We start from the raw sequence: 56,200 nt of genomic DNA on the forward strand, positions 1-56,200 counted from the left end.
GCGGGGTCGTTGATGTAGATGCCCCGGCGGCCGAGGCGGCGGCCCATGCCGTCGTAGACGACGTAGTGGTTGAACTCCCAGAACAGGATCGCCGGCCCCTGCACGTCGGCGAGGGCGGCCAGGTCCATCTGCATGCCCTTGGCCGTGAGGCCGTAACTGCGGGCCGCCTTCAGCAGGTTGCTGGCGCGCGAGCCGTCGCGGGAGACGCCGCAGGCGATGCGCAGCTCCTCCAGCGGCACATGGCGGCCGTAGTGGCCGAGGACCATGGAGAGGGAGGCGGCGCCGCACTCGACGGCCTCCATCTGGAGCACGGTGGGGGTGCGGACCGTCCGGCCGCGGCCCTTGGGGACCGGACGTCCGGGCGGCGCGGCGCGGCGGCGGCCGCGGGTCTCCTGGGCGGTGGTCACGGCAGCAGCCAATCGACGGGACGCTGGTCGGCCAGCCGGATCGAACCCGAGGCCAGGGTCATGGAGTCGAGCCTGAACGGCGGCCCGTCGGCCGAGGACCACCGGTAGCCGCTCTTCGTCCTCGCCGACCGGTCCAGCCGGACCAGGACGGCCACCGGGCGGCCGCTCTTCGTGAACTGCTCGCCGAGCTGGCTGTCGCCGAGGAACGCCGAGATCGACTGGGCCGACTGGGCGCTGCGGTCCACCGACTTCACATGGCCGCGCAGCACGCCGTACTCCTGCGTCGACACCGATGACACGGTCAGGTCGACCGGGGCGTTCGCCGGGATGGCGGAGGCGTTCTCGGCGGGGACGTAGACCGTCGCGTACAGCGGGTCCGAGGCGTGGGCGACCTTCTCCACGGCGGCGACGTTCGTGCCGGTCTGGATGATCTGCCCGATGGTCGCGGCGAGCGCGCTGATCCGGCCCGCGGCGACCGTGCGCACGACGGAGTCGCCCTGGCCGGTGTGCACCTTCAGTACAGGGGAGCCGGCCGGCAACCGCTCGCCCTGCTCGGCGAGGACCGCCGTGACCTGCCCGGCGACCGGACTCTGCAGGATGTAACTGCCCTGCCCGTGGGTGAGGATCGCCTGCGCGCTCACCGTGGAGGCGACCGAACCGGTCACCGCCCACACCGAGGCGGCCGCCATCACGACGACCGAGACGGACAGCGCGAGCCAGCCCTGCGGGCGGGCGAAGCGCACGGGGAGATCGAGTTCCTCGGGCGACTGGAGCTTGGCGAGGGCCTGTTGGCGGAACTGCACGGAACTTCCCTCACCTAGGGGAGAGGCACTGGTGAAGAGGGTGTTTCAGAGCGAGGGGCGTTTCGGCACACCCGAGAGCCCCGGAGCCGGGATCCGGCTCCGGGACTCAGCGGCAACGAGGTGCGATCAGAGACCGGCGACCAGGTTGGTGACCGGCTGGGTGTTCAGGCCGGTGACACCCTCGACGGTGCCGACAACGGTGTTGACCAGGCCGGAAACCGGGGCGATGCCGTCCACCAGGCCGGTGACGGTACCGAGGGCGTTCACGGAGAGGCCGCCGGAGACGTTGTCGAGCTCGGCGTCGGAGATCTCGACGGTCTCGACCTGGGGGGTGGAGTTCATGATGGAACTTCCCTTCATATGGATATTCACAAGGGGGGGAGCGGCCCCCCGACGCCCTTCAGGACAGAACAACGGCCCAGGGGGGACGAGCGGATGGCCGCGACCGCGGGCGCCGGGCGCCCGTTTCCGAGAGCCCTTCGCGGCTCCCGCGGTGCGATGGATCAAAGCACGCCCACGGTCCACGCTTCCAATCAACCAACCGCCTCACCTGGGAAGTTGAGGGCGGGATGGGTGCAACCGTGCAGGCGTGCGCACCGCTTGTCGGTCACTCCTTCACAAGCCGCACGACATCGCCCCGGCCGCACGGCTTGCCTGCCCGGCGGCGAATCCGGCACTCCGGGCCAAGGGCACGGCAGGGGGCGCGCGGTTGTGCAGATACACCCTTCTCCGTGACCCGCTTGGGCATGGGGTGTGCAGATTCCCTGAAGCAAGGATTCCGGTCCGTGATCGCGACGGACCGTGGTTGACCGGTTGCCGACCGTGTCGGACCGGTCAGCTCAGGAGCGCGTACACCGTGCTCGCCCGGGCCGCGAGCGCGCCCGACCTCTGATCGCGCATCGTGACGTCGGCGAACGCCGTCCGGCGGCCCAGCTTGGTCAGCACCGCTTCGATCAGGACATCCGAACCGGTCACCGCGCGCTGGAACGAGGTCGACTGCTGCACCGTCGTCATCGGCACGAAGCCGCCCCGGGCCGCCGACACCGCGATCACCGTCGCCGTGTCGGCCGCCGCCATCAACGCCTGCCCCGACAGTCCGCCGCCCTCCCGGGACAGCCGCTCCGACCAGGGCAGGCGCAGCGTCGCCCGGTCCTCGCCCACCGACTCGACGGCCAGCCCGAGATCGAGCACCCAGGGGGCGAAGGCGGTGGAGAGGATCTTGTCGGCTTCGGCGGCGGTCATCGTCATATGGGGGATTGTTCCCGGACCGGCGGCCCGGCAAGCGGACCTGGTTCACCACGGGCGCGCCATGGCCGATTCAGCACCGGGTCAAGGAAGTTGGGAAACGGAATTGAACGCACCGCGTGACCCGCCCGTACCTATGGCCATCCAGGCGCCGCTCACGAACGACTGCCCCGCAACGGCAGACACTCCGTCCCTTGGAGGTCGAGAAGTTTGAGTCACAAGCGAATTCCGAAGCGCAAGGCCGCTGTCGCGGTGGGCGGTGTCGCGGCGCTCGGCGCCGCGGCGTTTCTGCTGCCGATGGCCAACGCGTCCCAGGACAACGCCTCCGGCGCCACCGCCTCCGCTCCCAAGACCCTGAAGGCGACGGGCGCCTCGGATCTCGCCGCGCAGCTGCAGCAGTCGCTCGGCCAGGCCTTCGCCGGGTCCTATTACGACAGCGCCAAGCAGCAGCTCGTCGTCAACGTCGTCAACGGCGACAGCAACGTGATCGTCCAGGCGCAGAAGGCCGGTGCGGTCGTCCGGCAGGTGCAGAACAGCACCAAGGACCTCCAGGCCGTCGCCCAGACCCTCAAGACCAAGGCGACCATCCCCGGCACCGCCTGGGCCGTCGACCCGAAGACCAACAAGGTCGTGGTCAGCGCCGACAGCACGGTCACCGGCACCAAGTGGGACACGCTGCAGTCGACCGTGCGGAGCCTCGGCTCGAACATGGCGAGCCTCAAGAAGTCCTCCGGCGCCTTCAAGACCCTTGTCTCCGGCGGCGACGCGATCTTCTCCCAGGTGCAGAACGGCACCGTCCGCTGCTCCCTCGGCTTCAACGTCACCGCCTCGGACGGCAGTCCCGCCTTCCTGACGGCCGGTCACTGCGGGGTGGCGGCCAAGGACTGGTCCGACTCCGAGACCGGCCAGCCCATCGCCACCGTTGACCAGGCGCAGTTCCCCGGCAACGGTGACTTCTCGCTCGTCAAGTACAACGACGCCACCACCCAGGCGCCGAGCGAGGTCAACACGGGCAACGGCCAGACCGTCGCCATCAACCAGGCGGTGGACGCCACCGTCGGCGAGACCGTGTTCCGGATGGGCTCCACCACCGGGCTGCACGACGGCCAGGTCACCGGCCTCGACGCGACCGTCAACTTCCAGAGCGAGACCGACCCCAACGGCGTCGACACCGTCACCGGCCTCATCCAGACAAACGTCTGCGCCGAGGCCGGCGACAGCGGCGGCTCGCTGTTCACCCAGGACGGCGGCGCGGTCGGCATGACCTCCGGCGGCAGCGGCGACTGCACCGCCGGCGGCGAGACCTTCTTCCAGCCGGTGACCGCCGCCCTGCAGGCGACCGGCGCGACCCTCGGCGGTGGCGCGGGCGCCGCCGGTGCCGGTGCCGGTGCCAGCGCCGACCCGTCCGCCACCGCCGGTGACCAGGCCGGCGGCAACCAGATCGGCGGCACCGCGGACCCGTCCGCGACGGCCGGCGACCAGAGCGGCACCGGCACCGGCACGGGCGACCAGTCCGGCGCGGGAACCGGCACCGGCACCGAGAACAGCTCGTCGTCCAACTGACCCATCGCGCGGCCTGCCGGCGGTTCCCGGCCGGCGGTGGACGGTCCGGCCCTCCGGCGGGAAGGCCGGACCGGATCGCTTCCGGCGCGGATCAGCCGTCGTCCCCGGCCCGCAGCAACAGCACCGCGACATCGTCGACCCGCTCCTGCGCCGCCGCACTGTGCCGCACGAGCGTGTCGGCGAGCTTGTCCAGGGGCTGGTCGCCGTTCTCCGAGAGCAGTTCCCCCAGACCGACCAGGGCGTCCTCGATGTCCACACCGGGGGACTCGACCAGCCCGTCGGTGTAGAGAACGAGCACCGACCCCGGCGCCAGCGCCACCTCGGTCGTCGGGTACGTCGCCTCCGAGTCGATGCCCAGCAGCGGGCCCCCGGCCAGGTCGAGCACCCGTACCCGCCCGTCGGGACGTCTCAGCAGGGGCGGCGGATGCCCCGCCCGGGACATCACCGCGCGCCCGTGCTCCGGATCCAGCCGCAGGTACAGGCAGCTCGCGAACAGCTCGGCGCCCAGGTCGACGAGCAGCCGGTTGGTGCTGCGCATCACCTCCTCCGGCGCCTGCCCGACGGTCGTGAAGGCCCGTACGCCGGTACGGATCTGGCCCATCAGCCCGGCCGCCGTCACGTTGTGCCCCTGAACGTCCCCGATCACCGCCGCCGCCAGCGGCCGGGTGGGCACCAGGTCGTAGAAGTCGCCGCCGATGTCCATGCCGTGCATGGCCGGCAGATAGCGGGCGGCCGCCTCGATGCCGGACGGCGGGGCCAGCGAGTGCGGCAGCAGGGCCGCCTGCAGACCGTGCGCCAGCTGGTTCTTCGCGTCGTAGAGCATGGCCCGCTCCAGCGCCTGCGCGATCAGCCCGCCGAGGCTGGTCAGCACGGCACGCTCGTCGGTGGGGAAGACGTGCGGCTCGGCGTAGGCGAGGACGCAGGTGCCCACCGGCCGGCCCGACGCGATCAGCGGCAGATACGCCCAGGCGGCGAACCCGTCCATGGCCTCGTCCCGGTGCGGATACAGCCGTTTCAGTTGCTCCTCCGACTCGAAGAACGACGGTACGCCGGTGTTCAGGACATGGGTGCCGGGCGTCCGCTCGGCCAGCGGAAGGCCGTCGAAGCGCTCCACGGTCCGCGGATCCTCGTACCCGTGCTGCCCCAGCACGTGCAGCCGCCCGCCGCAGGAGCCGAGGATCACCAGGGCCTGGCTGCCGACGGACGGGGCGACCTCGTCCGCCACCAGCTGCACCACGTCCTGCACCCCCACGGCCTCCGTCAGCGCCCCGGTCAGGCTCAGCACCTGCGAGATGGTGACCAGCCGGTGCGGGGGCGCCGCGTCCGCGCGGGGTGCGGCACCCACCATCTCGGCGACCGCCCGCGCCCGGCTGATCCGGATGGTCAGCCCGGTCGTGCTCGGATACATCCGGAACGACAGCCAGTCGCCCGGCGGCCGCAGCGCCACGAACGACGTCACGTGCTGGCTGATCAGCGCCGCCCGGTAACGGTCCTCGTACATCGGGTCGTGCAGCCACGGCACCGAGACCCACGGCTGGGTGCCCAGCAGATCGCCGACGTGCACACCGAGCAGCTCGGCCGCCGCCGCGTTGGCGAAGGCGACCCGCCCGTGCAGATCGAGCGAGGCCAGTCCGTACGGCAGCCGCCCCACCATCCGCGCCGCCTCCACCGTGCCCAGCGAGCCCGCCGTCCCCGCGGGCGCCGCCAGCAGGTCCGGCTCGGCGCGCGGCGCGCGGTGGTGGCGGGCGGCCCGCTCCAGCCGCACCGCCAGCCGGTCGCACGCCGCCGTCAGCGACGCCCGCTCCCGGTCGGACAGCACCGATGGATGGGCCCCGGGCCAGGTCACGTACACCGCCCCGTACACGGTGTCCGCCGTGGCCACGGGCAGCGCGGCCAGTGCGAACGGGTACGGCAGCACCACCGCGATGCGCGGATACCGGCGCGCCATGTCCTCCTCGCCGCCCACCCACACCAGCCGCCGGTCGCGCGCCGCCTCCGCGACCGGGACCGGCGCGCTCAGCCCGACCCGTTCCCAGGGCGCCGCGAAGGCCCGGGGCAGGCCCGCCGTCACCGCCATCTCCAGGACCGGCTCGTCGGCCGCCAGCAGGTAGACCGCGCCGGAGTGGGCGTGGACCTCCTCCATCATCGAGGCCAGCGCCAGCGCCAGCAGGGGCCGGCCGGACCGGGTGTCGTCGGCCGCCGGCACCCCGATGCCCGGCTCGGGTCCCGCCGAAGGCGCCCCCATCCCGTCGGACACGCCCGACCACCTCCTCGTCCGGCCGCAGGTCGCGTCCTTGGGACCAAGGCTCCCTCGCGGCGGCGGCCCGCGCACGGCGAAAGCGGCGCGGGCCCCGCACCGGGCGGCCGCGGTGTACCCCGCTCGCCGCGGCGCATTCCCCCGCAACGGATGCGCGCCGCGGTGTACGGGCGCCGGTTGCGCGCCCCCGCACACCCCGTTGGCCGGATCTTCGCGCCCATGACAGGTGGCGGACGCCAACAATGGGGCACGCGTTCCACACCTTGAACCGAAGAGCCGACGGACGGCTGAGGGGGCGGCGGTGATCCGGGTACTTCTGGTGCACGACGCGTGTCTGGTCAGATCGGTGCTGGCGGAGTGGTTACGCCGGGAACCCGGCCTGCGCGTGGACGACACGCCGTGGCACGGCGCGCGCGCACGGGTCCGGGCCGTACGGCCGGACGTATGTGCGGCGGACCTCGAAAGCTCCGGTACCAAGGGCGTGCCGCCGCTCGCCGACCTGCGTCCGCCGGAGACCGGCGGCCTCGTGCCGGGACTGGTCGTGCTCGCCGGTGCGAACAGGCCCGGACTGCTGAAGCGGGCGGCCGAGGCGGGGGCGCTCGGCTATGTCGACAAGGCGGGGGCGCCGGAGCGGCTGGTGCGCGCGATCCGGCGCGCCGCCGAGGGGGAACGTTTCGTCGACGACTCGCTGGGCTTCGGTTTCCTGAGGGCCGCCGAGATCCCTCTCACCAGACGCGAGCTGAGCGTGCTGGAGCTGGCGGCCGGCGGGGCGTCCATCGCGGAGATCGCCGGCAGCCTCCACCTGTCCCGCGGGACCGTGCGCAACTACATGGCGGCGATCACCCGCAAGACCGGGGCCCGCAACCGCGTCGACGCGATCCGCATCTCACAGGGCGAGGGGTGGCTGTGACGCGGCGGCGCTCCCGGGTGCCGCCAGGTCCCGGTAGAGGGCGCAGGCGCGCAGCAGGTCCTCGTGGGTGCCGTAGGCCGTGCGGGAGCCGTCCAGCACCAGGATCCGCCGGGCGCGGCGGGCCGAGTCGATCCGGTGTGCGACGACCACCAGGGTGCCGCCGGGCCGCCTGGTGAACGCCTGTTCGGCACGGGCCTCGGCCTCGGCGTCGAGATGGCAGGTGGCCTCGTCGAGGAGGGCGAGCGGCGCGGGGGAGAGATAGGCGCGGGTGAGCGCGATCAGCTGCCGCTCACCCGCCGACAGCGCCGCCGGACGCACCGGGGCCTCCGGCCCGCCCAGCCGCTCCAGCAGCGGCGTCAGTCCGACGGCTTCGGCGGCCGCCAGCAGCTCCGGGAGCGGGACGGGACCCGGGCGCAGCAGGCCGAGGTTCTCCGCGAGGGTGCCCGTGTGGACGTAGGCCTCCTGCGGGATCAGGACCCGCTCCGCCGCCGCCCGCGCCCCCGGCACGGGGTGGCCGCACACCCGGACCGCGCCGTGCGCCGGGTGCAGCAGCCCGGCGGCCACCGCGGTCAGCGTCGACTTGCCGATCCCGCTCGGGCCCACGACGGCGAGGTGACCGCCGTGCGGGACCACGAGGTCGAGTGCGTCGAGGACCGCGGTGCTCGCCGGGCCGTAGGCGAAGGTGACGGCGGCGAGGGAGAGGGCCGGGGCGCCGGCGGCCGCCTCCGCCGCGGGCTCCGGGGGCGGACCGGGGACCGGGGGCGGCCGCAGTCTGCGCAGGACGACGGTGAGGCGCGCTCCACCGGTGCCCAGACCGTGCACCAGGTTCTGGAGGGCGGGCAGCAGGGACTGGGTGACGTAGGCGAGCGCCCCGACCAGGGCACCGGCGGTCACGCCGTGGGCGAGCAGCCAGGGCGCGGCCGCCAGCAGCAGCACCAGGGGCAGCCGGCCGCCGACCGCCAGCGCCGCCACCCGTACGACGCTCCAGCGGGCCAGGGCCCGGGCCGCCCGGAACTCGGCGTCCACGCCCTCCCCGACCCGCGCGGCGACCTGCGCCTCGGCCCCCGCCGCGGTGATGTCCCGCAACCCCGGGCACACCTCGCCCAGTTCCGCCGCGAGTGCCTCGTCGGCGACCAGGAAGGCCTCCTGACGGCGGGCCAGCGGCCGCAAGGTCGCGGCGAACAGGCCCAGACCCGCCAGCAGCGGGGGCAGCACGACCAGCAGCAGCGGTGGCGCGAGGGCGCACAGCCCGGTGAGCGCGCCGACGACCGTGAACACGAACGACCGGGACACCAGCACCAGTCCGGCGAGGGTGTCCCGGGCGATCTCCACCTGCTGGGTCAGCCCGGACAGCGCCCCCCGGTCCGCCTCCCGCACCCCGCGCGCGACCACCCCCGCCACCAGGCTGTCGCGTACCGGTTCGACGAGGTCGGCGACCACCCCGTACACCCGCCGGGTCCCGTACGCCCCGGCCCCCACCCCGCCCGCCGCCACGGCGAGCCACCACAGCCCGGTCCGCGCGTCGCCGGCCAGGAACCCGGCGTCGAGCGCGCGGGCCAGGGCGTATCCGAGGAGAAAGGTCTGCCCGGCCTCCAGCGCCGACCAGCCCGCCAGGCGCACCACCACGGCCCGGCGCACCCGCGGCGGCCGGGCGATCACCGTGCCGTCCGCTCGGCCGCGCGCGCCGCGAACACCGCCCGGTACTCGGGATCCCGCCACAGCTCCGCATGGGTCCCCACGGCCCGCACCCGTCCTCCGTCCAGCCAGGCCACCGCGTCCGCCCGGGCCGCGGTCGACGCGCGGTGCGCGACGATGAACCGGGTGGGGCCAGGTGCCAGCAGGGCTTCGGCGACGCGGTGCTCGGTGACGGTGTCCAGGCTGGAGAGGGCGTCGTCCAGGATCAGCAGCCGTCCGGGGTGCGCGAACGCGCGGGCGAGGCCGAGACGCTGGGACTCGCCGCCCGAGCACGGGGCGTCGGAGAGCCGGGTGGTGTAACCGCCGGGCAGGCGCCGGATGTAGGCGTCCGCCTGGGCTTTGCCGGCGGCGGCCCGGACCTCGGCGTAGGACGGGGTGGCCAGGCCCAGGGCGATGGTGTCCTCCACAGTCGTACCGAGCAGGGCCGGGCGGGCGAAGGCGCAGGTGACGGACCGGCGCAGCACGTCGTGGGGGAGGTCGGGCAGCGGGACGCCGTCCAGCAGGACCTCCCCGGCGTCGGGATCGGCCAGCCGGCCCGCGAGCCCGGCCAGCAGGGACTTGCCGGTGCCCGAACGGCCCACGACGGCCAGTGCGGTGCCACCGGGGACGGTCAGGTCGACACGGTCAAGGACCGTGCGCTCACCCCGGCGGGCGGTCACCCCGCGCAGTTCCAGGCGGCCGGGGCCGGGCGGGAGCGGCCGGTCGCCGTGGGCCGGTGCGGGAAGCGCCAGCACCTCGCCGAGGCGCCTCGCGGACGCGCGCGCCCGGGTGGCGGCGGCGAGCTGCCCGACCAGCACGCCGACACCGGTGGCCAGGACGGCGTAGCGGGAGGCGGCGAGCACCTCGCCGACCGATATCCGGTGCCGGGAGAGCAGAAGGCCCGCCACCGCCACGACGGCGAGCTGCAGCAGGGGGCCCACGGTCACCGCCTGGGCGGCGGCCCGGCCCTGCACCCGCCACATGCGGTGCCCGGCGCGGGCGAGGTCCGGCAGCGGGCGCAGTACGCGCTTCGTCTCCCGGTCCTGGAGGCCGGCCGCCGCGATCGTCCGGTGACCCTCGGCCGCCTCCGCCAGCGCGGCCGCGATCCGGGCCTGCTCGCGCTGGTACGCGGCCACGCACTCCGCGGTGTCCCGGGTGAACGCCCGCAGCAGCAGGGCGAGTACGGGTGCCCCGGCCAGGAACACGGCCGCCAGCCAGGGGTCCAGAAGAGCGAGCGCGACCACCCCGCCGACCGGCCCCGCCAGTGCGGCGAGGAGCGCGGCGAGGGCCGCGGGCCCGGTCCCGGCCTGCGCGGCGTTCCCGACCAGCCGGGCGACCAGGTCGCCGGCGCCGAACCGGTTCCCCGCGCGCGGGCCCAGCGCCAGCACCTGCCCGGTGAGCAGCTTGCGCAGCCCCGCGGTGGCCCGCGCGTCGGCGGTACCGGCGAGCACGCCCGCGCAGCCGTCCAGCAGGGCCGACAGCAGCACCAGGGCGGCGGCCCGGACCACCCACGCGGTCGCCGGGGCGCCCGCCAGCAGCAGGTCCAGGGCGCGGCCCAGCACGGCGGGCAGCAGCAGCCCCGCCGCCGTGGCCGCCGTGCTCACCAGACACAGGGCGGCGCACCGCGCCCCGGCATGGCGCAGGGCGGTACGCATCGGATCACGGTGGGGCGGTCGGGCCATCGCGGCAGTCCTCGTATCGGCGAAGGCCCCGGACGGCCCCTCCCGAAGGAGGGGGCCGCCCGGAGCCGGTTTCGCGGTGCCGGTCAGCGACAGAGCGCTCAGAGACAGAGCAGAACGCTCGCCGCCGATACGCACGACAGCAGGCTCACCGTGCTGTCGCCGCCGCCGTCGTGACGCTCCTCGGACTCCATCGTCTGCAGGTCGAGCAGTGCCATAGCGTGTCCTTTCCGGGGACCGAGCGGCCCCCCGGTGTAGTCGGGGACGGGGTGGTGTCACGACTGCGTCATACGCGCGGCCGTGTTCTGGGGGCCGCCGGTGGCGGCGGGAGGAACGGCAGGTGGGCGGCGCGGTCGCCGTCGAGGGCGGCCGTGAGCGCCAGCAGGCACCCGGCGGTTCCGGTGGCGAGGTCCATGGACAGCCGCATCATCTGGTGCCCGGGGAAGGCGAGCTGGCCCTGATAGGCCATGGCGAGCCAGCCGAGCCCGTCGATCTGGGCGGCGAGCCGGTCCGGTGCGGCGCCGGTGCGGGCGAGGTGCAGGATCATCCCCGCGCGGCCCTGGAAGAGACCCGGCTGCGCGTAGAAGCGCGAGGTCGCGGCGGTGCGCACGGCGGCCCGGGCGCGCTCGAACGCGCCGGTCCCGTCGATCCCGTGGGCGAGCCAGTCGTCGAGCACCATGCCGATCCCCACGCTGCCGTCGCCGAGGTAGGGCAGGGTCCGCCACCCCTCGTCCACCTCGAGAGCCCCGCCCTTCTGCACCACACAGCGGTCCAGGTCCCGGCACAGTGCCCGGCCGGCCGCGGCCAGCAGGGCGGCGTCGCCGGTCCGTTCGTAACGCCGGAGCAGGAACAGCGCGGGCCCGGTCGCACCGCGCAGCAGTCCCGCGCGCTGCCGGGGCGTGTCCGGAAGCGGTTCGGCGAGCCGTCGTACGAGGATCCGCGCGGCCTCGGCGGCCCGCTCGCGCAGCTCCGGCTCGCCGGTCGTGTCGGCCAGGGAGTCCAGGACCAGGCCCAGACCGGCCAGTCCGCCGTACAGGTCGGAGGAGAGGTTGCGCCAGTTCTCCCGGAGGATGCCGTCGACGAGGTCCAGGGCGCGCCCGCGGTGGCCGAGCAGGTCCAGGACGTGTGCGACGCCCGCGAGACCGTCGTACAGGCCGAGCGGGGTGCCGGGCGGTGGCGGCGCGGTGTGGTCGAGCAGCCAGCGCTCGCCCTCCTCGTACCGTCCGGCGCCCGCCTGGTCCAGGGCGAGCAGCACCCCGGCCGCGCCGTGCGCGAGGCCGAGGCCGCCGCCGTCCCCGAACTGCGCGATGTCACCGGGGAAGAGCCGGTCGTCGCGCTCGGGGGTCGCGGCGGCGAGGATCGCCTTGACCATCGAGTCCCGGCTGTGCGGCCAGTCCGCCGGTACGACCGGACGCGCTGCCGGGACGCCCCGGGTGATCTCCGCGACCGCCTCCTCGAGGAAGGCGCCCGGCACGTCCGGGAACTGACCGGCGATCACGTCCGCGAGATGGGCCGCCTTGCCCCGGTCCACGACGAACAGCGTGGTCACCGGCAGGAACAGGGCGAGACGCAGACAGGCCAGCGCGTAGCGGTCCACGTCGGTTCCGCGGCGGTCCGGCGGGGCGAAGAAGCCGGGGTGCGCGACGACCTGACGGCCGTTCTCCTCGACGGGGGCGGCCGCCTCGAAGTCGACGAGGAACACCGACTCCTCGTCGGGCCCGACCATGATGTTGAAGACGTGCAGGTCGTTGAAGACGATCCCGCGCGCGTGCACCTTGGCCACCGCCTCCTCCACCCTCCGGTGGATCCGCAACGCCCAGGCCGTGTAGTCCCGTACCGCCTCGGGATCCGGGTCCGTGGTGAGCAGCGGATGCCGTTCGGCGAAGAAGGCGTTGAGCGGACGGCCCTCCAGGAAGTCCATCACCAGGAACCGGTGCCCGCCCAGCGTGAACCAGTCCCGGACCTCGGGCACCACCCCGGTGCCGGCCACCGCCTCAAGGGCGTCTCTCTCCCTGCCCAGCCGGGCGACGGCGTCGGCGCCGTCCGCCGCGAGCCCCGCGTGCGGCCGGCCCTCCTTGAGCACCACCCGCCGCCCGCTCCGGGTGTCGGTGCCCGCGTACACCCCGCCGCCGTTGGAGAAGTGCAGCGCCTTCTCGATCCGGTACGGCAGCTCGCCCACCGTCGTCGCCTCCCGGGCCGCCAGCTGCGGCCGCAGGAACTCCGGCAGGCTCACCCACTCCGGGACCTGGAAGGCGGGCACCCGCCGGTCCGGGACCAGCTTCCCCGTGCCGTCCGTCACCGCCGTCACCAGCGCACCGCGCTCGTCGACGACATACCTGCGCGCGAAGGCGCCGTAGCGGACGTACAGCGGTCCGTCGTCCCACCGCAGGTCGGTCAGGATGTACGGCCCCTCGAAGCCCTCCAGGAGCGCGCCCAGGTCGCGCAGCACCTCCTGCAGCCGGTCCTCGTCGGACGGGTAGACCGTGACGAACTTGCCGCTGGTGTCGCGCCCCGCGTACTTGGCGTTGCGCAGGTGCAGCAGCCGCGGTCCCGGGACGAACTTGAACGGGATGCGGCGCGGCACGCAGTAGTCCCACACGACGGCCGCGATGCGCTCCGCGTTCTCCCGGGTGGCCGAGGAGTGGATCTTCCAGCCCTGGGCCGGCGACGGCAGCGGCGCGCCGTCCGCGTCCAGCGGGGTCATGGTCAGCCAGTCCCCGGAGCGGGCCGCGTGCCAGCCCTCGGGCACCGCGCGACGCGCCGTCGGGAACAGCGGCTCCGCCTCCGGGCCCGCCGTTCCGAGCCGGTCGGGCGCGTCATAGAAGTGCCCGTCCGCCAGCGCGTACACCTCGTACCGTCCGTCCATTGCCGCCCCCTCCGTGGCCGGGACCGACACTTCCAGGCGCCGCGCGGTCGCGGACAGTCATGTCTGTCACGAGACCGCCGTGCACTACGCATGGGTCACGTCATGTTCGGCGCGTTTCGAGCGCGCCGGCCCCCGCCCTCCCCGGAACGGTCACAGGGGCTGCGCAGACGCCGCATAAGCGCTGTAATGGCGGCGTGGTCAGTGAGGGCGCTGCGGTACGCGGAACGAGGACGGATCGCGCCGAGATCGCCCTCGAAGCACTCACCGACGATCCCGGCGCACCCGATCGGCTCCGTCGCGTGCTCGAACAGGCGCTGGTCTTCGCCGGCGCCTCCTTCGCCGGGGTGTACACGCCCGGTGACGACGGCGCCGTGCTGCGCCTCGCCGACTCGGCGGGCGTGCCCCGCACCCTGTACGGGCTGCGTGACGCCTACCCGGCCGTGGGGCGGTCCCCGGTGGCCGAGGCGTACGGCACCGGGCGGCCCGTCCGGCTCGGCCCCGACGAACTGGCCGGCTGCCCGCAGGCCCGCCGGACCCGGTCCCAGGAGTTCTGGCTGGCCGTCCTGCCGGTGCCCGGCGGCGCCGGACTCCTCGTCGCCGTCAGCGAGCGGGGCGACGGATTCGGCCCCGAGGACGGCGCCTGCCTGGACCTGGTCGCCGAGGCGATCAACCTGCCCGGCCGGCGCCCCGCGCCCGCGGCCACCGGCGAACTGCCCCCCGACGCCTTCACCCTCGCCATGGACACCGGCCGGATCAGCGTCGGCGACGGCATCCTCGGCCTCTTCCGGATGGGCCGGGACGAGTTCGACGGCAAGGTCGAGACACTGCTGAGCCGTACCGTGCCCGAGGACCTGCCCGCCCTGATGTCCGTCGTCGAGGCCGACCACATGTCCGTCGGCGACCGGGAGCTGGAGTTCCGGATCCTGCAGCCCTCCGGACCGCCCAGGTGGCTGCGGCTCCGCGGCCGCATGGTGCCCGGCGGCGACGGAGGCCCGGCCCGGCTGGCGGGTACCGTCGCCGACGCCTCCACGTTCCGCTCGGACGTCACCGACGTGGCCCGCGTGCAGCGGCTCGCCGCCGCCCTCGCCATCGCCGGCACGGTCAAGGACGTCAGCCTGGCCGTCGTCACCGCCCTGCGCGGGCCGCTCAAGGCCGACCGGATCGCGCTGGCCGCACTGGAGAACGACCGCCTGGTCGTCACCGTCCTCGACCCGCCCGAGGCCGAGTCCTGGCCCGACCTGTGGCGCAGCGAATGGCGCACCGAATGGCCCGACGCGCCCGTGCGCGCCATGCCCACCCTCGCCGCCGCCCTGCGCGAGGGCCGGACGCAGATCTGGCCTGCCCGGGCCGCCCTGGAACCCGCGCTCGCCGAGGTCGGTCCCGGCGGCCTCGCCGTCCTTCCGCTGCCCGCCGGCGGCCGGACGGCCGGTGCCTGCCTGATCGGCTGGGACACCCCGCACGACTTCGGCCCCGACGAACGCGCCCTGCTCACCGCCTCCGCCGGCCTCGCCGGCGAGGCCCTGATGCGCGCCCACGCCTTCGACGCCGAGCACGAACTCGTCGCCATGCTCCAGCGCTCTCTGCTGCCGCCCCGGATGCCCCGGCTGCCCGGTGCCGAGGCGGTCGCCCGCTACCTGCCCACCACCGAGGGCCTGGAGGTCGGCGGCGACTGGTACGACGTGATCCCGCTGGCCGACAACCACGTTGCCCTCGTCATCGGCGACGTCCAGGGCCACAACGCGAGCGCCGCCGCCCTCATGGGCCAGATGCGCACCGCCCTGCGCGCCTACGCCGCCGAGGGCCACACCCCCGACGTGGTCGTCTCGCACGCCAACCGGCTCCTCCTGGACATGGAGAGCGACCTCTTCGCCACCTGCTGCTACGTGGACGTCGACATGGAGTCCGGCACCGCCTGGTGCGTGCGCGCCGGACACCTGCCGCCGGTCCTGCGTCACCCCGACGGCACCACGCGCATCACCGACGCCGAGGGCGGGCCCCCGCTCGGCGTGCTCGGCCAGACCGAGTTCCCCATGACCCAGCTCAGCCTGCGCCCCGGCACCCTGCTCGCGCTCACCACCGACGGCCTGGTCGAGTCCCCCGACGCGGACATCGACGACGGCATGGAACGCTTCGCCCGTGACCTGGCCGGCTCCGACCCCGCCGACCTCGGCACGGCCGCCGACGTCCTGCTCGGCGGTGCCCACCGCGACGACGACGTGGCCCTGCTGCTGATGCGCTACGACGGCATGGCTGTCCGGCCGCTGCGCGAGAGCTGGACGGTGTGGCGGGTCCCGGAGGCCGCCCGGCACGCCCGCCGCTTCAGCCGCCGCGTGCTGCGCTCCTGGGGCGTGATCGACGACGCGATGGACGCCGCCCTGCTGGTGATCTCCGAACTCGTCACCAACGCGCTCATCCACACCGACGGACCCGTCCGGCTCGACCTGACCCTGGTCGACCACCGGCTGCGGATCGCCGTCGCCGACGCCTCGCCGCGCAGCCCGGTCAAACCCACCAGCATCGGCTGGGAGGCCACCGGCGGGCGCGGCATCATCCTGGTGGAGGCCGTGTCGGCCGCCTGGGGGACGGTCCCGGCCAGCGGCGGCAAGCAGGTGTGGGCGGATCTTGCGCTGGAGGGCTGATCACCCCCGCTCTCGACAGGCGGCGCGCGCCGACCCTCCTTAATGTCCTTCACGTGGCACACACCTTCGAAGAACTCGTGGCGAAGCACCGCGCGGCCGGCGCGGCCCACGAAAAGGTCCTGGAGCTGCGGGACGCCTACGGGCCACCGGCCGGGCAGCAGCCGGGCGGCGCCCAGTCACAGACCTACGAGACCGCCCTGCGCGCCTGGCGCGACCTGGCCCGCGACGAACTGACCGCGGTGAACGAGTACGCCCGCGACCAGGGCCGGTCCAGGGCCGAGGTCGAGGCGGAGGTGGAACGCGCGGCGGCCTGGCCGGAGGACACCTGACCGGGTAAGAAATCGGGCCGGATGCCGCTGCAGGGCACCTCGTGGTCACATGGCGCCCGCACCAAAGTCATACTGTCGTAACCAGTCAGGAAAACAGAAGAACATCTCAATCAGATGTTCACCTATAAGGTGTAGCGAATGAAGGCTTTGGTGCTCTCCGGCGGTGCCGGAACACGGCTGCGGCCGATCACCCACACATCGGCGAAACAGCTCGTTCCGGTGGCGAACAAACCCGTGCTCTTCTACGGGCTCGAATCCCTTGCCGCCGCGGGCGTCACCGAGGTCGGGATGATCGTCGGCGACACCGCCGCGGAGATCGAGGAGGCGGTCGGCGACGGGTCGAAGTTCGGCCTGAGCGTCACCTACATCCCCCAGGACCAGCCGCTGGGCCTCGCGCACGCGGTGCTGATCGCCCGCGAGTTCCTCGGTGACGACGACTTCGTCATGTACCTCGGCGACAACTTCATCGTCGGCGGCATCAGCGGACTCGTCGAGGAGTTCCGCGGGACTCGTCCCGACGCCCAGATCCTCCTCACCCACGTGCCCAACCCGCGGGCCTTCGGTGTCGCGGAGCTCGACGCCGACGGCCAGGTGATCGGCCTGGAGGAGAAGCCGCAGGAGCCCAAGAGCGACCTCGCCCTGGTCGGCGTCTACCTCTTCACGCCGGCCATCCACGACGCCGTACGCGCCATCAAGCCGTCCTGGCGCGGCGAGCTGGAGATCACCCACGCGATCCAGCACCTCATCGACCAGCGTGCCGACGTGCGCTCCACGGTGATCAAGGGCTACTGGAAGGACACCGGCAACGTCGTCGACATGCTGGAGGTCAACCGGACCGTCCTGGAGAGCCAGGAGCCGCGCATCGACGGCGACGTCGACGAGGCCAGCCAGATCGTCGGCCGCGTGGTCGTCGAGGCGGGCGCGCGCGTCACCGGCTCCCGGATCGTCGGCCCGGTCGTGATCGGCGCCGGGACCGTCGTCAGCGACTCGTACGTGGGCCCCTTCACGTCGGTCGCCGAGAACTGCCGGATCACCCAGAGTGAGCTGGAGTTCTCCATCGTGCTGCGGGACTCGTCCATCGACGGGGTGGGCAGGATCGAGTCCTCGCTGATCGGCCGGCATGTCGAGGTGACCCCGGCACCCGGCACCCCCAGCGCCCACCGCCTCGTTCTCGGAGACCACAGCAAGGTGCAGATCCGTTCATGAATCTCCTCGTCACCGGCGCCGCCGGTTTCATCGGCTCCACGTACGTCCGCGGCCTGCTCGCCGCCGACGGCCCCGACGCGCCGCACATCACCGTGCTGGACAAGCTCACCTACGCGGGCACGCTGACGAACCTGCCCGAGTCGCACCCCCGGATGACCTTCGTCCAGGGCGACATCTGCGACGCCGAGCTCGTCGACAAGCTCATGGCAGAGGCCGACCAGGTCGTGCACTTCGCCGCCGAGTCGCACGTCGACCGCTCCATCGACGGGGCCGGCGCGTTCGTCCGCACCAACGTGGTCGGCACCCAGACCCTGCTCGACGCGGCCCTGCGCCACGGCGTCGGCCCGTTCGTGCACGTCTCCACCGACGAGGTCTACGGCTCCATCGAGACCGGTTCCTGGCCCGAGAGCCACCCGCTCCAGCCGAACTCGCCGTACTCCGCCTCCAAGGCCTCCTCGGACCTGCTGGCGCTGGCCTTCCACCGCACCCACGGCATGGACGTCCGCGTCACCCGCTGCTCCAACAACTACGGGCCGCACCAGTTCCCCGAGAAGGTCATCCCGCTCTTCGTGAGCAACCTCCTCGACGGCAAGAACGTGCCCCTGTACGGCGACGGCAGCAACGTCCGCGACTGGCTGCACGTCGAGGACCACTGCCAGGGCATCGACCTGGTCCGCACCGGCGGCCGGGCCGGCGAGGTCTACAACATCGGCGGCGGCACCGAGCTCAGCAACAAGGAGCTCACCGGGCTGCTCCTCGAGGCCTGCGGCGCCGGCTGGGACCGGGTGGACCGCGTCGCCGACCGCAAGGGCCACGACCAGCGCTACTCGGTCGACTGGAGCAAGATCCACGACGAGCTCGGGTACACCCCCAAGCACGACTTCACCTCCGGTCTCGCCGACACCGTCGCCTGGTACCGCGACAACCGCGACTGGTGGGAGCCGCTCAAGGAGCGCGCGGCCCTGGAGTCCCGCAAGGAGCAGGGGAAGCACTGATGAAGTGGCTCGTCGCCGGAGCGGGCGGGATGCTCGGCCAGGACGTGACCGAGGAACTCGCCCGCCGGGGTGCGGAGGTGGTGGCCCTCGGCCGCGCCGACCTCGACATCACCAGCGCCCACTCGGTCGCGGCGGTACTCGCCGCGCACCAGCCCGACCTGGTGGTGAACTGCGCCGCGTACACGGCCGTCGACGACGCCGAGACCGACGAGGCGCGGGCGCTGCTGATCAACGGCGAAGGCCCGCGCCTGCTGGCCCGCGCCGCCGCTCGGCACGGCGCCCGCCTCGTCCACGTCTCGACGGACTACGTCTTCGACGGCGAGGCCCGCGCCGTCCCGTACCCGGAGGACCACCCGGCGGCCCCGCGCACCGCCTACGGGCGCACCAAGCTCGCCGGCGAGCGGGCCGTCCTGGAGGAACTCCCGGGCGCGAGCGCGGTGGTCCGCACGGCCTGGCTGTACGGCACGCACGGGAAGAATTTCGTGCGCACGATGATCGAGCTGGAGTCCCGCCGGGACACCCTCGACGTCGTCGACGACCAGCACGGCCAGCCCACCTGGAGCGCCGACCTGGCCGCCCGCATCGCCGACCTCGGCCCCCGCCTCGGCCGGGACGAGCGCGCGCACGGTGTCTTCCACGGCACCAACTCCGGCACCGCCACCTGGTGCGAGCTGGCCCGGGAGGTGTTCCGCCTGCTGGGCGCCGACCCCGCGCGGGTGCGCCCCACCACCAGCGAGGCGTTCGTCCGCCCGGCCCCCCGCCCCGCCTACAGCGCCCTCGGTCACGACCGGTGGGCCGAGGTCGGTCTGGAGCCGCTGCGGGACTGGCGGCAGGCCCTCGCGGAGGGACTGCCGCTGCTCCGCAAGGAGATGTCCGGGTAAGGGTGCGAGGCGCTTCGCACCCACGCGCCGCAGGGCGGCCGACGGCTCACCGGGCCTGTCGGCCGCCCTGCGGCGTTCACGCGTCGAAGGACCAGCTCAGCGGGGGTTTCCGGGCGCGGTACCGCGCGCAGCCCCGGTCGTGGTCTCAGCCGTGGGTTTTGGCGAGCAGCTCCAGGACCTCCGCCGTGCTGCCCGACTCGCCGAGCCGCGGGAAGATCCGCTCGACGCTGCCGCGGTGCGCCTCGCCGTCGCCGTCGGCCATGGCGTCCGTGGCGAGCGTCACATGGTAGCCGTGCGCGTAGGCGTCACGGGCGGTGGACTCCACACCGATGCTGGTGGCGATACCGGTCAGCACGATCTGGGTGACGCCCCGGCGGCGCAGCTGCACGTCCAGGTCGGTGCCGTGGAAGGCGCTCCAGTTGTGCTTGGTGACGCGGATGTCGCCGTCGTGCCCGGACAGCTCGTCGACGACGGCGTCCCAGCCCTCCGGGAAGGCCAGGCCGCGCGCCTGGCGCTCGGTGCGGCCGGGGACGGCGTCGGCGAAGTCGGCCGCGAAGGAGACCCGGACCAGGACGACGGGCAGGCCCTGGGCGCGGAAGGCGTCGGCGAGCTCCACCGTGCGGGCCACCACCTCGGCGCCGGTGCGCGGCTGGGTGGGCATGCCCACGATGCCCTGCTGGAGATCGACGACGACAAGGGCGGTGCGCGGGTCGAGCGTGCTCAGAGACATGGAATGGATCAGGCCTTTCGAAGGGCTTGACGGGAGAAGGGCTTGACGGGACGGGGGGGGTGGGCCGGGCCGGGGAGCGGTCCGGCAGGGGTGCTCGGCAGAGCCGGCACGGCCGGTACACGTCCACGAGCCGTCCGGTCACCGGCCGTGGGGGCCTGCGGTGAACCTCGGTATCACGGTTGGGACAGCCGTTCGAGCAGCTCGATCGCGGTGCGGAGGGTCCGGCGCTCGTCCTCCGTGTACCGCTCCTGAAAGGCGCGGGCCAGCCACTCGTCGCGCGCCTGCCGGTTGCCCGCCACGCGGGCCTGGCCGGCCTCGGTGAGGGTGACCAGCTGGCGGCGGCCGTCGGTCGGGTCGGGACTGCGGCGGATCAGCCCCTGCTGGTCGAGCGCGGCCAGGGTGGCCGCCATCGACTGCGGCCGGACCCCTTCGGCGGCGGCCAGCGCGCTGGCCGTGGCCGCGCCGTGCTTCGACACCAGGGTGAGGGCCGACTCCTGCGACGGGGTGAGGTCCGCGTCCTGGGCGACCTCGCGGATACGGCGGCGCATCCGGCTGAACATCACCCGCAGGTCGCGCGCCGTGCGGATCGCGGAATCGGAGACCTCTGCCATGGGGCCACCGTAGAACCGTCAGCTGAAACTGTCCAGTCCGAACTGAACAGCCATGCCTGCTCAGTTGCGTCTGTTCAGTTATGGCTGTTGAGCGTGGCCTGAAGGCAACGGCGCGGTCCCCTGGCCTACGCTGGCCGGGTGCGCCTGCTATTGACCTCCGACACGCACCTCCCGCTGCGCGCCAAGCGGCTCCCGGACCAGCTCCTCGCCGAACTCCCGCGCGCGGACGCCGTCCTGCACGCCGGCGACTGGGTCGACGAGGCCACCCTCGACCTGCTGGAGAGCCGCAGCCGCCGCCTCATCGGGGTGTACGGCAACAACGACGGCCCCGGCCTGCGCGCCCGGCTCCCCGAGGTGGCCTACGCCGAGCTGGGCGGCCTGCGCTTCGGGGTGATCCACGAGACCGGCGCGGCCCAGGGCCGCGAGGCCCGCTGCGCCGCCCGCTTCCCGGACCTGGACGTCCTGGTCTTCGGGCACAGCCACATCCCCTGGGACACCACGGCCCCGGGCGGCCTGCGCCTGCTCAACCCCGGCTCCCCGACCGACCGCCGCCGCCAGCCCCACTGCACCTACCTGACGGCGACCGCCGCCGACGGCGCCCTCACCGAGGTGACCCTCCACCGGTTGCCGCCCCGCTGACGACGGCCGCGGCAGGAGCGCCTGTCACCGGCGCCGGGAGGTCCCCCTTCTCCGGCACCTCGTCACCGCCCACGCCAGTACCGCGATCACCGCCGCGACCGCCACCACCCGCTTGGCCACCGGCAGGCCCGCCGTGCGCAGCAGGTCCAGCGGCTCCGGCTCCTCCTCGGCGACCGGCGCCACATTCTCCGCGTTCTCCTCGGTCCCCTCATTCCCCTCGTTCCCCTCCCTCCGCTCGCCCAGCCGTTGGGCCAGGCAGGCCGCGAACTGGCCCACCAGCCGGTCGCCCACCTCGGACAGCACCCCGCGCCCGAACTGGGCGGGGCGTCCGGTGACCGTGAGATCGGTGTGCACCGCGACCGCCGTGCCGTCGTCGTGCGCGGTGAGGGTGCCGGTGACCGTGGCCCGGGCCGTGCCCTGCCCGCGGGTCTCCCGGCCGCTCGCCGCCAGGACGATCCGGTGGGCCTCCTCGTCCTGTTCCTCGAACACCGCCGTGCCCCGGTAGGTCACGGTGACCGGGCCGACCTTGACCTTCACCGAGCCGGTCACGGTCCTGCCGTCGTAGTCCTCGACGACCGTGCCCGGCAGACACGGCGCGACCCGCTCGATGTCGAGGAGCGCCGGCCAGGCCTCGTCGACCGGGACGGGAACGGTGAACTCGTGGTGCAGTTCCATGACTCACTCCTCCTGGCAGTCAGCGGACGGCCGGTGCGTGGATGGCGCCGGTGGTGGTGACCAGGGGCGCCCCGCTGCCGCCCCAGCGCAGGGCGACGATCTCGGCGGCGACGGACACGGCGACCTCCTCGGGGGTACGGGCGCCGAGGTCGAGGCCGAGCGGTGAGCGCAGCCGGGACAGCTCGGCCTCGGTGAGACCGGCCTCGGCCAGCCGGTCGCGCCGCTCGTCGTGGGTCCTGCGGCTGCCCATCGCCCCGATGTAGGCGGCCGGCCGGCGCAGCGCCTCCTCCAGCAGCGGCACGTCGAACTTCGGGTCGTGGGTGAGGACGCAGATCACCGTGCGGTCGTCGGTGACCGTCCCGCTGAGATAGCGGTGCGGCCAGTCGACGACGACCTCGACGGCGGCCGGGAAGCGCTTGGGGGTGGCGAAGACGGGGCGGGCGTCGCAGACGGTGACCCGGTAGCCGAGGAAGTCGCCGATGCGGGCCACCGCCGCCGCGTAGTCGATCGCGCCGAAGACCAGCATCCGGGGCGGCGGCGCGAACGACTCCAGGAACACGGTGACCGCGTCCTCGCGGCGTTCGCCGTGCGGCCCGTAGTGCCGCAGGACGGAGGCGCCCAGGGCGAGTTCGCCGCGCGCGTCGGCGGTGACGGCGACGTCGAGGCCGGCCGTGCCGAGGGTACCGGCCGTCCGCTCCGGCCAGACCGCGAGCGTGGCGCCCCGCGGCGCGGGTCCGTCCACCACCGTGGCCACGGTCACCGGCTCGCCCGCCTCGACCGACCCGGCGACCGCGCCGAACGCCGGGTCCGAGCCCGCGGTCACCGGCCGGACCAGCAGGGTGATCTCGCCGCCGCAGGTCAGCCCGACCGCGAACGCGTCCGCGTCGCTGTAGCCGAACGTCTGCAACCGGGGCTCACCGGTCGCGACGACCTCCCGCGCCAGCTCGAAGACGGCGCCCTCGACACAGCCGCCGGACACGCTGCCCACCACCTCGTCGTCCGGCCCCACCGCCATGGCCGCACCGGGGCCGCGCGGCGCGCTGCGGCTGACCGCGACCACCGTGGCGAGGCCGAACGGGGTCCCGGCCGCGTGCCACCCGGCCAGCGTCGGCAGAATCTCACGCACCGTCCGCTCCCTTCCCCGGGCCGGCCCCGGCCCGCGCCCCGCGCACCACCGCGGCCAGCCGCTCCAGTGCCGCCAGGCTGTGCCCCTCGACGAAGACGTCGACGCTGGGCAGCGCCGCCGCCATCCCGGCCGCCAGCGGCGCGTAACCGGGCCGTGCCTTGCGGGGGTTGGCCCAGACCACCTGGTGGGCCAGGGCGTGCAGCAGGCGCATCTGCCGACCGAGCAGCTCGGGATCGCCGCGCTCCCAGCCGTCCGAGAGCAGGACGACGACCGCGCCCCGCGCCATGCCGCGGCGCCCCCACCGGTCGAGGAACTCGCGCAGCAGCTCGCCGAGTCGGGTGCCGCCGCGCCAGTCCGGGACCGCGGCCGCGACCTGAGCCATCGCCAGGTTCGGGTCCCGGTGGGACAGTTCGCGGGTGACGCGGGTCAGCCGGGTGCCGACGGTGAACACCTCCGCGCGGCCCGCGCGCACCGCCGCGTGCGCGAACCGCAGCAGCGCGTCGGCGTACGGCCCCATCGAACCGCTCACGTCGACGAGGAGCACCACCCGGCGCGGCCGGGTCACCCGCGCGTGCCGCCGCAGCAGGGCAGGTTCCCCGCCACGCCGCAGCAACTCCCGTACCGTACGACGCGGATCGACCTCCCCGCGCCGGGCGGGCCGCCGCCGCGCGGAGCGCCGGGTCTGCCCCGTCAGGGTGAACGCGGCCAGCAGGCGGCGCAGTTGGGTCCGTTCGGCCGCGTCCAGCTCGCTCACGTCGCGGTGCCGCAGGACTTCGGCGGAGCCGGCGAGGACGGCGGTGGGCGGTCCCGGCGGCTCGCTCTCCCCACCGGTACGGGGTGCCGTGGCCGTCTCCCGGGCGACGAGCCGCAGTCGCGCGGGGGGAGCGGTGCGCACCGGCTGCCGGGAGGGGGCGCCGGCCGGCCCGAAGTACGCGGCGAACACCCTCTCGTACCGCTCCAGGTCGTCATGGCCGCCGCACAGCGTCGCACGCCCCGCCCAGTACACGTCCGAGCGCATCCCCGGCCGCAGGGCGGCCACGGCACGCAGGAACGCGTACCCGCGCTCGGCGCTCGCGTCCACTCCCGCCGCCCGCAACGCCCTTACGAAGCCGAGCAGTACGGCGTCCGCCGGTACCCCGGCCGTGCCGGGCAGCGCAGTGCCCATGCCTGGTCACCCGCCCCGGGCCGCGAGGACCGCCGAGAGATCGAGCCCCCGGGCCCGTTCCGTGTCCTCCCGGTACTTCAGCACCGAACCCAGCGTCGCCACGGCCAGTTCGGCGTCCACCTCGTCCGCCCCCAGCGCGTCCAGCGCCTCCGCCCAGTCCAGCGTCTCCGCCACCCCGGGCGGTTTGACCAGGTCCGCGCCGCGCAGCGCCTGCACCAGCGCCGTGACCTGCTCGGCCAGCCGGGCCGACACCCGCGGCAACCGGCTGCGCACGATGGCCAGTTCGCGGGCGAAGGAGGGATGGTCGAACCAGTGGTAGAGGCACCGCCGTTTCAGCGCGTCGTGCACCTCCCGGGTCCGGTTCGAGGTCAGGACGACCACCGGCGGGACCTCGGCCCGCAGCGTGCCCAGTTCGGGGATCGTCACCGAGTACTCGGACAGCAGCTCGAGGAGGAACGCCTCGAACTCGTCGTCGGCCCGGTCGATCTCGTCGACCAGCAGCACCGACGGATGCCGCTGGAGGGCCAGCAGCAGCGGCCGGGCGATCAGGAAACGCCGGTCGTACAGCTCGCTTTCCAGCCGGTCCGCGTCCCGCACGCCCGCGGCCTCGGCGGCCCGCAGGTGCAGCAGCTGGCGCGGGAAGTCCCAGTCGTACAGGGCCTGCGAGGCGTCGATGCCCTCGTGGCACTGGAGCCGGATGAGCTGCGCCCCGAGCGCCTCGGCGAGGGCGGCGGCGAGCGCGGTCTTGCCCACGCCGGCGTCACCCTCGCAGAACAGCGGCCGGTGCAGTCTGAGGGCCAGGAAGCAGGTGACGGCGAGCCCCTCGTCGACGAGGTACCCCGTCTCCGCCAGGCGGGCCCCCACCTGCTCCGGGTCGTCCATCGGGGGAATCGGCGCTCACCCCATTCCACCGGCGGTCAGCACCGCCCGCCTGGTCAGCACCCGCGCGAGGTGCTCCCGGTACTCGGGCGAGGCCGACAGGTCCTGGGACGGCCGGGTGCCCTCGGCCGCGGCCTCGGCGGCACGGGCCACGGCCTGCGGGCCGTCGGCACCGGACAGCGCCTGCTCGGCCGCGGTGGCCCGCAACGGCGTGGAGCCCATGTTGGTCAGCCCGATCCGCGCCTCGGCGATGTGCCCGTCGTCGCGCCGCACCAGCGCCGCGACCCCGACGATGGCCCAGGACTGGGCGACCGCGTGGAACTTCTCGTAGTGGAAGCCCCAGCCGTCCGTCTTCGGGATCCGTACCTCCACCAGCAGTTCGTCGGGCGCGAGCGCCGACTGGAGGTAGTCCACGAAGAAGTCCCGGGCCGGGATCGTGCGCCGGCCGCCCGGCCCGGCGACGACCAGTTCGGCGTCGAGGGCGAGCGCCACGGCGGGCAGGTCCCCGGCCGGGTCGGCGTGCGCGAGGGAGCCGCCGAGGGTGCCGCGGTGCCGTACGGCGGGGTCGGCGACGGTGGCCGTCGCCGCCGCCAGCAGCCCGGCGTGCCGTCGTACCAGCGGGTCGTGGACGACATCGTGGTGGGTGGTCAGCGCGCCGATGGCGAGCGTGTCGCCGTCCTCACGGACCCCGCGCAGCTGCGGGATCCGGCCGACGTCCACGAGCAGCTCCGGGAAGGCGAGCCGCAGCCGCAGCAACGGCAGCAGGCTCTGCCCGCCGGCCAGCACCTTCGCCTCCTCACCCGCGTCGGCGAGGGCGCGCACCGCCTCGTCGACGCCGGTCGGGCGGGTGTAGTCGAACGCGGGGGGAATCATCCGGAACCCTCCTCACCGTACTGACCCAGGTCGCCGGACCGGGCGGCCGGCCCGGACTGCCCCGACCGCGCCGGCCCGGTGCCGCCGGCCTCGGCGCCGGCACCGGCCCGGCCGGCGTCCCGTACGGCCTGCCACACCCGGTGCGGCGAGCACGGCATCCGTACGTCGGTGACGCCCAGCGGACGCAGTGCGTCCACCACGGCGTTGACCACCGCGGGCGTCGACGCGATCGTCCCGGCCTCGCCGACCCCCTTGACCCCCATGGCGTTCGAGGCCGCCGGGGTCTCCGTGCGGTCGGTGACGAAGTCCGGCAGGTCCGCCGCCGACGGCACGAGGTAGTCGGCCATGGTCCCGGAGACGAGGTTGCCCTCGTCGTCGTAGACGGCCTCCTCGTACAGCGCCTGCGCGATGCCCTGCGCGAGACCGCCGTGCACCTGGCCCTCGACGATCATCGGGTTGACGACATGACCGACGTCGTCCACGCACACGTACGACCTGATCTTCGTCTTGCCGGTCTCCGTGTCGATCTCGACCGCGCACAGGTGGGTACCGTGCGGGTAGGAGAAGTTCTCCGGGTCGACCACCGTCTCGGCGTTGATGGACGGTTCCACACCGTCGGGCAGGTCGTGGCTGGTGAACGCCTCGAAGGCGATCTCCTGGATGGTCCTGCGCGCCTCGGGCGAGCCCTTCACGGCGAACACGCCGTCCGTGAACTCCAGGTCCTGCTCGCTGGCCTCCAGCAGATGCGCGGCGACCTTGCGCGCCTTGTCGACCACCTTCACCGCCGCCCGGTGCACGGCCTCGCCGCCCACGGCCAGCGACCGCGAGCCGTAGGTGTCCATGCCCTGCGGCGAGGACCGGGTGTCGCCGTGCACCACCTCGACGTCGTCGAACGGCACGCCCAGCACGTCGGCCGCGATCTGGCTCCAGCAGGTCTCGTGGCCCTGCCCGTGCGGACTGGTGCCGGTGACCACCTCGACCTTCCCGGTGGGCAGCATGCGGATGCTCGCCGCCTCCCAGCCGCCGGCCCCGTACCTGAGGTCGCGCAGCACCCGGCTGGGCGCGAGACCGCACATCTCCGTGAAGGTCGACACGCCGATCCCGAGGCGTACGGTGTCGCCGCGTTCGTTGCGCTCGTGCTGTTCGGCGCGCAGCTCGTCGTAGCCGAACAGGGCGAGGGCCCTGTCCGTGGCGGCCTCGTAGTTGCCGCTGTCGTAGGTCAGCCCGGCGATCGTGGTGTACGGGAACTCCTCGTGCCGGATCCAGTTCCGGCGCCGCAGCTCCACGGGGTCCAGGCCGAGTTCGGCGGCCAGGTCGTCCATGATCCGCTCGATGGCGAAGGTCGCCTCCGGGCGCCCGGCGCCGCGGTAGGCGTCGGTGGGGGTGCGGGTGGTGAAGACGCCGGTGCAGGTGAACTCGTACGCGTCCATCTTGTAGATCGCCGGGTACATGAACGCGCCGAGGATCGGGATGCCCGGGGTGACCAGCATCAGGTAGGCGCCCATGTCGGCGATCAGGTCCACCTTCAGGCCGAGCAGCCTGCCCTCGCGGGTGGCGGCGACCTCGATGTCCTGGATCATGCCGCGGCCGTGATGGGTGGCCAGGTAGCCCTCGGAGCGGGACTCCGTCCACTTCACGGGGCGGCCCAGCTTGCGGGCGACGGCCAGCGCGATGGCCTCCTCGCCGTACACCTGGAGCTTGGAGCCGAAGCCGCCGCCCACGTCCGGGGCGATCACCCGGAGCTTGTGCTCGGGGATCCCGGTGACGGTAGCCAGCATGATCCGCAGGATGTGCGGGATCTGGGTCGCCGAGTGGACCGTGTACTCGCCGGATGCGGCGATCGGGGTGACCACGACCGCGCGCGGTTCCATGGCGTTGGGGATCAGCCGCTGCTGGTGGTAACGGCGCCGGAGGGTCACCTCGGCGCGCTGCCGCACCGACTCGAAGTTCTCGCCGGTGGCGAGCGGCCAGGTGTAGCAGCGGTTGGTGCCCTTGTCGGAGTGGACCAGCGGGGCGTCGTCCGCCAGCGCGGTCTCCAGGTCGAGGACCGGGGGCAGCGGATCGTAGTCGACCTCGATCGCCTCCAGCGCGTCGGCGGCGGCGTACCGGTCGCGGGCCACCACGACGGCCACCGGGTCGCCGGCGTGCCGGACCTCGTGGACGGCGATCGGCGGGTGGTCGGGCAGCACGATGTCCTCGGTCACCGGCCAGGCGCAGGGCAGCGAGCCGAGGCCCTCGGCGAGGTCGCCGCCGGCGAACGCGGCGATGACCCCGGGGCGTTCGAGGGCGGGGGAGACGTCCACGCGGGTGATGCGGGCGTGTGCCATCGGGCTGCGCAGGACGGCCAGGTGGAGCAGTCCGGCGACCTGGATGTTGTCGGTCCAGTTGGTCTGGCCGGTGATCAGCCGGGCGTCCTCCTTGCGCAGCCGGGCGCGGCCGATCTCGGGTGCTGCGGCATTCACGGCCTGGTCGGTCATGCCGTGGCCTCCTCGGGTACCTGTTGCCCGGAGGCGGCGAGCACCGCGCGGACGATGTTCTGGTAGCCGGTGCACCGGCACAGGTTGCCCTCCAGGGCCTGCCGGACCTCCTGGGCGGACGGCTGCGGGTTCTCGCGCAGCAGATCCCGTGCCGCCATGATCATCCCGGGCGTGCAGTAGCCGCACTGCAGCCCGTGCCGCTCGTGGAAGGCCCGCTGCAGCGCCGTCCACTCCCCGTTCGCGGACAGCCCCTGGACGGTGGTCACCGTGCAGCCGTCCGCCTGGACGGCCAGTACCGAGCAACTCTTGGCACTCGCCCCGTCCAGTTCGACCGTGCACGCGCCGCAGTTCGAGGTGTCGCAGCCGATCGGGGTGCCGGTCAGGCCGAGACGGTCGCGCAGGTAGTGGGCCAGCAGCAGACGGGGTTCGACCTCGTCGTCGTAGAGCGTGCCGTCCACCGTCACCTTGATGTGGGTCATGTGCCCTCCAGGCCGTGCGGGGCAGGGAAGAGGGATCTTCGCAAGACTGCGTGATGTAGGTCACTCTAGGGCCGTGGGGAGGCCCCGGCGAGTGCTGCGGCGGGCTCACTGTCCTGGCCGCTGTGCGGCGAGAGCGTGGACTGCCGACCGGACGCCCCGGCGGCGGGGCCGCCTTTCCTGGACGAGGATCCCACCCGGCGACGGCAGGCGGGCCGGGCGGCCCGCCGGTCACACCGGCGCGGCGGCCCTCGAACCCGCCGCCAGGCCGGCCGGGACCGCGGCCGTGCGTGCGGCCGCCCGGCAACTCCGCGCCACGCCGGCGGAGGCGCCCGACGCGCTCACCGAGACGGGCTCCCGCGCGGCGGCCGGCCGCGACGACCCGCGGCCGCCGGACGGAGGAGCCGAGGGCACACGGCGACCGGTCCGGTACGGTGCCGCACCCGACGGGGTACCGGCCGGGCTGAGTCACCGGCGACGCGGCAGGTCCGAAGAAGGGTTCCGGGCCCGGAAGGCCGAGCTCGACCGTACCGAGGGCACGGTCAGGCCGCCCCGCGCCGGCGGCGGCCCTCATGCCGGCACGGGAGTCCGGCGTTGACCCGTTCCCCGCGCCGCGAAGACCAGGCCACGGCGCCCGGGCCCGGCGCACTGCCGACGGGGCTGACCCGAGCGCGGTCCGCTCAGTCGCGAGGAGCACCCGCTGACCCTCACCGGCCGAGCGGGTGGATGGGGGAGAAGTGCGCGGCTGGGGAACAAGTGCCGGGCAGGTATCGAACTTACTCGCGAGTCAGAAGTATTGACTGTGTCCGGAGATCACCCGACTGTGATGGACATGACGAATATCCGGGCACGGCTGATCGTTGTCCTGGTTGTCCTCTGTGGATTCCTCGCGGTGGCGGGCACCCCGTCCGCCACCGCCGCCACCCCGTCCGACTCCCTCTGGTTCGACGGCACCGCCCTCACCGTGCAGAACGGCCGTTTCGTCGACGGCCAGGGCCGTGAGGTCGTGCTGCGCGGCTACAACGTCTCCGGCGAGACCAAGCTGGAGGAGAACAGCGGCCTGCCCTTCGCCTCCGTCGCCGACGCGGCGAAGTCCGCCACCGCGCTGCGCGCCCTCGGCGGCGGCAACGCGGTGCGCTTCCTGCTCTCCTGGGCGCACGCCGAACCCGTCCAGGGCCAGGTCGACACCGGCTACCTGGCCGCCGTGACCGCGCAGATGCAGGCGTTCCTCGACGCCGGCATCCGCGTCTTCCCCGACTTCCACCAGGACCTGTACTCGCGCTACCTGTTCAACTCGGGCAGCTGGTACACCGGCGACGGTGCCCCCGAGTGGGCGGTGGAACTGGGGAACTACCCGGCCGAATCCTGCGGCATCTGCCTCTTCTGGGGCCAGAACATCACCCAGAACACGGCCGTCCAGGACGCCCAGTACGACTTCTGGCACAACAACCACGGCCTCCAGGACGCCTTCCTGGCCACCGCCCAGACCACCATGACCTACCTGGCCCAGCACCTGACGTCCGACGAGTTCGCCGGCGTGGTCGGCTTCGACCCGTACAACGAGCCGTACGCCGGCAGCTACGACTCCGGGGAGACCTCCCGCACCTGGGAGCAGAACCGGCTGTGGCCCTTCTACCAGAAGTTCCGGGCCCGGATGGACGCGGCCGGCTGGAGCGGCAAGCCCGCCCTGGTCGAGCCCAACCTCTACTGGAACGGCAACGTCACCCACCAGGAGGGCGGCCTGCTGGACACGGGCACGCTCGGCTCGCGGTACGTCTTCAACACCCACTTCTACGACCAGAAGGCGATCTCCGGAATCCTGATGTGGGGCAACGCCTCCGACGGCCAGTACTCGACCGACTTCGGCACCGTCCGGGACCGGGCGTCGGCCGCGGGAACGACGGCGATCGTCAGCGAGTTCGGGCATCCGCTGTCCGGTACCACCTCCGGCAAGGCGCCGACCGTCGACAAGGCGATGTACCAGGCCCTCGACTCCCGCCTCTCCGGGGCGAACTGGTGGTCCACGCCGGCCTCCTCCGGACCGGTGCTGTCCGGAACCCAGTGGCAGTGGGACATCTACAACGGCCGCCACCACGAGCTGATGAACGGCAATGCAAGCAAGGTCCTCACCTCCGGTGACGCCTGGAACGACGAGGACCTCTCGGCCGTGAACATGACCGCCTCGGGCACCGTGACGCTCCGTCAGGACGCCCGGCTGCTCGACCGGGTCTACCCGAGCGCCACCTCGGGCAGCACCCTCGCCTTCACCTACGAGGACCGCTCCCGGGACGGGTCCACGACCCTGACCTGGAACCCGGTGCCCAGCTCGCTGCCGAACGTGGCCGCGCTGGTCGGCTCCGGACAGTACGCCGTCCAGGTCTGGCGCTCCGGCAGCGCCACCGCACCGACCGAACTCCACCTCCCGGCCTCCTTCCCGGCCGCGTCCACGACGGTCGTCTCCGACCTGGGCACGGCCTACGCGCCCCCGTCGTACACGTCCTCGGCCCCGGTCGGCGTGGCGGCGGAACCGGGTGGGACGGGCAGCCGCCGACTGCTGCTCACCGACGCGGACTCCGGCGTGCTGCACTTCGCGCTGGTGACCAACGGGGCGACCTCGCCCGGCTCCGCCCTGCTGGGCGCGGCCAAGGCGGAACTGGCCGCCTGGGTGGCGGCGAAGTTCTGAACACCGCTTCGGCCTCCGGGGTGCCGCGCACCCCGGAGGCCGAAGACTACTGACGTACCGTCAACTGCTGTCAACTACCGGACGCACCGGTCCAGTCGGCCTGGACGTGGCCGAGCCGGACGCGCTGCGGGTGGTCGCCGACGGGCACCGAGGTCACCTTCTGGCCGGTGCTGAAGTCGATCGCGGTCACCTGGTCGGCGCCGCTCTCCGAGATGATGCAGTCCTTGCCGTCACCGCTGACCGTGGCCCAGTACGGCGTGGACGCCGTGATGAGCGGCCCCTCCTGCAGGGTGGCGCGGTCGACGATCGTGGCGTAGTTGTCCATCGTCCCGGCGACGCACAGCTTGGTGCCGTCCGGCTTCATCGAGATGCCGTGGTGACGCGAGTCGAGGAGCCAGGTGGTGCGGTCGGTGCTGGTCGCCGGGTTGGCCGGCAGCGTCTTCACCCGGGTGATCTTGTCGCTGGCGATGTCGTACTCCAGGAAGCCGTTGAAGAACGACACCTGGAAGTACATCTTCGACCAGTCGGGCGTGAAGGCCGCGGGCCGGATCGCGTCCGAGAAGTCCTTCAGGCCGATCGCGTCCAGCCGGGCCCGCATGTCGATGGTCTTGACCTGCTTGTAGGTGGTGGCGTCGGCGACGGTGATGTGGCGGTCGCCCTTGGTCCAGTCCCAGGACGGGTCGTCGAGCGAGGTGGTGACCTCGCCGATCGACATGTTCCAGATGTACTTGCCGTCGGGGCTGAAGACGTTCTCGTGCGGCTTGTCACCGGTGGCGAACTCGCCCAGCTCGGTGCCGGTGCTGATGTCCAGCACCTGCACCTTGTTCGCGGTGGACGCCGAGACCGCGACCTTCGTGCCGTCGGGGGAGACGGCCATGTGGTCGGCGCGGTAACCCGCCACCGGGAAGCGCCAGTTGATCTTGTCGGTGGCCAGGTCGATGGAGACGACGTCGGCGAAGCTCGGGCGGGAGACGACCACGGACTTGCCGTCCGGCGTGGAGTACATGTCGTCCACGTACTGGTCGTGGCCCTGGCCCACCTCGTTGCGGATCGATGTGAAGTAGATCCACTTGATCGGGTCGGCGTTGATCTCCGCGATCCGCGCGTCCTTGTCGGGTATGACGTTGATCTGGCCGACCTTGGCGAAGTCGCCGGACGAGTTCAGGACGGTCGCGGTGCCGTCCCAGTTGTTGCCGACGAACAACACCTCGCGCAGGGACGCGTCGCCCGCGGCGTGGGCGGCGGTCGCGGATGCGGCGACGGTCAGGACGAGGGCGGCGGCTACGGAGCAAAGGTGCCTGGATCTGAAGGCAGGCATGGCTGCTCTCTCCTCTGAGGGGGGGTGGGCGCGCGCGTACGGTCACAGGGTCACGGAAACTGAACACGGGCGCGTTCGAAGTAACTTACTGAAAAGTAAGGAAGGGGTGGATGACTTCACAAGAGGCGTACGCGAGAAAATTGACCATCGGGCGGTCGACGGAGGGGGCAGTCTTGGCGGGCAGGCTCAAGGCACCGACGGGTCGCTACGGCGGCCGGTCCGCCGAGGAACGCAAGGCCGAGCGGCGCCGGCGCTTCCTGGACGCTGCGCTACAGCTCTTCGGCGGCGCACCGGGGTTCCGTGCCACCACGGTGGCCGCGCTGAGCCAGGCGGCGGGTCTGTCGACCCGTCAGTTCTACGAGGAGTTCCAGACCCTGGAGGACGTGCTCGCCGCGCTGCACCTGGAGGTCAACGGGTGGGCGGAGCGGGCGGTGGTCGAGGCGTTCACCGAGGCGGAACCGTTGCCGCTGGTCGAGCGCGTGACGGTGCTGTTCCGGGCGTACGCCCGTGATGTCACGTCGGATCCGCGGCGCATCCGTGTCGCCTTCGTGGAGATCATCGGGGTGAGCCCGCGGCTGGAGGAGCAGCGGCTGGCGCGGCGGGCGCAGTGGGTGGAGCTGATATGCACCGAGGCGAACGCGGCCGTCGCGCGCGGTGAGGCGGCTCCGCGTGATTACCGGCTGGCCGCGACGGCGTTCATCGGCAGCGTGAACGGCTTGCTGCACGACTGGAGTGCGGGGCGGGTGGAAGCGAGTCTGGACGAGGTCGTGGAGGAGCTGGTGCGGTTGTTGGTGGGGACACTGCGGCCGGTGGGGTGGTCGCCCAAGGGGTGAGCCGCGTGGGGTCGTGGTGCGGGTGCGGGTGCGGGTGCGGGTGCGGGTGCGGCCTCGGCTTCGTTGTGGCCGGTCTCGCGCCCGCGCGGCGGAGTCGTACATCGGCACGGACCCGCGCCCCTGACAGGGCGCTCTTGGGGTGAACGACGCGAAGGATGGGGCGACTTCACGCCCGTCACAGCCGTTGACTTCACCCTCCGGCGGCTCTACCGTCGGCCCGCAACGCGTTCGGAACCCCGATCCATGTTCGAAATGTCGGACGCAAATGTCGCAACCCTCGCGCACCCCCGTGGAGGAGCCGCATGTACCCCCCGCCCAGACCGACCGGCAGAGGTCTCGTACGACACCTGCGGGCCGTCGCCGTACGCACCCTCGCCCTGACACTGACGGCCGCCGCCGCGCTCCTGTTCGCCGCGCCGGGGCCGGCCCGGGCGGCGACGACCCGGCAGATCCCGGTGCCCGCCGCCCCGATGGGCTGGGCCTCCTGGAACAGCTTCGCCTCGAAGATCGACTACGACGTCGTCAAGCAGCAGGTCGACGCGTTCGTCGCGGCGGGCCTTCCGGCCGCCGGCTACGACTACATCAACATCGACGAAGGCTGGTGGCAGGGCACCCGGGACAGCGCCGGCAACATCACCGTCGACACCGGTGAGTGGCCCGGCGGCATGAGCGCCATCGCCGACTACATCCACAGCAAGGGCCTCAAGGCCGGCATCTACACCGACGCGGGCGCCAACGGCTGCGGGTACTACTACCCGACCGGGCGCCCCGCCGCCGCGAACACCGGCAGCGAGGGCCACTACGACCAGGACATGCTCCAGTTCTCCGAGTGGGGCTTCGACTTCGTCAAGGTCGACTGGTGCGGCGGCGACGCCGAGGGCCTGGACGCGGCGACGGCGTACAAGTCGATCAGCTCCGCCGTCGCCGACGCCACCGCCGCCACCGGCCGTCCGCTGACCCTGTCCATCTGCAACTGGGGCTACCAGAACCCCTGGAACTGGGCGCCCGGACTCGCCCCCATGTGGCGGACCAGCACGGACATCTACTACTACGGCGGCACGGCGTCGCAGTCGGCGGTGCTGTCCAACTTCGACCAGAGCCTGCACCCGGCCGCTCAGCACACCGGCTACCACAACGACCCCGACATGCTCACCGTCGGCATGACCGGTCTCACGGCGGCCCAGAACCGCACCCACATGGCGCTGTGGGCGGTCTCCGGCGCCCCGCTGCTCGCCGGCAACGACCTCACCGCGATGACCGCCGAGACGGCCGCCATCCTCAAGGACTCCGACGTCATCGCCGTCGACCAGGACTCGCGCGGCCTGCAGGGCGTCAAGGTCGCCGAGGACACCACCGGGCTGCAGGTCTACGGCAAGGTGCTCTCCGGTACCGGCAACCGCGCGGTCGTCCTTCTCAACCGCACCTCCTCCGCCCAGAACATCACCGTCCGCTGGGCCGACCTCGGCCTGACCGGTGCCGCGGCGACCGTGCGGGACCTGTGGGCCCAGCAGGACCTCGGCTCGTACGCCACCGGCTACACGGCGAGCGTCCCGGCCGGCGGGTCGGTGATGCTCAAGGTCAGCGGCGGCACGGAGGCGGGCGGCACCGGCTACAGCGCCGCCGCCACCGGCAGGTACACCGGCGTGAGCGCCGCGAGTACCGGCCTGGACGTCGTCGACGTCGCCTACACCAACACCGGCTCCGCCGCCGTCACCGGCACCCTCCAGGTCAACGGCCAGACCCCGACCACGGTCTCCTTCCCGCCGACCGGGTCCTCGCCGGGGACCGTGTCCGTGCAGGTCGACCTGACCAAGGGAGCGGGCAACTCGCTGACGTTCAGCGGCGGTTCGCTGCCCACGCTCGGTGCGATCACGGTCAGCGCGGTGCCCGGCACCAACGGCAGCCTGATCGTGGGCAAGCAGTCCGGCCGCTGCGCCGACGTCTACGACAACACCATCAGCAACGGCACCCAGGCCGCGATCTGGGACTGCAACGGCGGCCAGAACCAGGCCTGGACGTACACCTCGCGCAAGGAGTTCGTGGTGTACGGCGACAAGTGCCTGGACGCGTACGACCAGGGCACGGCCAACGGCACCAAGGTCGTCATCTGGGACTGCAACGGGCAGAACAACCAGAAGTGGAACGTCAACTCGGACGGGACGATCACCAACGTCAACGCGGGGCTGTGCCTGGACGCGTACGGGGCGGCCACCGGTAACGGGACCTCGCTGGTGCTGTGGGCCTGCAACGGGGGGACCAATCAGCAGTGGGGGCTGAGCTGAGCCGGTGGTCGGTCGGGCGCGGGTGGGCTGTGACCGGCCGCGCGCGGCGCCAGCCGCATGTGGGTCACAGCCCCGCGCGCTTCTCAGGAGCGCCGACCTCACGGTGCCAGGATCACCAGGACCGCTGCCGTGCACAAGGAACCGATCGCTACGGCCGGTCAGGTCATCGACCGGCTGGGCCGCACCGGGCAGGCCTGTGTCCTCGACCGGGGCACCGGCGGTCGGCGGATGCCGATCCCGGCCCCGGCCACCGGCGCCGTACTCGGCCTGGAGACCACGTCACCCGGGAGATCCCGAGTGCGGGGTGCGGGCCGGGGACGTCATCGAATACCGCGCCTGGATGCGCCGACCCTCATGCCCCGAGCTGCCGGGCGGCCGCCGCCACCGTCTGCTCCAGCAGCACGGCGATGGTCATCGGGCCGACCCCGCCCGGCACCGGCGTGATCAGCGAGGCCCGCTCGACGGCGGTGTCGAAGTCGACGTCACCGACGTTGCCCTCGTTGTAACCGGCGTCGAGCACCACCGCGCCCGGCTTGATGTCCTGGCCCCGGATCAGCCGGGGCCGGCCGACGGCGGCGACCACGATGTCCGCCTCGCGGACGGCCGCCGACAGGTCGCGGGTGCGGGAGTGGCAGTAGGTGACGGTGGCGTCGCGGGCGAGCAGCAGCATGCCGGCCGGTTTGCCCAGGATCGCGCTGCGGCCCACGACCACCGCCCGCTTTCCGGCCGGGTCGATGTCATAGGCGTCGAGCAGGCGCAGGATGCCGCCGGGTGTGCAGGAGACGAAGCCGGGCAGGCCGAAGCTCATCGTCGCGAACGACGCGAAGGTCACGCCGTCCACGTCCTTCTCCGGCGCGATCGCCTCGAACGCGGCCCGCTCGTCGATGTGTTCGCCCACCGGGTGCTGGAGCAGGATGCCGTGCACCGCGGGGTCGGCGGACAACGCCCGCAGCTCGGCAACGAGTTCACCGGTGGTCGTGGTGGCGGGCAGGGCCACGTGCCGGGAGGCGATGCCCGCCTTGCGGCTGCGGTTCTGCTTCATCCGGACGTAGGTGACGGAGGCGGGGTCCGCGCCGACCAGCACGGTGGCCAGACACGGCGTGACACCGGTCCGTGCGGTGAGGACGGCGGCCTGCTTCGCGGTCTCCTCGACGATCCGGCGGGCGACGGCGGTGCCGTCCATGAGGCGGGCCTGGGGCATGGGGCAGCTCCTGAGCTGGTTCGGCCTTGATCGCCCAGGCGCACGGCATCGACGGTGCGGTCCGCTCCCCGGTGGTGCTCCACCTCAGCGCCAGTCACGGCCCGCCCTCAGGGTAACCGAGAGGCGCGGGCCTCCCGCGGCAGCGCGCGGTCCGCAGGAGCCTCCGCGGCAGTGCGGCGCACGCGCGAGGCCATGCGCGGCGGGTGTGAACGAGCGCCCCCGCGCCGAGAAGGTCCAGGTCAACCCGGGCGCCGGCCTGGACGCGCCCTGTCCTCCCGATCACTCGTCCCAGGCCTGGATCATGATCTGCTCGGCGATCTTGCCGTCGCGCAGCGTGATCATCGACTCGGTGAGCACCCGGACCCCGTCCGCGTACTCGCAGGACTCGCTGTAGGCGGCCTTGTCGCCCTGGACGATGCACTGGTCCAGGGTGTGCGTCATGTCGCGGCTGTAGACGTCGTCCAGCAGCGCGGCGATGTCCGGGCGGCCGTGCAGGATCCTGGGGTGGCTGGGCTGCGTGTCGCGGTCGATGATGCGGATCTCCGCGTCGTCCGTGTAGAGCGCGAGGAGGGTGTTCCCGGTGTTCCCCTCTATGGCCCGGCGCAGCGTGTCGGTGTCGAACGTGGGGCCGGTCGCGGTGCCCATGGTGACCTCCTGCGGGAGCCCGCGACCCGATGCGGACGGGCCGCGTGAGCCCCTCACATCGAGCGTCCTCCGCCCCGCCGGGCTCGGCAAGCGCAGGCCGCGCACTTCGCCTGACTCCGCCCGGCGGGTGGGGGAGCGGCGCCCGTGTCCGGGCCGCGCCGTGCACAGGACGAGATCCCGAAGGTCTCGGGCCGGGTGCCGGGGCCGACGGGGTCCGCAAGCCGGGCGAACCGCACTCCTCGGCGCACGGACCCGGCGCTCGGCGACCGGTCCCGTCTCTCCGCTCAGTGTTCGGAGGCGAGGAACTGCGTCGCCGCCAGTTCCGCGTACAGCGGGTCCGCCGCCACCAGCCGGCGGTGCGTGCCCACCGCGCGGACCCGGCCCGCGTCCATGACGACGATCCGGTCCGCCATGGTCACCGTCGACAGCCGGTGCGCGACCACCAGCACCGTGGTCGACCGGGCCACGTCGGCGACGGTGTCCCGAAGCGCCGCCTCGTTCACCGCGTCCAGCTGCGAGGTGGCCTCGTCCAGGAGCAGCAGCCGGGGCCGGCGCAGCAACGCCCGTGCTATCGCCACCCGTTGCCGCTCGCCGCCCGACAGCTTGGTCCCGCGATGCCCGACCAGGGTCTCGAGCCCTTGCGGCAGCCGGGCGACCAGACCGTCGAGCCGGGTCGTCTTCACCACCCGCGTGACCGCGTCCTCGTCCGCCTCCGGACTGCCGAGCAGCAGATTGTCCTTGAGCGTGCCCGACAGCACCGGTGCGTCCTGCTCGACGTACCCGATGGCCGAACGCAGCAGCGGCAGTTCCCAGTCGGCGACCGGGCGGCCGTCCACGGCGACCGTGCCGGACTCGGGGTCGTAGAACCGCTCGATCAGCGAGAACACGGTGGTCTTGCCCACGCCGGACGGCCCGACGAACGCCGTCATGCCCCGTGCGGGGATGTCGAAGCTGACGCCGTGGTGGACGTACGGCAGGTCGTCGGCGTAGCGGAAGCGCACGTCGGTGAAGGCGACGGCGGCCGGTTCGGCGCCCGCGGACGGCAACTCGGCGGGTGGTGACGGGGGTTCGGCGGGCAGTTCAAGCGCCTCCTGGATGCGGGCGAGCGCGCCGGCGCCGGTCTGGTACTGGGTGATCGCCCCGACCACCTGCTGGATGGGCTGCATCAGGTAGAAGACGTAGAGCAGGAACGCCACCAGGGTGCCCACCCCGATGGCCCCGGTCGCCACCCGTGCCCCGCCCGCCGCGAGCACCGTGATGAACGCCAGCTGCATCGCGAGGCCCGCCGTGTTCCCCGCGGCCGCCGACCACTTGGCGGCCCGCACGCTCTGCCGCCAGGACTCCTCCGCGGCCTCGTGCAGGGCCAGCTCCTCGCGGTGCTCGGCGCCCGACGCCTTCACCGTGCGCAGCGCGCCCAGCACCCGTTCCAGCGAGGCCCCCATCACCCCGACCGCGTCCTGCGCACGGCGGCTCGCCCGGTTGATGCGCGGCACGATCAGGCCCAGCACGGTGCCCGCCGCGGCGATCACGACGAGGGTGACGCCCAGCAGCACCGGGTCGACCACCCCCATCATCACCACGGTGGCGGCCAGGGTGAGCCCACCGGTGCCGAGCGCGACCAGCGAGTCCGTGGTGACCTCGCGGAGCAGGGTGGTGTCCGAGGTGATGCGCGCCATCAGGTCACCGGGCTCGGTACGGTCCACGGCGGTGATCCGCAGCCTGAGCAGATACGACGACAGGGTGCGCCGTGCCCCGAGCACCACCGACTCCGCGGTCCGCCTGAGGACGTAGGAACCCAGCGCGCCCACCCCGGCGTTGGCGACCACCAGAGCCGCCATCGCGAGCAACTTCCCGGTGATGGAACGGTCGTGGGACAGGTCGTCGATCAGCCCCCGGGCAACCAGCGGCAGCAGCAGCCCGGTCCCGCCCGTCACCAGCGAGAGCACCGCGCCGGCCAGCAGGGCCCAGCGGTGCGGCCGTACATAGGAGAGGAGCAGCCGGAACACGGAGGGGCCGGTCCCCTCTCTCGTCGGAACTGCGTCTGCGGCGGTCACGGTGCTCCTCGTCCGGGCGGTGGGCGGCGCCCTCCGGCGACCCCCAGGCTACGACGGCCGCTCCCGGCGCCGGGGCCCGGTCGGCCACGGGCGGAACCAGCTCCGCCGGGAGGAGTTTCTCCGTCGGCGGCGCGGGGCGCGGACAGTCCCGGGCGCAGGGCACGTGGCCGACGGCGGTCGGTTCCGGCAGGCGCCGAGGGGGCCTGGCCGGGGGCGGGAGCCGGGTGCGGGGGAGCGGTGGGCACGGCGGGTGCGATCCTTCCGTGCGGTGGGCGATGACGTGTCCGCCCCAGAGGGCGGTAAAATACCCGGACGGGTATGTGAGGAGTGGTGGTCGTGGAGCTTCAGTTCGAGGGTGACGAGCTCAAGTCGGTGCTGAACCGGCTGCGCCGGGCGCAGGGGCAGATCTCCGGCGTGATCAAGATGATCGAGGAGGGCCGCGACTGCGAGGACGTGGTCACCCAGCTGGCCGCCGCCTCGCGCGCCCTGGACCGGGCGGGTTTCGCGATCATCGCGACCGGGCTCCAGCAGTGCATCGCCGATCCCGCACGGGGCGGCTCGGACGCTGAGACCACCGAGCAGATGAAGGCCCGGCTGGAGAAGCTGTTCCTGTCGCTTGCCTAGCGGGCGGCCGGCGCTTCGGGGTGTCCTCCGGCTCGGCTCGGCAGCTCGGGCTCCGGCGCGCTCTCCCGCGCTCGGACGGGCACGCTCGTCCCGGTGTGTACGGGGTCCCGTGACCGAGATACCTCCAGGGATCGTCCTCCCGTGGTCGGACATTACGGGCGACCCGGACGGCGGTCGCACGGGAGGATCCGCATCGGCCGATGCGTGCCGTCGCTGATCGTTTCCGCGTAGGGTCGGGGCAGCACGTCAGCAGAGCGACGAAAGGGCAGGTCCATGGCGCAGGAAGTACGCGGCGTGATCGCACCGGGCAGGGACGAGCCCGTGCGGGTCGAGACGATCGTGGTGCCGGACCCGGGGCCGGGCGAAGCCGTCGTACAGGTGCAGGCCTGCGGGGTCTGTCACACCGACCTGCACTACAAGCAGGGCGGTATCACCGACGAGTTCCCCTTCCTGCTCGGCCACGAGGCCGCCGGTGTCGTGGAGTCGGTCGGTGAGGGCGTCACGGACGTCGCGCCCGGCGACTTCGTGATCCTCAACTGGCGCGCCGTGTGCGGAAGCTGCCGGGCCTGTCTGCGCGGCCGGCCCTGGTACTGCTTCGACACCCACAACGCCAAGCAGAGGATGACCCTGGCCTCGACCGGCCAGGAACTCGCCCCGGCCCTCGGTATCGGTGCCTTCGCCGAGAAGACGCTGGTCGCCGCCGGGCAGTGCACCAAGGTCGACCCGGCCGCCTCCCCGGCGGTCGCGGGCCTCCTCGGCTGCGGGGTGATGGCCGGCATCGGTGCCGCGATCAACACCGGCAACGTGGGCCGGGGCGACTCGGTCGCCGTGATCGGCTGCGGCGGGGTCGGCGACGCCGCGATCGCCGGGGCCCGGCTGGCGGGCGCCGCGAAGATCATCGCCGTCGACATCGACGACCGGAAACTGGAGACGGCCCGCTCCCTGGGCGCCACCCACAGCGTCAACTCCCGCCAGAGCGACCCTGTCGAGGCGATCCGTGACCTGACCGGCGGCTTCGGCGCCGACGTCGTCATCGAGGCGGTCGGCCGCCCGGAGACCTACCGGCAGGCCTTCTACGCCCGCGACCTGGCCGGCACCGTCGTCCTGGTCGGCGTGCCCACCCCCGAGATGAAGCTCGAACTGCCGCTCCTCGACGTCTTCGGCCGTGGCGGCGCCCTCAAGTCCTCCTGGTACGGCGACTGCCTGCCCTCCCGGGACTTCCCCATGCTGATCGACCTGCACCTGCAGGGGCGGCTGCCCCTGGACGCCTTCGTCACCGAGACCATCCGGCTCGACGAGGTGGAGAAGGCCTTCGAGCGGATGCACCAGGGCGACGTGCTGCGTTCGGTGGTGGTGCTGTGATGACCACGCGCATCGAACGCCTCGTCACCTCCGGGCAGTTCACCCTCGACGGCGGCACCTGGGACGTCGAGAACAACGTGTGGATCGTCGGCGACGAACGCGAAGTGGTCGTCATCGACGCCGCCCACGACGCCGAGGCCATCGCCGCGGCGGTCGACGGCCGCGTCCTGAAGGCGATCATCTGCACCCACGCCCACAACGACCACATCGACGCCGCGCCCGCCCTCGCGGACCTCACCGGCGCCAAGATCTGGCTGCACCCCGACGACCTTCCGCTGTGGAAGCTCACCCATCCCGACCGCGAGCCCGACAACCACCTGTCCGACGGGCTGGTCATCGAGGCCGCCGGCGCGGACCTGACCGTCCTGCACACGCCCGGTCACGCGCCCGGTGCCGTCTGCCTCCACGACCCCGGCCTGGCCACCGTCTTCACCGGCGACACCCTCTTCCAGGGCGGCCCCGGCGCGACCGGCCGGTCCTACTCGAACTTCCCGACGATCATCGACTCCATCCGGGACAAGCTGCTCACCCTCCCGCCGGAGACGAAGGTCCTCACCGGGCACGGCGACTCGACCACCATCGGCGCCGAGGCACCCCACCTGGCGGAGTGGATCGCCCGGGGGCACTGAGCGGGACCCGTCCGCAGAGATGACAGGAGATGTGCGGCTTGCCCGCCGTCCTGGACCTGGACGGCAGCCGCCCGGACGTCCGGCGGTACCCGGTCGAGGCGCAGGACGAGGGCAGGCTGTGCCGCCGTGACCGCGTACCGGTGCGGCGGCACGGCCGTCACGTCATCGTCGTCCGGGTCGGCCAGCGGGCCGGATGTCCCGGCGGCAGCGCGAGGTCCCTCCGTACCGCGGTGTAGTACCCCTCGCGGCCGGCCCGCTGACGCTCCAGCAGTCGCTGCCAGGCGTCCGGGTCGACCGTCCCCGACCGCATGAACCTCTCCATCTCCATCACCGTGGTCACCCACTCCCGTGCCCGCTCCACCACCTCCGGGCTGCCCAGCATGATCAGCGCCTCCCCGGCCGGGTCGCGCCCGTCGGTGGCCTCCGCCAGCAGCGGCTCGGCCTCGGCCGGGGACAACGGGTGCGGATGCGGGTCGTTGCCGAGGTGGGAGGCGACGCGGTACGTCAGGTTCACCGACTTCTTCAGCGCCCGCGCGTACTCGCTGTACACCGCCAGCCGCCGCTCGTCCCAGCGCGCCTCCTGCTCCCGCCGGAACCGCGCCTGATCACCCCGCACCACCGCGAGATACGAACCGAGCGCGCCGATCACGACGCCTATGAGAGCCGGGAGTTGCTGCAAGAACGCGGACATGCGGGCACGGTATCTGTCCTGTTGATCGTCCGGCCCGTACGGTCGTTGCCATGACCGGACTCAGTCGCTTCGACGGATACGGGGTTCTCGTCACGGGCGGGGCCCGCGGCATCGGCGCGGCCGTCGCCCGCCGGCTGGCCGAGGAGGGCGCGCGGGTGCTGGCGGCCGACCGGGATGCGGCCGAGGCGGAGCGGACGGCCGCCGCGCTGCGCGAGCGGGGGCTCTCGGTGGAGGCGTTCGCCTGCGACGTGGCCGACCGGGGCTCGGTGGAGGCGGCCGTGGACCGTGCCGTCGTGGCCTGCGGCGGCCTGGACGTGCTGGTGAACTGCGCCGCACACTGCACCCCTGACGCCCCCCTCTTCGAGGACCAGCCGGACGACGCGTGGGCCCTGGACCTCGACATCACGCTCACCGGCGTCCAGCGCTGCTGCCGCGCCGCCCTCCCGCACCTCGCCGCCTCCGGCCGGGGCGCGATCGTCAGCATCGGCTCCGTCAACGCCCAGGCCGACTTCGGCAACCACGCCTACAGCGCGGCGAAGGCCGGTCTCGGCTCGCTGACCCGCACGCTCGCCGGGCACGCGGCCGAGCGCGGGGTGCGGGTCAACCTGGTGGAGCCGGGCACGGTCCGCACCTCGGCCTGGGCGGGCCGGGAGGACGAACTCGATGCCCTGAGGCCGCTGTATCCGCTCGGCCGGGTCGGCGAACCGGAGGACATCGCCGCGGCCGTCGCCTTCCTCGCCTCCCGCGACGCCGCCTGGATCACCGGCACCGCCCTGCGCGTCGACGGCGGACTCACCGCCGTGCACAGCGGGTTCCACGCGGCGCTGCGGCCGCACCGGGAGGCCCGGCACAGGTCAGAGCGCCGCTGAGGCGGCCGCGAGCACGGCCAGCACGCGCCGGGTGTCGTCCTCGCTGGTCCGCCAGTTGCTGAACGCGGCCCGCAGCGCCGGCACCCCGCCGTACACCGTCGGTGTAAGGAACGCCTCCCCGGACGCGGCGACCGCGCGGACCAGGGCGTCCACCCGCTGCGGCGCGGGGTCCTCGGTGAGGGTGAAGCAGACGACGTTGAGCCGGACCGGGGCGAGCAGGCGCAGGGCGGGCAGTTCCCCGATGCCGGCGCCGAGGCGGCGGGCCTCGGTGACATTGCGTTCGACGATCTCACGGTGCCCGTGCCGGCCGTACGCCGTCAGCGAGAACCAGGCCGGCAGCGCCCGCATCCGCCGGGAGTTCTCCGGGGTGAGGTGCAGGAAGTCCGGGGTGCCGGTGGGCGCGCCCAGATACGGGGACTCGTTGTGGAAGACGGCCACCTGGAGGTCGCGGCGGCGGGTGAACTGGACGGCCGCGTCGTAGGGGACGTTGAGCCACTTGTGCAGGTCCACGCAGACCGAGTCGGCCGCGTCGAGGCCGGCGACGAGCGGGGCGTGGGCGGGGGAGAGGGCGGCGAAGGCGCCGAACGCGGCGTCCACGTGCAGCCAGAAGTCGTACCGCTCCTTCAGGGCGGCGATCGCCCGCAGGTCGTCGAAGTCGACGGTGTTCACCGTGCCCGCGTTGGCGACGACGATCGCGGGCCGCCCGCCCAGCCCGGCCAGCGCCGCCTCCAGCGCCGTCACGTCGACCGCCTCCCGGCCGCCGGGCAGCAGCGGCACCGGCCGCAGCCGGTCCCGGCCGATGCCCAGCACCGACAGGGCCTTGCCGACGCTGGAGTGCGGGCTGCCGGAGAGCACGTCGACCGGACCGAGCGCGGCGGCGCCGGCCCGGGAGACGTCCACCCCGAGCCGCTCCCCGAGCCAGGCGCGGGCGATCGCCAGACCGACCGTGTTCGACATCGTGGCCCCGGTCACGAATGCCCCCGAGTGCGCGTCGCCGAGCCCGAACAGCTCGGCCAGCCAGGCCACGGTCTCGCGCTCCAGGGCGGCGCCCCAGGAGCCGATGTCGCCGGACAGGTTCTGGTCGTAGGCCGAGGTCAGCCAGTCGCCCGCAAGGGAGGCGGGCGTCACGCCGCCGGTGACGAAACCGAGGTAGCGCGGTCCGGCCGAGGCGGACAGACCCGGCGCCCACCGCTCGGTGAACCGGGCCAGCGCGCCGTCACCGCCCTCCCCCCGCTCGGGCAGCGGCGCCCGCGCGGGCGCGGGCCCGGGCGCGGCCACCGGCCGCTCGGCCGACCCGGCCGCCGCGCGAACGGCCACATCGCGTGCGGACTGGAGAAGTTCGGGAAGCCGGGCGAGATCGTCGGTGAGTGCGTTCTGCATGAACCGCACACTAGGTTCGGCAACGACGCCGTGGCGCGGTCCACTTCCGGGTAGGTGGACCGATGCCGGCAGGGCGGGCGCGGCGGCGAAGTTAACCGTTTCGTCACAGCCTGGTCCGGGCTACAACCAAAGCCCCACATCGGCCGGTCAAGTACCACGAGACCACAGGACAGGAAAAGGAGACAGACGTCATATGGGGGACATACGCCGACGAAGTGCTGTCGTACTCGGTGTCACCGGGCTGGTGGCGCCGCTCACGCTCGCTCTCACCTCCGCTCCGGCCCAGGCCGCGAGCTGCACCACGCAGACCGGGCCGTACCAGAAGCAGGTGGAGAAGTTCCTCGGGCGGCCCGTCGACGGCAAGCAGTCCGCCGCCGACTGCAAGGCGATCCGGGCCTTCCAGAACAAGCACGGCATCACGCCCGCCGTCGGGTACGCGGGTCCCGTCACCTGGGGCGTGATGGACCTGATGAACAAGCAGAAGGCCGTCGGGCACAACCCCAACAAGGCCGGCAAGTGCCCGACCAACAAGGGGCGCATCGCCTGCGTCAACCTCACGCTCCAGCTGAGCTGGGTCCAGGACGGCGGCAGGCTGGTCTACGGCCCGGTCCCGGTCCGTACCGGCCGTGACGGGTTCGAGACCCGGACCGGTCTGAAGAAGATCTACTGGCGGGACATCGACCACGTCTCGTCGGTCTACAACGTGCCGATGCCCTACAGCCAGTTCTTCGACGGCGGCCAGGCCTTCCACTCGGTGGGTCTCAGCATGTGGAACCCGCCGGGCTCGCACGGCTGCGTCAACATGACCACGAAGGACGCCAAGAAGTACTGGTCGCTGCTGAAGACCGGCGACGACGTCTACGTGTACGGCCGCAAGCCGGGCACCTGACGGCACCCGGCCCCGGCCGAAGGCCTTCGCTCAGCTCTCCGGGGCGTCCCCGAAGTCCGGGATCTCCAGCCTGGCCCCGCCCTGTCGCGCGGACTCGTGCGCGATGATGCCCGGCAGGGTGTAGCGGGCCGCCACCCAGGCGTTGACCGACGGCAGGGTGCGCGTGTTGACGGCGGTCACGAAGTCGTCCACCAGGAAGTGGTGACTGCCCTCGTGACCGTTGTGCAGCGCGTCGAACGCCCGGGGCAGCCGCGCCCGGTCGTGCACCGGCGCCGACCCGGAGGTGAAGGCTGCCCGCAGCTCCGGCGCGATGTGCTGGAGCGACGGGTCGTCAGGGGACATGGTGGGCTTCGGTTCGAGCAGCTCGCTGATGTCCTTCACGCCGTTCTTGTCCTGCCACAGCGCCACCGTCGCCAGCTGTTCCATGCTCGCCTCGGTGCCGAAGAACCGGAAGCGGGACTCGCGGATGTGGGAGGGGTAGCCCACCCGCCGGAACTCGTTGGTGCGGAACGAGCCGCCGCCCGCCACCTCGAACAGTGCGGTCGCGTTGGAGATGTCGTTGCCGAACTGGCTGACCTCCTTGTCGAAGACGCCGTCGCCCCGGTCGTCCGCCACCCCGATCGCCGAGACGCTCACCGCGTGGGTCTGCCAGGCGCCGAGCACCCCGCCCACCGCGTGCGTCGGGTAGAGCAGCGGCGGATAGCTGGCGGTCGCCTTCCAGTTCTCGCCGCCGCTGTAGCGGTAGGCGTCGTAGAAGCCGAGGTCCATGTCGTGGACGTAGTCGCCCTCGGCGTAGAAGAGCCGCCCGAAGGCGCCCTCGGCGATCTGGTTGCGGGCGTGCACGGTCGCCGGGTTGTACTGGCTGGTCTCGCCCATCATGTACGTCAGCCCGGTCGCCTTGACCGCGTCGATGATCGCGGCGATCTCCTCCGTCGTGATCGCCATGGGGACCGCCGAGTACACGTGCTTGCCCGCGTTCAGGCCCTGCAGGACCAGCGGGCCGTGCGTCCATCGCTGGGTGAAGATCGCGACCGCGTCGACACCGGACTCCAGCATGGCCTCGTACGACGGGAAGGTGCCCGCCAGTTCCTGGGCGGCGGCGAGTTTCTCCGCCCGTTCGGGCAGCAGGTCGGTGACGTACACGTCGCCGACGCCGGGATGGGCCTTGAACAGCGTGGCGAACTGGCCGGAGAACTGTCCGGCGCCGACGATGCCGAGAGAGAAAGTCATGGGGGTTACTTTTGTCGCGGAAGAATCTCGCCGTCAAGGGGCGGAGGGAAGTCGGAAAGTTGCGGGGAGGGGCGCTTATGCGGCACACCCGGCGCACAGTAGGGTGGCCTGGTTGCTTCAGTTCCGGAAGAAAAGGGATGCCGTGACCGACTGGCTGCCACTCAGCCCCGCGGAGCGCTCCGTGGCGATCGAGGTGCTCGTCCACGGTCCGCTGTCGCGCACCGAACTGGCCCGCCGGCTGAGCCTCTCCCAGGGCAGCCTCACCCGCCTCACCAAGCCGCTCATCGAGTCCGGCCTGCTCGTCGAGGCGCCCTGGGCCGGCGCCCCGGGGGAGGCGCGCCAGGGCCGTCCCTCGCAGCCGCTCGACGTGGTCGCCGAGTCCCGGTCCTTCCTCGGCTTCAAGATCACCGATGAGATGGTCTACGGCGTCGTCACCAGCCTCAGGAGCGACATCGTCGCCCGCCTCGACCGGCCCCTGACCGGCCATGACCCCGAGTACGTCGCCGACCTGCTGGCCTGCATGACCGCCGAGCTCACCGGCCGCCACCCCGCGGTCGCGGGCATCGGCATCGGTGTCGGCGGGTTCGTGCGCGAGCACGCGGTGGTCGGCGAGTCGCCCTACCTGCGCTGGCGTGAGGTCCCGCTGGCCGAACTGGTCGGGGAGCGCACCGGGCTGCCGGTCGTCGTGGAGAACGACGTGGCCGCCCTGGTCGAGGCCGAGACCTGGTTCGGCGCCGGCCGCGGACTCGACCGCTTCGTCGTGCTCACCATCGGCGCCGGCATCGGCTACGGACTGGTGCTCGGCGGCAGACGGGTCCCGTACGCCGAGGAGGACCGCGGCTTCGGACTGCACTGGATCATCGACCCGCTGGGCCCGCTGACCCCGCAGGGCGAGCGCGGCAGCGCCGTGTCGTTGCTGACCATCCCCAGCATCCGCTACCAGGTCCGGGCCGCCACCGGCCGTGACGCGTCGTACGAGGAGATCCTGGCCGGTGCCGCCGCGGGCGAGCCGATGGCCGCGCGGGTGATCGGCGAGGCCGGCCGGGCGCTGGGCACGCTGCTCGCGCAGATCGCCAACTTCGCCATGCCGCAGAAGATCCTGCTGGCCGGGGAGGGGGTCGGTCTGATGGAGGTGGCCGGCGACACGGTGCGGGAGACCGTCCGCGCCCACCGGCATCCGCTCGCCGCCCCGATCGGCCTGGAGACCAAGGTCTCCGACTTCCACGACTGGGCACGGGGCGCCGCCGTACTGGCCATCCAGGTCCTGGTGCTCGGCGGGGCCGGCGGCTGAACCGCCGTTTCCGCCCGTGCGCCGGCCGCGGGGCCGCGACGAACTCCCGCCCGTTGTTGACATATTGACGTGACGAGTAACACGGTCCGGTATGTCCGTATCAGTCGTACTTACTCACGGCGCCTTCACGCCGACCGGCATATGCTTCACACCATGTCCACCACTGTTGAAGCCGTCACCGAGCGATCGGCCGACGAGGTCAACGAGGAGATCCGGGCCCTGTGGCTCCGGTCGGGCGGGACACTGAGCACCGAGCAGCGCGAGGAGTACCGGCGGCTCGTCCTCGAATGGGCGGCGGCGACCCCGTAGCAGCCGGACCAGGCGGCCCGACCGCCCGCCTCGGGCACCCGCACCGACGGGTGCCCGGCCGGTAGACCTCGGAGGCCTCTGCCGGCTCTTCGTCAGCCCCAAGTCGCCGAGTAGTAGCGCTGATACGCCTTGCGGTCCTGTTCCGCGCGGAAGTAGCGCGCCCCCACCAGCGCGATCAGACTGCCCCCGATCACCAGCAGACCCGGACCGACGTTGCGGGTGTCCGTGAGCCGGGCGACCAGACCGGGGTCGTCCCCGGTGACCGGCGCCGTCGACCCCGGCGAGGCCGCGCTCGGCGCGATGGCGCTGTGGTTGGCCGACGCGGACGGCGCCGGCGCGGCACTCTGCCCCCCGGTCGCGGCCTGCTTCGTCACGATCAGCTGGACGTTCAGCGCCGCCATCGCCCGCGTCACCGGCTGGAAGAACGTCACCCCGCCCGTGGTGCAGTCACCGCTGCCGCCCGAGGTCATCCCCAGCGCGACGCCCTCCGAGAACAACGGGCCGCCGCTGTCACCCGGTTCGGCGCACACGTTGGTCTGGATGAGCCCGGTGACCGTGCCCTCGGGGTAGTTGACGGTCGCGTTGAGCGCGGTCACCGTGCCGTCGTGCAGCCCGCTGGTGGAGCCGCTGCGGAACACCTTCTGCCCCACCGTCGGATCGGCCGCCCCCGTGATCCGCACGCCCTGGCCGTTGCCGATCGCGACCACGTCCGCGTTGTCACCGGCCTTCCCGGACGCGTACTGGATCAGCGAGAAGTCGTTGCCCGGGAACTGCGTGTTGATCGTGGTGCCCAGCTGCTGGTTGCCCTGGCTGTCGTCGAACCAGATGGTGTTGGCGGGACCGCAGTGACCGGCGGTGAGGATGAAGTCGGTCTGCCCGTTGGTCACGTTGAACCCCGCCGAACAGCGGCCGCCCGTGGACAGGATCGGCTGCGCCCCGTTCAGCCGGGTGGTGAACTTCCCCTCGGTGCGCTGCATCTGCACGAAACCGCCGATGCCCGTGGCGACCCGGCTCAGGTCCGACCAGTCGGAGGCGGACACCGTGCTGTCGGCCTCCACCATCACCCGGTTGGTCTTGTAGTCCACCGCCCACGCGGTGCCGGCCACCCGCGGCGCGGCCTTCAGCGTGGCGGTGGCCGCCTTCAGCTCGTTCATGCTGTGCGACACCATCTTGGGCACGGCGCCCGCCTGCTTCACCGTCGCCGCGGCCTGCTCGTCGGTGACCGCGACCACCGGCCTGCCGTCGGCGCCGATCCAGCTGCCTGCCGTACGGGCCGTGCCCAGCTTCGCCACCAGCGCGGCCCCGGAGCCCCCGGCCTCGGTCGCGGAGCCGGAGCTGAACGGAACGGCGGACGTGCCGGGAGTCTCGCTCGCCATGGCCGTGGTGACCATCGCGCCTCCCAGAAGGAGTCCGCCGACCGCCGCCAGCTGCGTCCCCCGCCGGACGACCCGTCGTCGTGCGTGCCTCATCCATGGCTCCCGAACCCCGAACGCGCGGTGCCTGCACCGCGGGGCCCTCCGGTCGTCGAGCGCCCTGCTACCCATACGCGGGCGGCCTCCAGGGCGTTCACGGCGACGTTGATCTTTACGATCCCGTGGCAGTGCGGCACGGCCGTACGCCTCGTTCCCCGGGCTGCCGGTGGCCGCCTATCTTGAGCCCATGACCAGCATCCCGCCGGAGAATCCGGGCGAACCGAACCCGTTGCGCGCCCTCACCCTCGACCGGCTGCGACGTCGTACCAGCATGAAATGGCGCACCTACCCCGAGGACGTGCTCCCGGTGTGGGTGGCCGAGATGGACGTGCCGCTCGCCGCTCCGGTCGTCCGCGCGGTCACCGACGCGATGGAGCTCGGCGACACCGGCTACCCGGCCGGCACCGCCTACGCCGAGGCGCTCGCCGCGTTCGCCGCGAAACGCTGGGGCTGGGACGGGCTCGACGCGGGCCGCACCGCGATCGTCCCCGACGTGATGCTCGGCGTCGTCGAAATGCTGAGACTGGTCACCGGGCTCGGCGACCCGGTGGTCGTCAACTCGCCGGTGTACCCGCCGTTCTACCAGTTCCTCGCGCACATGGACCGGCGGGTGGTCCAGGCCCCGCTCGGCGCCGGCGGACGGATCGACCTCGGCGTCCTGGAGGCGGCGTTTCGCGGGCTGGGCGGCGGGCGGGCCGGCTATCTGCTGTGCAGCCCCCACAACCCGACCGGCACCGTCCACACCGCCGCCGAACTCACCGCCGTCACCACCCTCGCCGAGCGGTACGGCGTCCGGGTCGTCGCCGACGAGATCCACGCCCCGCTCACCGCCCGGGGCGTCGCCTTCGTGCCCTACCTGAGCGTGCCCGGCGCCGAGCGCGGGCTGTCCCTGATGTCGGCGTCCAAGGCCTGGAACCTCGCGGGCCTCAAGGCCGCGCTCGCCGTCGCCGGACCCGGTGCCGCCGCCGACCTCGCCCGGCTGCCGGAGGAGGTGAGCCACGGCCCGAGCCATGTCGGTGTCATCGCCCACACGGCGGCCCTCACCGACGGCATCCCCTGGCTGGACGCCCTGCTCGCGGGCCTCGACGAGAACCGGCGCCTGCTCGCCGCCCTGCTCGACCGTCACCTGCCCGGGATCCGGTACCGGCCCGCCGAGGCCACCTACCTCGCCTGGCTCGACTGCCGCGCCCTCGGCCTCGGCGACGACCCGGCCAAGGCCTTCCTCGACCGCGGCCGGGTCGCCGTGAACTCCGGCCTCCCCTTCGGCACCGGCGGCGCCGGGCACGTACGGTTCAACCTCGCCACCTCTCCCGAGGTGATCACGGAGGCGGTACGGCGGATGGCGGCGGCGCTCGGGTGAGGCGTGACGCCCCGCTGACAAGGCCGAACCGCGCGGGGAAGCCGGTGAGTTCCGGGCGGCTGTCTCTCGGCCCGCCGGCCCGGCGACGCGTACGGTTCGCACGGAGGTACCTTGCCCTGCTCGACCGGAACCGGGCCGCCTGGGCCTGTTGCGAAAGTCGCGCGGCAGACGGCACTTTCGCAACAGGCCCTAGACTCCCGGCATGGACGACACCACCGGGACGGCCCTGGACCGGCTCGGCGCCGGCAAGTACCTGCTGGTCACCAGCTACCGCAAGGACGGCGCCCCCGTCCCCACCCCGGTCTGGGTGGTGCGGGACGGGGACACGCTCGGCGTCTGGACGGCCGCCGACACCTGGAAGGTCAAGCGCATCCGCCGCCGCGCCGACGTCAAGGTGGGACCCTGCGACCTGCGCGGCCGCCCGACCGGCGACCCGGTCCCGGCCACCGCCGAGATCGCCGACGCGGCCACCACCACCCGCTACCGCAACCTCATCGCCCGCAAGTACGGCCTCACCGGCCGCCTCACCCTCCTCGGCAGCAGGCTGCGCCGCGGCCTGGACGGCAGCGTCGGCATCAGGATCACGCTGACGCCGTGACGCCGTGACGCCGTGACGCCGTGACGCCGTGACGCCGTGACGCCGTGACGCCGTGACGCCGTGGTGCTCTGATGACTCGACGCCTTGAGGATGCCGCGCCCCGCGCTCTGGGGAGGCCCGGCCTCCCCAGAGCGCGGGGCGCTACCGGGATTCATTCGCAGTGCTCCGGCCTTCAGGCCGGGGGTGAGGCGAATCTCGTGGTGGCGACGCGGAGCGTCGCGGTGTTGTCCCGGCGGAGCCGGGCAGTGCAGGACCTGGAACTCAGGTGACATCTCGCACGTATGTTCCTGACGACAATGGGCGTTCGGTCCCTTTAGCGTGATCGGCATGCAGCTTCGGTACGCGTTCCGGCTCTACCCGGATGCCGGTCAGCGCACGGCGCTGGCCAGGGCGTTCGGGTGTGCCCGGGTCGTGTACAACGACGCGGTCCGCGCCCGTGAGGACGCCCGTGAGGCCGGGCAGCCGTTCCCGACGGCCGGTCAGCTCTCCAGAAAGCTGATCACCGAGGCGAAGCGGACGACGGAGCGGTCCTGGCTGGGTGAGGTGTCCGCGGTGGTGCTCCAGCAGTCCCTGCGGGACGCCGAGAAGGCCTACCGCAACTTCTTCGCCTCCCTCAGGGGCACCCGCAAGGGACCGAAGGCGGGAGCGCCACGGTTGAAGTCGCGCAAGGATGCCCGGCAGTCGGTCCGGTTCACCGCGAACGCCCGCTGGAACATCACCGGTGACGGTCGTCTGAACCTGCCGAAGATCGGCGCGGTGAAGGTGAAGTGGTCCCGCACCCTGTCCGCCGCGCCGTCCTCGGTCACCGTCGTCAAGGACGCGGCCGGCAGGTATTTCGCCTCCTTCGTGATCGACACCGACCCCGCCGCCGACCGGGCGCGGATGCCCGAGACCGACCGCACCGTCGGCATCGATCTCGGCCTCACGCACTTCGCGGTCCTCTCCGACGGCACGAAGATCGACTCCCCGCGTTTTCTGCGGCGCGCGGAGAAGAAGCTGAAGAAGGCCCAGAAGGACTTGTCGCGCAAGCAGAAGGGATCGAAGAACCGGGCCAAGGCCCGTCTGAAGGTCGCCCGCGCCCATGCCGGGGTCGCTGACGCGCGGCGTGAGTTCCACCACCGGCTCTCCACGAAGCTGATCTCCGAGAACCAAGGGATCGCCGTGGAGGATCTGTCGGTGGCGGGACTGGCCCGTACGAAGCTGGCCAAGTCCGTGCACGACGCGGGCTGGGGGGCGTTCATCAGCATGCTGGCATACAAGGCCGAACGGTACGGCCGCACCCTCATCAAGGTCGGCCGGTTCACACCGACCTCCCAGACCTGCTCCACCTGCGGCGCCGTGGACGGCCCCAAACCCCTGAACGTGAGGGAATGGACCTGCACCGCCTGCGGCACCGTCCACGACCGGGACCACAACGCCGCGATCAACGTCAAACAGGCCGCCGGACTGGCGGTATCAGCCTGCGGAGCGCCGGTAAGACCGGGAGCGATCCCGGCACAGCGCGAAGAAACAGGAAGCCACGGATTCCCGGCCGGAAACCATGCCGCGTAGCGGCACAGCAACCAGTCGAGAAGGCCAGAATCCTCGGGCTTCAGCCCGAGGAGCAAGTCAAGAGGCGTCCAGCACCGTTCCGGTGAGCACCAGTCCGCCGGGCAGCGGACTGCCGCCGTCGTCCGTCTGCTGGAAGGTCACCGACTCGGCGCTCTCCCTGACCTGGTCCCGCACTGTGGGGACGGACACGTCGAGGCCGGTCTGCCCGGCCGGCACGTCCAGCCACAGGTAGAGGCCGTCCACCTGGGACAGCGGCCGCTCCGGGTCCGGTGCCGCGCCGGACACGCCGGCCAGCCAGCCCGGGTCGACGTCCTTGGTGGACAGTTCCGGGCCGCCGCTGTCGGCCGGCACCGGCACGAACAGTGCGCCGATGTCGGTGTCTGCGGCCTCGGACAGCGAGATCCGCCACTTCAGGGCCGAGCCCTCGGTCGCGGGAGTGCGGCGATCAGGCGGGCACGAAACGGCACCCGCGCCACGCGGTCCTCGCGGACCGGCGTCGGCCGGAGCGGGAGGCACCGGGCGTGACTCCGCCCCGGCGCCGCCGGGCCACTCCCCGCCCGCCGTACCCCCGATCCACGCGAAGGAGCCCGCGGTTGCCCCCGCGGCAGGACTGGGCCCGCGCCCGATGAGCGTCACCGGTGCGTCGCGGCAGGCCAGGTGGTACGCCACCGACGCGCCTAGGATCCCGGCCCCCACCACGACGACTGTCACGACCGTTCCCGTTCCGCCGCGCTACTCGACGCCGGGCGGCACGACCGTGGCGTGGTGGTGGTACATCCGCCAGCCGCTCTGCTCGTCGCGTCGGCGCCACAGTGAGCTGTGCCGGGAACGGCGGTCGCCGAGGCGGGCCTCGAAGGTCACCTGCACCAGCCCCGGAGCGAGGACGACGCCGGTCATGCCCGAGGTCTCGTACCGCGGGCCGTCCTGCGACGCGCCCGCCCTGTCCGGCAGTCCGGCGAGGCACTGCTCGTAGGTGTACCGGCGGCCGGACGCGCCCACCTCCGCGAACTCCGGGTCCAGCAGCTCACCCGCCAGCTCGCGCGAGGCGCGCACCTCGGGATCCAGGAGCCGCAGCTCGCCCGCGATCGCGGCCGCCACCTGGGCCGATTCGTCGCTCATGGGAGCCATCCTCGCCCAGGGCCCCGGTCACCGGGCAACCGGATTTCCGACCGTCAGCTCCAGGCGCGGTACGGCTCGTCGAGCAGTTGGAAGACCGGCTCGCCGCGCACCGGGTCCTTGGCGGTGGAGAGCTTGACCCGGTCACCGCTGTGGATGCCGATCAGCGGGCCCATGACCCGGCCCCGCACCACGAACCCCTCGGCCATCTCGATCAGGGACACGTTGCGTGCGGCCGGCGTGTTGCGGTGCACCACCGTCGAGTGGCGCACCGTGCCCGTGCCCTCGCTGCGCTCCGTCCGCAGCTCGCTGCCCTGGCAGACCGGACACAGCAGGCGGTGGTACATCGCGGTGCCGCACCAGGCGCAGCGCTGGTAGACGATGGCGTCCTTGGTGCGCTCCACGGGGGCGAGGACGCCCGTCGCGAATCCGACCACCGGCTGCGCGGCGCTCGTCGAGTGGTGGTACACGCTGATCAACTCCCTGCGCTCGCCCGGAATCCCGCGTGTCCGGACCCGGCCGGGCACGCCTGTGCCCGGTTCGTGGTGCCACCGTGCACGCCGACAGCGTATGGCACTCAGTGCCAGTCGTAAAGGCACTCCGTACCCCGAATATGGATCCACACCGAATCAGTCCCGGGCTCGAATCCCGGGCCCGAATCTCAGGCCCGGCCGAACGCGGTCTCGATCTCCTGCACCACCCGCCACA

At 72.9% G+C, this 56,200-nt stretch carries 51 protein-coding genes, 1 pseudogene and 1 riboswitch (2 of these 53 cut by a window edge); of the genes and pseudogenes, 21 read left to right on the forward strand and 31 right to left on the reverse strand.

Going from position 1 to position 56,200, the window contains the following annotated elements:
* The 4 genes from LQ326_RS18105 to LQ326_RS18120 all read right to left on the reverse strand — a co-directional run.
* A protein-coding gene (locus tag LQ326_RS18105; RefSeq protein ID WP_234537977.1) for an NHLP family bacteriocin export ABC transporter peptidase/permease/ATPase subunit crosses the window boundary here: on the reverse strand, positions 1-407 show its start. It extends 1,816 nt beyond the left edge of the window; 407 of the gene's 2,223 nt are visible here — the first part of the coding sequence; its start codon is at positions 405-407; the stop codon falls past the left edge of the window.
* A complete protein-coding gene (locus LQ326_RS18110; protein WP_234537980.1) occupies positions 404-1,210 on the reverse strand; it encodes an HlyD family efflux transporter periplasmic adaptor subunit in 807 nt (268 codons plus the stop codon). The genes LQ326_RS18105 and LQ326_RS18110 overlap by 4 nt, the downstream gene beginning before the upstream one ends.
* 126 nt (positions 1,211-1,336) lie before the next feature.
* Complete coding sequence (locus LQ326_RS18115) at positions 1,337-1,552, reverse strand: type A2 lantipeptide (RefSeq protein ID WP_234537982.1); 216 nt, start codon at positions 1,550-1,552, stop codon at positions 1,337-1,339.
* A 492-nt stretch (positions 1,553-2,044) separates the two neighbouring features.
* Positions 2,045-2,458, reverse strand: a complete 414-nt coding sequence (locus tag LQ326_RS18120) for a PaaI family thioesterase (protein ID WP_234537984.1) — start codon at positions 2,456-2,458, stop codon at positions 2,045-2,047.
* Between the two features lie 207 nt (positions 2,459-2,665).
* On the opposite strand from LQ326_RS18120, the gene LQ326_RS18125 reads away from it, so the two are divergent.
* On the forward strand, positions 2,666-4,018 hold the full coding sequence (locus tag LQ326_RS18125; protein WP_234537985.1) for a S1 family peptidase: 1,353 nt from the start codon (positions 2,666-2,668) through the stop codon (positions 4,016-4,018).
* A gap of 91 nt (positions 4,019-4,109) precedes the next feature.
* Here the strand turns inward: LQ326_RS18125 and LQ326_RS18130 are convergent, their stop codons facing one another.
* A complete protein-coding gene (locus tag LQ326_RS18130) occupies positions 4,110-6,263 on the reverse strand; it encodes a PP2C family protein-serine/threonine phosphatase (RefSeq protein ID WP_234538174.1) in 2,154 nt (717 codons plus the stop codon).
* A 313-nt stretch (positions 6,264-6,576) separates the two neighbouring features.
* On the opposite strand from LQ326_RS18130, the gene LQ326_RS18135 reads away from it, so the two are divergent.
* The gene (locus LQ326_RS18135) at positions 6,577-7,185 is read left to right on the forward strand and encodes a response regulator transcription factor (RefSeq protein WP_234537986.1); all 609 of its coding nucleotides are present in this window, start codon (positions 6,577-6,579) and stop codon (positions 7,183-7,185) included.
* Here LQ326_RS18135 and LQ326_RS18140 read toward each other — a convergent pair.
* The 4 genes from LQ326_RS18140 to lanKC all read right to left on the reverse strand — a co-directional run bounded on the left by LQ326_RS18140 (position 7,162) and on the right by lanKC (position 13,404).
* Positions 7,162-8,844: an ATP-binding cassette domain-containing protein gene (locus LQ326_RS18140; protein ID WP_234537989.1), complete on the reverse strand. Its 1,683-nt coding sequence runs from the start codon at positions 8,842-8,844 to the stop codon at positions 7,162-7,164. The two genes, LQ326_RS18135 and LQ326_RS18140, sit on opposite strands and share 24 nt — an antisense overlap.
* On the reverse strand, positions 8,841-10,514 hold the full coding sequence (locus LQ326_RS18145) for an ABC transporter ATP-binding protein (protein ID WP_234537991.1): 1,674 nt from the start codon (positions 10,512-10,514) through the stop codon (positions 8,841-8,843). The genes LQ326_RS18140 and LQ326_RS18145 overlap by 4 nt, the downstream gene beginning before the upstream one ends.
* 125 nt (positions 10,515-10,639) lie before the next feature.
* A complete protein-coding gene (locus LQ326_RS18150) occupies positions 10,640-10,756 on the reverse strand; it encodes a SapB/AmfS family lanthipeptide (protein WP_181806141.1) in 117 nt (38 codons plus the stop codon).
* Positions 10,757-10,824: 68 nt separating this feature from the next.
* On the reverse strand, positions 10,825-13,404 hold the full coding sequence (gene lanKC / locus LQ326_RS18155; RefSeq protein ID WP_234537993.1) for a class III lanthionine synthetase LanKC: 2,580 nt from the start codon (positions 13,402-13,404) through the stop codon (positions 10,825-10,827).
* Positions 13,405-13,598: 194 nt separating this feature from the next.
* Between lanKC and LQ326_RS18160 the strand changes: the two genes are divergently transcribed.
* The 5 genes from LQ326_RS18160 (at position 13,599) to rfbD (ending at position 19,454) form a co-directional block, all read left to right on the forward strand.
* Complete coding sequence (locus LQ326_RS18160) at positions 13,599-16,043, forward strand: SpoIIE family protein phosphatase (protein WP_234537995.1); 2,445 nt, start codon at positions 13,599-13,601, stop codon at positions 16,041-16,043.
* Between the two features lie 53 nt (positions 16,044-16,096).
* A complete protein-coding gene (locus LQ326_RS18165) occupies positions 16,097-16,372 on the forward strand; it encodes a hypothetical protein (protein ID WP_234537997.1) in 276 nt (91 codons plus the stop codon).
* Positions 16,373-16,510: 138 nt separating this feature from the next.
* Positions 16,511-17,578 (forward strand): glucose-1-phosphate thymidylyltransferase, encoded by a 1,068-nt coding sequence (locus LQ326_RS18170; protein WP_234537999.1) that lies wholly within the window; start codon positions 16,511-16,513, stop codon positions 17,576-17,578.
* Entirely contained in the window at positions 17,575-18,573 is a 999-nt protein-coding gene (gene rfbB, locus LQ326_RS18175; protein ID WP_234538001.1) for a dTDP-glucose 4,6-dehydratase, read from the forward strand. Before LQ326_RS18170 ends, rfbB begins: the two co-directional genes overlap by 4 nt.
* Positions 18,573-19,454, forward strand: a complete 882-nt coding sequence (rfbD, locus tag LQ326_RS18180) for a dTDP-4-dehydrorhamnose reductase (protein WP_234538004.1) — start codon at positions 18,573-18,575, stop codon at positions 19,452-19,454. Before rfbB ends, rfbD begins: the two co-directional genes overlap by 1 nt.
* A 145-nt stretch (positions 19,455-19,599) precedes the next feature.
* On the opposite strand, the gene LQ326_RS18185 is transcribed toward rfbD, so the two are convergent.
* Positions 19,600-20,184 (reverse strand): hydrolase, encoded by a 585-nt coding sequence (locus tag LQ326_RS18185; RefSeq protein WP_234538006.1) that lies wholly within the window; start codon positions 20,182-20,184, stop codon positions 19,600-19,602.
* A 173-nt stretch (positions 20,185-20,357) separates the two neighbouring features.
* Positions 20,358-20,795 (reverse strand): MarR family winged helix-turn-helix transcriptional regulator, encoded by a 438-nt coding sequence (locus LQ326_RS18190; RefSeq protein WP_234538008.1) that lies wholly within the window; start codon positions 20,793-20,795, stop codon positions 20,358-20,360.
* 138 nt (positions 20,796-20,933) lie between these two features.
* Between LQ326_RS18190 and LQ326_RS18195 the strand changes: the two genes are divergently transcribed.
* Positions 20,934-21,434 carry a metallophosphoesterase family protein gene (locus LQ326_RS18195; protein ID WP_234538009.1) on the forward strand — a complete coding sequence of 167 codons (501 nt, stop codon included), beginning with the start codon at positions 20,934-20,936 and terminating at the stop codon, positions 21,432-21,434.
* Between the two features lie 24 nt (positions 21,435-21,458).
* Here the strand turns inward: LQ326_RS18195 and LQ326_RS18200 are convergent, their stop codons facing one another.
* From LQ326_RS18200 to LQ326_RS18230, 7 genes are read right to left on the reverse strand one after another with little or no spacing between them, the layout of a single operon-like run.
* Positions 21,459-22,109, reverse strand: coding sequence for an SRPBCC family protein (locus LQ326_RS18200; protein ID WP_234538011.1), 651 nt, complete (start codon positions 22,107-22,109; stop codon positions 21,459-21,461).
* A gap of 19 nt (positions 22,110-22,128) precedes the next feature.
* The gene (locus LQ326_RS18205; RefSeq protein ID WP_234538013.1) at positions 22,129-23,235 is read right to left on the reverse strand and encodes an XdhC family protein; all 1,107 of its coding nucleotides are present in this window, start codon (positions 23,233-23,235) and stop codon (positions 22,129-22,131) included.
* Positions 23,228-24,400, reverse strand: coding sequence for a vWA domain-containing protein (locus tag LQ326_RS18210; protein WP_234538015.1), 1,173 nt, complete (start codon positions 24,398-24,400; stop codon positions 23,228-23,230). Before LQ326_RS18210 ends, LQ326_RS18205 begins: the two co-directional genes overlap by 8 nt.
* A 6-nt stretch (positions 24,401-24,406) precedes the next feature.
* Positions 24,407-25,282: an AAA family ATPase gene (locus LQ326_RS18215; protein ID WP_234538017.1), complete on the reverse strand. Its 876-nt coding sequence runs from the start codon at positions 25,280-25,282 to the stop codon at positions 24,407-24,409.
* A gap of 15 nt (positions 25,283-25,297) precedes the next feature.
* Positions 25,298-26,152, reverse strand: a complete 855-nt coding sequence (locus tag LQ326_RS18220) for an FAD binding domain-containing protein (protein ID WP_234538018.1) — start codon at positions 26,150-26,152, stop codon at positions 25,298-25,300.
* Complete coding sequence (locus LQ326_RS18225; RefSeq protein WP_234538021.1) at positions 26,149-28,629, reverse strand: xanthine dehydrogenase family protein molybdopterin-binding subunit; 2,481 nt, start codon at positions 28,627-28,629, stop codon at positions 26,149-26,151. Before LQ326_RS18225 ends, LQ326_RS18220 begins: the two co-directional genes overlap by 4 nt.
* Entirely contained in the window at positions 28,626-29,108 is a 483-nt protein-coding gene (locus LQ326_RS18230; RefSeq protein WP_234538024.1) for a (2Fe-2S)-binding protein, read from the reverse strand. Before LQ326_RS18230 ends, LQ326_RS18225 begins: the two co-directional genes overlap by 4 nt.
* 823 nt (positions 29,109-29,931) lie before the next feature.
* Here LQ326_RS18230 and LQ326_RS18235 point away from each other — a divergent pair.
* Complete coding sequence (locus tag LQ326_RS18235) at positions 29,932-31,788, forward strand: cellulase family glycosylhydrolase (RefSeq protein ID WP_234538026.1); 1,857 nt, start codon at positions 29,932-29,934, stop codon at positions 31,786-31,788.
* A 70-nt stretch (positions 31,789-31,858) separates the two neighbouring features.
* On the opposite strand, the gene LQ326_RS18240 is transcribed toward LQ326_RS18235, so the two are convergent.
* Entirely contained in the window at positions 31,859-33,106 is a 1,248-nt protein-coding gene (locus LQ326_RS18240; protein ID WP_234538028.1) for a YncE family protein, read from the reverse strand.
* A gap of 173 nt (positions 33,107-33,279) precedes the next feature.
* Between LQ326_RS18240 and LQ326_RS18245 the strand changes: the two genes are divergently transcribed.
* Both LQ326_RS18245 and LQ326_RS18250 read left to right on the forward strand, forming a co-directional pair.
* Positions 33,280-33,939, forward strand: coding sequence for a TetR/AcrR family transcriptional regulator (locus LQ326_RS18245; RefSeq protein WP_234538030.1), 660 nt, complete (start codon positions 33,280-33,282; stop codon positions 33,937-33,939).
* 302 nt (positions 33,940-34,241) lie between these two features.
* Complete coding sequence (locus LQ326_RS18250; protein ID WP_234538032.1) at positions 34,242-36,221, forward strand: ricin-type beta-trefoil lectin domain protein; 1,980 nt, start codon at positions 34,242-34,244, stop codon at positions 36,219-36,221.
* A gap of 352 nt (positions 36,222-36,573) precedes the next feature.
* On the opposite strand, the gene LQ326_RS18260 is transcribed toward LQ326_RS18250, so the two are convergent.
* The 3 genes from LQ326_RS18260 to LQ326_RS18270 all read right to left on the reverse strand — a co-directional run bounded on the left by LQ326_RS18260 (position 36,574) and on the right by LQ326_RS18270 (position 40,121).
* On the reverse strand, positions 36,574-37,422 hold the full coding sequence (locus LQ326_RS18260) for a bifunctional 5,10-methylenetetrahydrofolate dehydrogenase/5,10-methenyltetrahydrofolate cyclohydrolase (RefSeq protein ID WP_234538034.1): 849 nt from the start codon (positions 37,420-37,422) through the stop codon (positions 36,574-36,576).
* A 25-nt stretch (positions 37,423-37,447) separates the two neighbouring features.
* Positions 37,448-37,530: riboswitch (ZMP/ZTP riboswitch) on the reverse strand.
* Between the two features lie 171 nt (positions 37,531-37,701).
* The gene (locus tag LQ326_RS18265) at positions 37,702-38,067 is read right to left on the reverse strand and encodes a nuclear transport factor 2 family protein (protein WP_234538036.1); all 366 of its coding nucleotides are present in this window, start codon (positions 38,065-38,067) and stop codon (positions 37,702-37,704) included.
* Between the two features lie 284 nt (positions 38,068-38,351).
* Positions 38,352-40,121 (reverse strand): ABC transporter ATP-binding protein, encoded by a 1,770-nt coding sequence (locus LQ326_RS18270; protein ID WP_234538038.1) that lies wholly within the window; start codon positions 40,119-40,121, stop codon positions 38,352-38,354.
* A 336-nt stretch (positions 40,122-40,457) separates the two neighbouring features.
* Here LQ326_RS18270 and LQ326_RS18275 point away from each other — a divergent pair, with 336 nt between their 5' ends.
* From LQ326_RS18275 to LQ326_RS18285, 3 genes are all read left to right on the forward strand, one after another.
* Positions 40,458-40,745 (forward strand): metal-sensitive transcriptional regulator, encoded by a 288-nt coding sequence (locus tag LQ326_RS18275; RefSeq protein WP_234538040.1) that lies wholly within the window; start codon positions 40,458-40,460, stop codon positions 40,743-40,745.
* 273 nt (positions 40,746-41,018) lie between these two features.
* Positions 41,019-42,107: an S-(hydroxymethyl)mycothiol dehydrogenase gene (locus LQ326_RS18280; RefSeq protein ID WP_234538042.1), complete on the forward strand. Its 1,089-nt coding sequence runs from the start codon at positions 41,019-41,021 to the stop codon at positions 42,105-42,107.
* Entirely contained in the window at positions 42,107-42,736 is a 630-nt protein-coding gene (locus LQ326_RS18285; RefSeq protein WP_234538044.1) for an MBL fold metallo-hydrolase, read from the forward strand. Before LQ326_RS18280 ends, LQ326_RS18285 begins: the two co-directional genes overlap by 1 nt.
* A gap of 157 nt (positions 42,737-42,893) precedes the next feature.
* Here the strand turns inward: LQ326_RS18285 and LQ326_RS18290 are convergent, their stop codons facing one another.
* Positions 42,894-43,427, reverse strand: a complete 534-nt coding sequence (locus LQ326_RS18290) for a hypothetical protein (protein ID WP_234538046.1) — start codon at positions 43,425-43,427, stop codon at positions 42,894-42,896.
* Between the two features lie 50 nt (positions 43,428-43,477).
* On the opposite strand from LQ326_RS18290, the gene LQ326_RS18295 reads away from it, so the two are divergent.
* Positions 43,478-44,296: an SDR family NAD(P)-dependent oxidoreductase gene (locus tag LQ326_RS18295; protein ID WP_234538047.1), complete on the forward strand. Its 819-nt coding sequence runs from the start codon at positions 43,478-43,480 to the stop codon at positions 44,294-44,296.
* Here LQ326_RS18295 and LQ326_RS18300 read toward each other — a convergent pair.
* Positions 44,282-45,676, reverse strand: coding sequence for a pyridoxal phosphate-dependent decarboxylase family protein (locus tag LQ326_RS18300; RefSeq protein ID WP_234538049.1), 1,395 nt, complete (start codon positions 45,674-45,676; stop codon positions 44,282-44,284). The genes LQ326_RS18295 and LQ326_RS18300 overlap by 15 nt on opposite strands.
* Positions 45,677-45,869: 193 nt before the next feature.
* Between LQ326_RS18300 and LQ326_RS18305 the strand changes: the two genes are divergently transcribed.
* Positions 45,870-46,565 (forward strand): L,D-transpeptidase family protein, encoded by a 696-nt coding sequence (locus LQ326_RS18305; protein WP_234538051.1) that lies wholly within the window; start codon positions 45,870-45,872, stop codon positions 46,563-46,565.
* Between the two features lie 30 nt (positions 46,566-46,595).
* Here LQ326_RS18305 and LQ326_RS18310 read toward each other — a convergent pair whose 3' ends face one another.
* Complete coding sequence (locus tag LQ326_RS18310; RefSeq protein ID WP_234538054.1) at positions 46,596-47,795, reverse strand: Gfo/Idh/MocA family protein; 1,200 nt, start codon at positions 47,793-47,795, stop codon at positions 46,596-46,598.
* 142 nt (positions 47,796-47,937) lie between these two features.
* Here LQ326_RS18310 and LQ326_RS18315 point away from each other — a divergent pair, with 142 nt between their 5' ends.
* Positions 47,938-49,086 (forward strand): ROK family transcriptional regulator, encoded by a 1,149-nt coding sequence (locus LQ326_RS18315; protein WP_234538057.1) that lies wholly within the window; start codon positions 47,938-47,940, stop codon positions 49,084-49,086.
* A gap of 153 nt (positions 49,087-49,239) precedes the next feature.
* Positions 49,240-49,395, forward strand: coding sequence for a hypothetical protein (locus tag LQ326_RS18320; protein WP_181806495.1), 156 nt, complete (start codon positions 49,240-49,242; stop codon positions 49,393-49,395).
* Positions 49,396-49,487: 92 nt separating this feature from the next.
* On the opposite strand, the gene LQ326_RS18325 is transcribed toward LQ326_RS18320, so the two are convergent.
* A complete protein-coding gene (locus LQ326_RS18325; protein ID WP_234538060.1) occupies positions 49,488-50,864 on the reverse strand; it encodes a S1 family peptidase in 1,377 nt (458 codons plus the stop codon).
* A gap of 190 nt (positions 50,865-51,054) precedes the next feature.
* On the opposite strand from LQ326_RS18325, the gene LQ326_RS18330 reads away from it, so the two are divergent.
* From LQ326_RS18330 to LQ326_RS18340, 3 genes are all read left to right on the forward strand, one after another.
* Complete coding sequence (locus LQ326_RS18330; RefSeq protein WP_234538063.1) at positions 51,055-52,227, forward strand: MalY/PatB family protein; 1,173 nt, start codon at positions 51,055-51,057, stop codon at positions 52,225-52,227.
* Between the two features lie 202 nt (positions 52,228-52,429).
* Positions 52,430-52,825 (forward strand): PPOX class F420-dependent oxidoreductase, encoded by a 396-nt coding sequence (locus LQ326_RS18335; RefSeq protein WP_234538065.1) that lies wholly within the window; start codon positions 52,430-52,432, stop codon positions 52,823-52,825.
* A 327-nt stretch (positions 52,826-53,152) separates the two neighbouring features.
* On the forward strand, positions 53,153-54,376 hold the full coding sequence (locus LQ326_RS18340) for an RNA-guided endonuclease InsQ/TnpB family protein (protein WP_234538068.1): 1,224 nt from the start codon (positions 53,153-53,155) through the stop codon (positions 54,374-54,376).
* Between the two features lie 57 nt (positions 54,377-54,433).
* Here LQ326_RS18340 and LQ326_RS18345 read toward each other — a convergent pair whose 3' ends face one another.
* From LQ326_RS18345 to LQ326_RS18365, 5 genes and pseudogenes are all read right to left on the reverse strand, one after another.
* Positions 54,434-54,892 carry a hypothetical protein gene (locus LQ326_RS18345; RefSeq protein WP_234538183.1) on the reverse strand — a complete coding sequence of 153 codons (459 nt, stop codon included), beginning with the start codon at positions 54,890-54,892 and terminating at the stop codon, positions 54,434-54,436.
* A gap of 54 nt (positions 54,893-54,946) precedes the next feature.
* Positions 54,947-55,087, reverse strand: a pseudogene (locus tag LQ326_RS48335) (FAD-dependent oxidoreductase); the annotation flags it as partial.
* A 21-nt stretch (positions 55,088-55,108) separates the two neighbouring features.
* Positions 55,109-55,495 (reverse strand): nuclear transport factor 2 family protein, encoded by a 387-nt coding sequence (locus LQ326_RS18355; protein ID WP_234538071.1) that lies wholly within the window; start codon positions 55,493-55,495, stop codon positions 55,109-55,111.
* 53 nt (positions 55,496-55,548) lie between these two features.
* Positions 55,549-55,962 (reverse strand): Zn-ribbon domain-containing OB-fold protein, encoded by a 414-nt coding sequence (locus tag LQ326_RS18360; RefSeq protein WP_234538074.1) that lies wholly within the window; start codon positions 55,960-55,962, stop codon positions 55,549-55,551.
* A 191-nt stretch (positions 55,963-56,153) separates the two neighbouring features.
* Positions 56,154-56,200 carry the end of a TetR family transcriptional regulator gene (locus LQ326_RS18365; protein WP_234538077.1) on the reverse strand. The gene runs 697 nt beyond the window's last position, so 47 of the gene's 744 nt are visible here — the last part of the coding sequence; the start codon falls outside the window, past its right edge — the gene reads right to left on this strand; its stop codon occupies positions 56,154-56,156.

The sequence above is a fragment of the Streptomyces shenzhenensis genome, assembly GCF_021462265.1.
In the GTDB taxonomy this organism is placed as follows: domain Bacteria; phylum Actinomycetota; class Actinomycetes; order Streptomycetales; family Streptomycetaceae; genus Streptomyces; species Streptomyces shenzhenensis.

What these genes read in the sequence shown, in the direction of transcription:
- LQ326_RS18115 (WP_234537982.1), bottom strand. Translation starts at nt 1,552, where the DNA reads ATGAACTCCACCCCCCAGGTCGAGACCGTCGAGATCTCCGACGCCGAG.
- LQ326_RS18120 (WP_234537984.1), bottom strand. Translation starts at nt 2,458, where the DNA reads ATGACGATGACCGCCGCCGAAGCCGACAAGATCCTCTCCACCGCCTTC.
- LQ326_RS18130 (WP_234538174.1), bottom strand. Translation starts at nt 6,263, where the DNA reads ATGGGGGCGCCTTCGGCGGGACCCGAGCCGGGCATCGGGGTGCCGGCG.
- LQ326_RS18145 (WP_234537991.1), bottom strand. Translation starts at nt 10,514, where the DNA reads ATGCGTACCGCCCTGCGCCATGCCGGGGCGCGGTGCGCCGCCCTGTGT.
- LQ326_RS18150 (WP_181806141.1), bottom strand. Translation starts at nt 10,756, where the DNA reads ATGGCACTGCTCGACCTGCAGACGATGGAGTCCGAGGAGCGTCACGAC.
- lanKC (WP_234537993.1), bottom strand. Translation starts at nt 13,404, where the DNA reads ATGGACGGACGGTACGAGGTGTACGCGCTGGCGGACGGGCACTTCTAT.
- LQ326_RS18170 (WP_234537999.1), top strand. Translation starts at nt 16,511, where the DNA reads ATGAAGGCTTTGGTGCTCTCCGGCGGTGCCGGAACACGGCTGCGGCCG.
- rfbB (WP_234538001.1), top strand. Translation starts at nt 17,575, where the DNA reads ATGAATCTCCTCGTCACCGGCGCCGCCGGTTTCATCGGCTCCACGTAC.
- rfbD (WP_234538004.1), top strand. Translation starts at nt 18,573, where the DNA reads ATGAAGTGGCTCGTCGCCGGAGCGGGCGGGATGCTCGGCCAGGACGTG.
- LQ326_RS18185 (WP_234538006.1), bottom strand. Translation starts at nt 20,184, where the DNA reads ATGTCTCTGAGCACGCTCGACCCGCGCACCGCCCTTGTCGTCGTCGAT.
- LQ326_RS18190 (WP_234538008.1), bottom strand. Translation starts at nt 20,795, where the DNA reads ATGGCAGAGGTCTCCGATTCCGCGATCCGCACGGCGCGCGACCTGCGG.
- LQ326_RS18200 (WP_234538011.1), bottom strand. Translation starts at nt 22,109, where the DNA reads ATGGAACTGCACCACGAGTTCACCGTTCCCGTCCCGGTCGACGAGGCC.
- LQ326_RS18210 (WP_234538015.1), bottom strand. Translation starts at nt 24,400, where the DNA reads ATGGGCACTGCGCTGCCCGGCACGGCCGGGGTACCGGCGGACGCCGTA.
- LQ326_RS18215 (WP_234538017.1), bottom strand. Translation starts at nt 25,282, where the DNA reads ATGGACGACCCGGAGCAGGTGGGGGCCCGCCTGGCGGAGACGGGGTAC.
- LQ326_RS18220 (WP_234538018.1), bottom strand. Translation starts at nt 26,152, where the DNA reads ATGATTCCCCCCGCGTTCGACTACACCCGCCCGACCGGCGTCGACGAG.
- LQ326_RS18225 (WP_234538021.1), bottom strand. Translation starts at nt 28,629, where the DNA reads ATGACCGACCAGGCCGTGAATGCCGCAGCACCCGAGATCGGCCGCGCC.
- LQ326_RS18230 (WP_234538024.1), bottom strand. Translation starts at nt 29,108, where the DNA reads ATGACCCACATCAAGGTGACGGTGGACGGCACGCTCTACGACGACGAG.
- LQ326_RS18235 (WP_234538026.1), top strand. Translation starts at nt 29,932, where the DNA reads ATGGACATGACGAATATCCGGGCACGGCTGATCGTTGTCCTGGTTGTC.
- LQ326_RS18240 (WP_234538028.1), bottom strand. Translation starts at nt 33,106, where the DNA reads ATGCCTGCCTTCAGATCCAGGCACCTTTGCTCCGTAGCCGCCGCCCTC.
- LQ326_RS18250 (WP_234538032.1), top strand. Translation starts at nt 34,242, where the DNA reads ATGTACCCCCCGCCCAGACCGACCGGCAGAGGTCTCGTACGACACCTG.
- LQ326_RS18260 (WP_234538034.1), bottom strand. Translation starts at nt 37,422, where the DNA reads ATGCCCCAGGCCCGCCTCATGGACGGCACCGCCGTCGCCCGCCGGATC.
- LQ326_RS18265 (WP_234538036.1), bottom strand. Translation starts at nt 38,067, where the DNA reads ATGGGCACCGCGACCGGCCCCACGTTCGACACCGACACGCTGCGCCGG.
- LQ326_RS18280 (WP_234538042.1), top strand. Translation starts at nt 41,019, where the DNA reads ATGGCGCAGGAAGTACGCGGCGTGATCGCACCGGGCAGGGACGAGCCC.
- LQ326_RS18285 (WP_234538044.1), top strand. Translation starts at nt 42,107, where the DNA reads ATGACCACGCGCATCGAACGCCTCGTCACCTCCGGGCAGTTCACCCTC.
- LQ326_RS18290 (WP_234538046.1), bottom strand. Translation starts at nt 43,427, where the DNA reads ATGTCCGCGTTCTTGCAGCAACTCCCGGCTCTCATAGGCGTCGTGATC.
- LQ326_RS18295 (WP_234538047.1), top strand. Translation starts at nt 43,478, where the DNA reads ATGACCGGACTCAGTCGCTTCGACGGATACGGGGTTCTCGTCACGGGC.
- LQ326_RS18300 (WP_234538049.1), bottom strand. Translation starts at nt 45,676, where the DNA reads ATGCAGAACGCACTCACCGACGATCTCGCCCGGCTTCCCGAACTTCTC.
- LQ326_RS18305 (WP_234538051.1), top strand. Translation starts at nt 45,870, where the DNA reads ATGGGGGACATACGCCGACGAAGTGCTGTCGTACTCGGTGTCACCGGG.
- LQ326_RS18310 (WP_234538054.1), bottom strand. Translation starts at nt 47,795, where the DNA reads ATGACTTTCTCTCTCGGCATCGTCGGCGCCGGACAGTTCTCCGGCCAG.
- LQ326_RS18320 (WP_181806495.1), top strand. Translation starts at nt 49,240, where the DNA reads ATGTCCACCACTGTTGAAGCCGTCACCGAGCGATCGGCCGACGAGGTC.
- LQ326_RS18325 (WP_234538060.1), bottom strand. Translation starts at nt 50,864, where the DNA reads ATGAGGCACGCACGACGACGGGTCGTCCGGCGGGGGACGCAGCTGGCG.
- LQ326_RS18330 (WP_234538063.1), top strand. Translation starts at nt 51,055, where the DNA reads ATGACCAGCATCCCGCCGGAGAATCCGGGCGAACCGAACCCGTTGCGC.
- LQ326_RS18335 (WP_234538065.1), top strand. Translation starts at nt 52,430, where the DNA reads ATGGACGACACCACCGGGACGGCCCTGGACCGGCTCGGCGCCGGCAAG.
- LQ326_RS18340 (WP_234538068.1), top strand. Translation starts at nt 53,153, where the DNA reads ATGCAGCTTCGGTACGCGTTCCGGCTCTACCCGGATGCCGGTCAGCGC.
- LQ326_RS18355 (WP_234538071.1), bottom strand. Translation starts at nt 55,495, where the DNA reads ATGAGCGACGAATCGGCCCAGGTGGCGGCCGCGATCGCGGGCGAGCTG.